Annotated in this window: 49 protein-coding genes (1 of these 49 running past the window's edge); 18 read left to right on the forward strand and 31 right to left on the reverse strand. The window is 37.5% G+C overall.

All coding sequences use genetic code 11. The features are described 5' to 3' along the window. Positions 1-106: 106 nt before the first annotated feature. The 4 genes from L1275_RS09960 to L1275_RS09975 all read right to left on the reverse strand — a co-directional run bounded on the left by L1275_RS09960 (position 107) and on the right by L1275_RS09975 (position 8,925). A complete protein-coding gene (locus L1275_RS09960; RefSeq protein WP_253472331.1) occupies positions 107-2,866 on the reverse strand; it encodes a PD-(D/E)XK nuclease family protein in 2,760 nt (919 codons plus the stop codon). 172 nt (positions 2,867-3,038) lie between these two features. Then, positions 3,039-4,433, reverse strand: a complete 1,395-nt coding sequence (locus tag L1275_RS09965) for an OmpA family protein (RefSeq protein WP_253472333.1) — start codon at positions 4,431-4,433, stop codon at positions 3,039-3,041. Positions 4,434-4,545: 112 nt separating this feature from the next. Continuing rightward, complete coding sequence (kbl, locus tag L1275_RS09970) at positions 4,546-5,742, reverse strand: glycine C-acetyltransferase (protein WP_253472335.1); 1,197 nt, start codon at positions 5,740-5,742, stop codon at positions 4,546-4,548. A gap of 27 nt (positions 5,743-5,769) precedes the next feature. Then, entirely contained in the window at positions 5,770-8,925 is a 3,156-nt protein-coding gene (locus L1275_RS09975; RefSeq protein ID WP_253472337.1) for a UvrD-helicase domain-containing protein, read from the reverse strand. Between the two features lie 113 nt (positions 8,926-9,038). Here L1275_RS09975 and L1275_RS09980 point away from each other — a divergent pair, with 113 nt between their 5' ends. Continuing rightward, entirely contained in the window at positions 9,039-9,644 is a 606-nt protein-coding gene (locus tag L1275_RS09980) for a superoxide dismutase (RefSeq protein ID WP_253472339.1), read from the forward strand. Between the two features lie 130 nt (positions 9,645-9,774). On the opposite strand, the gene L1275_RS09985 is transcribed toward L1275_RS09980, so the two are convergent. From L1275_RS09985 to L1275_RS10010, 6 genes are all read right to left on the reverse strand, one after another. After that, entirely contained in the window at positions 9,775-13,647 is a 3,873-nt protein-coding gene (locus L1275_RS09985) for a hypothetical protein (protein ID WP_253472341.1), read from the reverse strand. Positions 13,648-13,671: 24 nt separating this feature from the next. Further along, complete coding sequence (locus L1275_RS09990) at positions 13,672-14,283, reverse strand: hypothetical protein (RefSeq protein ID WP_253472343.1); 612 nt, start codon at positions 14,281-14,283, stop codon at positions 13,672-13,674. Positions 14,284-14,765: 482 nt separating this feature from the next. Further along, the gene (locus L1275_RS09995; protein WP_253472345.1) at positions 14,766-16,664 is read right to left on the reverse strand and encodes an amidophosphoribosyltransferase; all 1,899 of its coding nucleotides are present in this window, start codon (positions 16,662-16,664) and stop codon (positions 14,766-14,768) included. 68 nt (positions 16,665-16,732) lie between these two features. Then, positions 16,733-17,662: a PfkB family carbohydrate kinase gene (locus L1275_RS10000; RefSeq protein WP_253472347.1), complete on the reverse strand. Its 930-nt coding sequence runs from the start codon at positions 17,660-17,662 to the stop codon at positions 16,733-16,735. Between the two features lie 177 nt (positions 17,663-17,839). Beyond that, the gene (rnhA, locus tag L1275_RS10005; protein WP_253472349.1) at positions 17,840-18,316 is read right to left on the reverse strand and encodes a ribonuclease HI; all 477 of its coding nucleotides are present in this window, start codon (positions 18,314-18,316) and stop codon (positions 17,840-17,842) included. Then, on the reverse strand, positions 18,316-18,882 hold the full coding sequence (locus L1275_RS10010) for a phosphoribosylglycinamide formyltransferase (RefSeq protein ID WP_253472351.1): 567 nt from the start codon (positions 18,880-18,882) through the stop codon (positions 18,316-18,318). The genes rnhA and L1275_RS10010 overlap by 1 nt, the downstream gene beginning before the upstream one ends. A 195-nt stretch (positions 18,883-19,077) precedes the next feature. Here L1275_RS10010 and L1275_RS10015 point away from each other — a divergent pair, with 195 nt between their 5' ends. From L1275_RS10015 to pyk, 5 genes are all read left to right on the forward strand, one after another. Beyond that, on the forward strand, positions 19,078-19,314 hold the full coding sequence (locus L1275_RS10015; protein ID WP_002988156.1) for an acyl carrier protein: 237 nt from the start codon (positions 19,078-19,080) through the stop codon (positions 19,312-19,314). Between the two features lie 207 nt (positions 19,315-19,521). Next, positions 19,522-20,775 (forward strand): beta-ketoacyl-ACP synthase II, encoded by a 1,254-nt coding sequence (gene fabF / locus L1275_RS10020; protein ID WP_253472353.1) that lies wholly within the window; start codon positions 19,522-19,524, stop codon positions 20,773-20,775. Positions 20,776-20,790: 15 nt separating this feature from the next. Next, positions 20,791-21,540: a ribonuclease III gene (gene rnc, locus L1275_RS10025; protein WP_253472618.1), complete on the forward strand. Its 750-nt coding sequence runs from the start codon at positions 20,791-20,793 to the stop codon at positions 21,538-21,540. An 83-nt stretch (positions 21,541-21,623) separates the two neighbouring features. Continuing rightward, positions 21,624-22,109, forward strand: coding sequence for an IPExxxVDY family protein (locus L1275_RS10030; RefSeq protein ID WP_253472355.1), 486 nt, complete (start codon positions 21,624-21,626; stop codon positions 22,107-22,109). Between the two features lie 3 nt (positions 22,110-22,112). Beyond that, positions 22,113-23,543: a pyruvate kinase gene (gene pyk / locus L1275_RS10035; protein ID WP_253472357.1), complete on the forward strand. Its 1,431-nt coding sequence runs from the start codon at positions 22,113-22,115 to the stop codon at positions 23,541-23,543. A gap of 110 nt (positions 23,544-23,653) precedes the next feature. On the opposite strand, the gene dinB is transcribed toward pyk, so the two are convergent. The 5 genes from dinB to L1275_RS10060 all read right to left on the reverse strand — a co-directional run bounded on the left by dinB (position 23,654) and on the right by L1275_RS10060 (position 30,703). Further along, positions 23,654-24,748, reverse strand: a complete 1,095-nt coding sequence (gene dinB / locus L1275_RS10040; RefSeq protein WP_253472358.1) for a DNA polymerase IV — start codon at positions 24,746-24,748, stop codon at positions 23,654-23,656. 67 nt (positions 24,749-24,815) lie between these two features. Continuing rightward, complete coding sequence (locus L1275_RS10045; protein WP_253472359.1) at positions 24,816-27,080, reverse strand: cation:proton antiporter; 2,265 nt, start codon at positions 27,078-27,080, stop codon at positions 24,816-24,818. 114 nt (positions 27,081-27,194) lie between these two features. Beyond that, positions 27,195-27,905, reverse strand: coding sequence for a LytTR family DNA-binding domain-containing protein (locus L1275_RS10050; RefSeq protein ID WP_253472360.1), 711 nt, complete (start codon positions 27,903-27,905; stop codon positions 27,195-27,197). Then, positions 27,871-28,608, reverse strand: a complete 738-nt coding sequence (locus L1275_RS10055) for a histidine kinase (RefSeq protein ID WP_253472361.1) — start codon at positions 28,606-28,608, stop codon at positions 27,871-27,873. The genes L1275_RS10050 and L1275_RS10055 overlap by 35 nt, the downstream gene beginning before the upstream one ends. Positions 28,609-28,621: 13 nt before the next feature. Next, a complete protein-coding gene (locus L1275_RS10060) occupies positions 28,622-30,703 on the reverse strand; it encodes a site-specific recombinase (RefSeq protein ID WP_253472362.1) in 2,082 nt (693 codons plus the stop codon). Positions 30,704-30,793: 90 nt separating this feature from the next. Here L1275_RS10060 and L1275_RS10065 point away from each other — a divergent pair, with 90 nt between their 5' ends. After that, positions 30,794-31,261 (forward strand): CYTH domain-containing protein, encoded by a 468-nt coding sequence (locus L1275_RS10065; RefSeq protein ID WP_253472363.1) that lies wholly within the window; start codon positions 30,794-30,796, stop codon positions 31,259-31,261. A 2-nt stretch (positions 31,262-31,263) separates the two neighbouring features. On the opposite strand, the gene L1275_RS10070 is transcribed toward L1275_RS10065, so the two are convergent. The 7 genes from L1275_RS10070 to L1275_RS10100 all read right to left on the reverse strand — a co-directional run bounded on the left by L1275_RS10070 (position 31,264) and on the right by L1275_RS10100 (position 36,565). Next, complete coding sequence (locus L1275_RS10070) at positions 31,264-31,671, reverse strand: septal ring lytic transglycosylase RlpA family protein (RefSeq protein WP_253472364.1); 408 nt, start codon at positions 31,669-31,671, stop codon at positions 31,264-31,266. Then, positions 31,658-32,167 carry a septal ring lytic transglycosylase RlpA family protein gene (locus tag L1275_RS10075; RefSeq protein ID WP_253472365.1) on the reverse strand — a complete coding sequence of 170 codons (510 nt, stop codon included), beginning with the start codon at positions 32,165-32,167 and terminating at the stop codon, positions 31,658-31,660. The genes L1275_RS10070 and L1275_RS10075 overlap by 14 nt, the downstream gene beginning before the upstream one ends. Before the next feature lie 90 nt (positions 32,168-32,257). After that, complete coding sequence (locus L1275_RS10080) at positions 32,258-32,683, reverse strand: hypothetical protein (protein ID WP_253472367.1); 426 nt, start codon at positions 32,681-32,683, stop codon at positions 32,258-32,260. 289 nt (positions 32,684-32,972) lie between these two features. Then, positions 32,973-33,140, reverse strand: a complete 168-nt coding sequence (locus tag L1275_RS10085; protein WP_253472369.1) for a hypothetical protein — start codon at positions 33,138-33,140, stop codon at positions 32,973-32,975. A 56-nt stretch (positions 33,141-33,196) separates the two neighbouring features. After that, on the reverse strand, positions 33,197-33,832 hold the full coding sequence (locus tag L1275_RS10090; RefSeq protein ID WP_253472371.1) for a response regulator transcription factor: 636 nt from the start codon (positions 33,830-33,832) through the stop codon (positions 33,197-33,199). Between the two features lie 388 nt (positions 33,833-34,220). Next, positions 34,221-35,903: a tetratricopeptide repeat protein gene (locus L1275_RS10095; protein ID WP_253472373.1), complete on the reverse strand. Its 1,683-nt coding sequence runs from the start codon at positions 35,901-35,903 to the stop codon at positions 34,221-34,223. Between the two features lie 188 nt (positions 35,904-36,091). Further along, positions 36,092-36,565 (reverse strand): hypothetical protein, encoded by a 474-nt coding sequence (locus tag L1275_RS10100; protein WP_253472374.1) that lies wholly within the window; start codon positions 36,563-36,565, stop codon positions 36,092-36,094. Positions 36,566-36,797: 232 nt separating this feature from the next. Between L1275_RS10100 and L1275_RS10105 the strand changes: the two genes are divergently transcribed. The 4 genes from L1275_RS10105 (at position 36,798) to L1275_RS10120 (ending at position 40,834) form a co-directional block, all read left to right on the forward strand. Beyond that, complete coding sequence (locus L1275_RS10105) at positions 36,798-38,834, forward strand: sensor histidine kinase (RefSeq protein ID WP_253472376.1); 2,037 nt, start codon at positions 36,798-36,800, stop codon at positions 38,832-38,834. Between the two features lie 5 nt (positions 38,835-38,839). Beyond that, the gene (locus L1275_RS10110) at positions 38,840-39,574 is read left to right on the forward strand and encodes a LytTR family DNA-binding domain-containing protein (RefSeq protein WP_253472378.1); all 735 of its coding nucleotides are present in this window, start codon (positions 38,840-38,842) and stop codon (positions 39,572-39,574) included. A gap of 115 nt (positions 39,575-39,689) precedes the next feature. Then, positions 39,690-40,019, forward strand: coding sequence for a DUF4870 domain-containing protein (locus tag L1275_RS10115; RefSeq protein ID WP_253472380.1), 330 nt, complete (start codon positions 39,690-39,692; stop codon positions 40,017-40,019). Positions 40,020-40,042: 23 nt separating this feature from the next. Continuing rightward, complete coding sequence (locus L1275_RS10120; RefSeq protein ID WP_253472382.1) at positions 40,043-40,834, forward strand: hypothetical protein; 792 nt, start codon at positions 40,043-40,045, stop codon at positions 40,832-40,834. Positions 40,835-41,324: 490 nt separating this feature from the next. Here L1275_RS10120 and L1275_RS10125 read toward each other — a convergent pair whose 3' ends face one another. After that, positions 41,325-41,960 (reverse strand): response regulator transcription factor, encoded by a 636-nt coding sequence (locus tag L1275_RS10125; protein WP_253472384.1) that lies wholly within the window; start codon positions 41,958-41,960, stop codon positions 41,325-41,327. 88 nt (positions 41,961-42,048) lie between these two features. Between L1275_RS10125 and L1275_RS10130 the strand changes: the two genes are divergently transcribed. The 3 genes from L1275_RS10130 (at position 42,049) to L1275_RS10140 (ending at position 45,388) form a co-directional block, all read left to right on the forward strand. Then, complete coding sequence (locus tag L1275_RS10130) at positions 42,049-42,765, forward strand: LytTR family DNA-binding domain-containing protein (protein WP_253472386.1); 717 nt, start codon at positions 42,049-42,051, stop codon at positions 42,763-42,765. Between the two features lie 314 nt (positions 42,766-43,079). After that, a complete protein-coding gene (locus L1275_RS10135; protein WP_253472388.1) occupies positions 43,080-43,289 on the forward strand; it encodes a hypothetical protein in 210 nt (69 codons plus the stop codon). 95 nt (positions 43,290-43,384) lie between these two features. Continuing rightward, a complete protein-coding gene (locus L1275_RS10140) occupies positions 43,385-45,388 on the forward strand; it encodes a tetratricopeptide repeat-containing sensor histidine kinase (RefSeq protein WP_253472390.1) in 2,004 nt (667 codons plus the stop codon). 161 nt (positions 45,389-45,549) lie between these two features. Here the strand turns inward: L1275_RS10140 and L1275_RS10145 are convergent, their stop codons facing one another. Together L1275_RS10145 and L1275_RS10150 are read right to left on the reverse strand one after the other, a co-directional pair. Next, on the reverse strand, positions 45,550-46,005 hold the full coding sequence (locus L1275_RS10145) for a thioredoxin family protein (RefSeq protein ID WP_253472392.1): 456 nt from the start codon (positions 46,003-46,005) through the stop codon (positions 45,550-45,552). 375 nt (positions 46,006-46,380) lie between these two features. Further along, complete coding sequence (locus L1275_RS10150; protein ID WP_253472394.1) at positions 46,381-48,636, reverse strand: TonB-dependent receptor; 2,256 nt, start codon at positions 48,634-48,636, stop codon at positions 46,381-46,383. Between the two features lie 102 nt (positions 48,637-48,738). Here L1275_RS10150 and L1275_RS10155 point away from each other — a divergent pair, with 102 nt between their 5' ends. Both L1275_RS10155 and L1275_RS10160 read left to right on the forward strand, forming a co-directional pair. Next, positions 48,739-49,398: a metal-dependent transcriptional regulator gene (locus L1275_RS10155; RefSeq protein ID WP_253472396.1), complete on the forward strand. Its 660-nt coding sequence runs from the start codon at positions 48,739-48,741 to the stop codon at positions 49,396-49,398. Positions 49,399-49,419: 21 nt separating this feature from the next. Next, positions 49,420-49,833: a hypothetical protein gene (locus L1275_RS10160; RefSeq protein ID WP_253472398.1), complete on the forward strand. Its 414-nt coding sequence runs from the start codon at positions 49,420-49,422 to the stop codon at positions 49,831-49,833. Positions 49,834-49,947: 114 nt separating this feature from the next. Here the strand turns inward: L1275_RS10160 and L1275_RS10165 are convergent, their stop codons facing one another. The 5 genes from L1275_RS10165 to L1275_RS10185 form a co-directional block, all read right to left on the reverse strand. Then, entirely contained in the window at positions 49,948-50,166 is a 219-nt protein-coding gene (locus L1275_RS10165; protein WP_253472402.1) for a hypothetical protein, read from the reverse strand. A gap of 92 nt (positions 50,167-50,258) precedes the next feature. Then, entirely contained in the window at positions 50,259-50,396 is a 138-nt protein-coding gene (locus tag L1275_RS10170) for a FeoB-associated Cys-rich membrane protein (RefSeq protein WP_253472405.1), read from the reverse strand. A gap of 6 nt (positions 50,397-50,402) precedes the next feature. Continuing rightward, positions 50,403-52,499: a ferrous iron transport protein B gene (gene feoB, locus L1275_RS10175; protein ID WP_253472408.1), complete on the reverse strand. Its 2,097-nt coding sequence runs from the start codon at positions 52,497-52,499 to the stop codon at positions 50,403-50,405. A 6-nt stretch (positions 52,500-52,505) separates the two neighbouring features. Then, positions 52,506-52,736, reverse strand: coding sequence for a FeoA family protein (locus tag L1275_RS10180; protein ID WP_253472411.1), 231 nt, complete (start codon positions 52,734-52,736; stop codon positions 52,506-52,508). A gap of 106 nt (positions 52,737-52,842) precedes the next feature. After that, complete coding sequence (locus L1275_RS10185) at positions 52,843-53,544, reverse strand: SCO family protein (RefSeq protein ID WP_253472414.1); 702 nt, start codon at positions 53,542-53,544, stop codon at positions 52,843-52,845. Positions 53,545-53,759: 215 nt separating this feature from the next. Between L1275_RS10185 and L1275_RS10190 the strand changes: the two genes are divergently transcribed. Both L1275_RS10190 and L1275_RS10195 read left to right on the forward strand, forming a co-directional pair. Continuing rightward, positions 53,760-55,829 (forward strand): M13 family metallopeptidase, encoded by a 2,070-nt coding sequence (locus L1275_RS10190; RefSeq protein ID WP_253472417.1) that lies wholly within the window; start codon positions 53,760-53,762, stop codon positions 55,827-55,829. Positions 55,830-55,914: 85 nt separating this feature from the next. Then, positions 55,915-57,231, forward strand: a complete 1,317-nt coding sequence (locus L1275_RS10195) for a deoxyribodipyrimidine photo-lyase (protein ID WP_253472620.1) — start codon at positions 55,915-55,917, stop codon at positions 57,229-57,231. Here L1275_RS10195 and L1275_RS10200 read toward each other — a convergent pair. Further along, positions 57,214-57,671: the 3' end of a tetratricopeptide repeat-containing sensor histidine kinase gene (locus L1275_RS10200; RefSeq protein WP_253472419.1), read on the reverse strand. It continues 1,546 nt past the right edge of the window; 458 of the gene's 2,004 nt are visible here — the last part of the coding sequence; its start codon lies beyond the right edge, outside the window; it ends in the stop codon at positions 57,214-57,216. The genes L1275_RS10195 and L1275_RS10200 overlap by 18 nt on opposite strands.

Here is a 57,671-nt window from a genome sequence, read left to right on the forward strand (position 1 = left end):
AGCGTATCAGCGTATCAGCGTATCAGCGTATCAGCGTATCAGCGTATCAGCGTATCAGCGTATCAGCGTATCAGCGTATCAGCGTATCAGCGTATAGGCACCAAAACTAAAGTTCTTCAATAAAATTCGTTTCTGGATTCAAAATAGCATTAATCAGCGCGACTAATTCCGTTCTAAATTCCGCAAGAATTTCCTTGGTAATGTTTTGATCTACTTCACGTCCTTGTCTGACTCCAAAAAACAAGAAGCCCTCTTTTCTATTTTTAAACGAATAAATTCCGGCCTCCAACGGTCTATCCCCAGCCTCTTCTTCAAACATCAAAGCATAACACAACAATTGAATAATCTTATCATTTTTTAGTTCTGTCGTGAGTCCTTCCCAATCTTTTAAACGCAATTGATTGGAGTCCACCTTTCCTGATTTATAATCGATCACCCGAATAGACTGATTGCGAATTTCAATACGATCCACATACCCAAATAGATTGACCGGATAAGGCAAGCGCTCATCAACTAGTTGATATTCAAGCAAACGCTCTAGTTCTAAAATCTGAACAACATCGCCATTTTGAATGTTTTTTCGCTCCTCCATCAAAAAATGATAAACATTTCTCTTAGCTACTTCAAAGGCGAGTAGGTTTTTACCCAATTTATCTTTGTTACTACTGTATTCTTTTTCAAATTCTATTTCAACAATTGCATCCGATTTTTTTTGTAAATCATCTAAATCTGCTATGGTCAATACACGCCCTACCAAAGGCTTATAGAGGTTTTCAAGTGCATTATGAATAATGGTTCCCAAGGTATTCAAGGCTACGCTTTCTTCAACTTCCTCTACCTCGCGAATTCTCAACACCCGTTGCAGATAAAATTGAATGGGGTTGCGCAAATAATTGGTTAATGCGGACGGAGAGAAGCCGCGTCCCAATGCGATTTCCTTTAATTTCTCCTGAAGTTGCTCCGATTTAGGAACTTCAATCGGCTGATATGCCTTGTCAGGCAAGAAGGCCGAATAAGTCAAGTGCTCCAAATGGTGGTTGGGTCTTTTTTCAATTTCCAATTGCGTGATAAATCGACTGCGCTCACCGGCATCTAAGCCTTCCGCCTCCGAATTATACAAGAGATATACATTTTTAGCGCGCAACAACAAATGGTAGAAGTGATAGCTATAAATAGCATCTTTTTCCTTGTAAGTCGGCAGCCCCAATTCTCTTTTAACATCATAAGGTATAAAGGAGTTTTGCGACTTCCCCGCCGGAAATTTCCCTTCATTGACAGACGTAATAATTACGGTTTCAAAATCCAATACCCTACTTTCAAGAACTCCCATAATCTGCAATCCCTTTAGAGGTTCCCCCTCAAAAGAAACCTCAGCAAGATCAATGATTTGTTTATAAATCGCATAAACATTCTCGACAGTATTCATCGTCGGATATTTCTCACAATAATTGATCAACTTATTAATCAATTGGTACATCGAATACAAAAAGGTTTTTGCCACCTTATCCTCCTCGACATTGCTCGATAATCTATTTTTAATTTCTGATATAATTACCGACAGTAATTTTAACACTTGCAACGGATCATCAGACCATTTGGTCAAGATCAAATCTCGCAAGATATTTGGAGCAGCATTAAAGGCTTTTAAGCTGTCCATGCTAAAAAAGGTCAGATTGCCTTCGTGAATATTTTTTATCGTTGTTGCAGCATCAACATAGGGCTCAACCATCGGATTGGTTAATACATCCAAGACTTCTTTGTGATATAAAGTATAGTTCAGTTGATCACGGCGTATGGCATTGAGATGCATTTTAAACAATTTAGCAATCAAAATTTGAACGGGATTACTTCGCCCGTCATACCCCATAGTAATGTTTAAAGCATCGACTTCCACAGGCAAAGAATACAGAACAGGCATCAAAAGATTCTCTTCACCCAACACCAAAGCCACTTGATTGAGGCTTTCATTTTCACTTTTGAGCTTTTCAATAATCTTTCCAGCTATGCGCGCTTGACCAACGGTCTTCGGAGTTTTGATAATTTGAATTGTTTTCGCATCACTAAAGTCCTCAACTATCCAGTCCATCGGATGTGTCTGATAATACTTCCACTCTTTTTTAATTCGACGCAAAAACAGTCCTGCATCGTGATAAGGATCATTTAAGAACACTGCATCGATATCCCAAAATACTTTAGCACAACCTTTTTCTAAAAACAATTGAATGATCACTTCTTCTGCAGCATTCAAAGCGTTAAACCCCGCGAAATACATTTTTTTTTCGCCCAATTTAACGGCAAAATCATTCGATTTCTCTACAGCTTTTCTATAAATCAACCCTTGATACCCAACTTTTTTTCCTATTAAATACTCATAGAATGCTTGATAGTAAATCGGCATCATGTCCCAAAACTCCAAATAATTTTGAATCATGTTGGTTCGTTTCTCCAGATCCAACGACCAATGTTTGATGTCTTCAATATCTTTAAGATATGAAAAAACGCGATTGGGCTGAAGCAGATAACGGTCAATCTCATTGAAGTCCTGTAACAACATTTTTCCCCAATTGGCAAATTGTTCAAAAGGTTGTAACTTATCTGCAGTGACAACAGTACTGTAGACTTCATAAAACTCGAATACGAGTTCTATCGAGTCCAAAGTTCGAAGTCCAGAGATGTCTTGAATCAATTCTTCGACACTGATAATTTCCGGCGCGAATAAACTTTTGGGATATTGCTTTTTCAGGGATTCCAACAGGAACACTTTTGCTCTTTTATTGGGCAAAACGACGATTAGATCGTTTAATGTATTTGGGAAATCCTTTTTAATTTCCAAACTCAACTTATCTAAAAACCTCACATTATTCATTTAACTTATACATTTAAAACCATCGATCCACTCCTTTAACGTGTAGAAACTTTCCTTAAACTGAGGTTTTTTCACACATTACAACTCAGCACAACAAACCTATTACATCTTATAAATATATAAAAAAACGCCTCGATTTCTCGAGGCGTTTTAGTTTATTTAAAAAGGATGATTATTTTTGTAATACAACCTCTACACGTCTATTGATCTCTCTACCTTTAACAGTTTTGTTAGATTCAATTGGTTTAGAAGAACCGTAACCTTTAGAAGTTAATCTAGAAGCATCGATACCTTTTTCAATTAAGTATACTTTTACAGCGTTTGCTCTGTTTTCAGATAATGGCAAGTTGATTTTATCAGAACCTGTGCTATCTGTATGTCCTTCAATACTGAATTTAGCAGTTGGGTACTCTCTCATGATTTTAGCCATATTGTCAAGTACTGGGTAAGTTTTCTCTTGGAAAGTGAATTTACCAGTATTGAACAAGATCGTTCTACCGTAATCATTTAATTGTTTCATTTGCTCTTCTTTGATCTCTGGACAACCGTTGTTAGAAGCAGGACCTGCAACATCTGGACATTTGTCTAAATGATCTGGCACTCCGTCTCCGTCTCTATCTGGCCAAGGACAACCTTTGTTTTCTTTAGGACCAGCAACTTCTGGACACTCATCTTTATGGTCTGGTACTCCGTCTCCGTCAGTATCAGGACATCCGTTGAATTCTTTAAGACCGAATACATCTGGACATTCGTCTAAATGATCTGGCACTCCGTCTCCGTCAGTATCAGGACATCCGTTGAATTCTGGTAAACCAGCAACATCTGGACAAGTATCTAAATGATCAGGGATTCCGTCTCCATCAGTGTCAGGACATCCGTTGAATTCTTTAAGACCAGCAACATCTGGACATTCGTCATATTTGTCTAAGATTCCATCTCCGTCTGTATCTTTTCCACCAAATTGGAATTTAATACCTGCGAAATGTTGCATATGCGAAGCGATATCAACGTTTGGAGTTCTTGTATCGTCAAATGAATGTTTGTACGTAGATTGAACAGTTAATGCAATGTTTTCTGTAAACCAGAAGTTTAATCCTAAACCTCCATTAACAGTACCTGCACTAGCATCACCCATAAAAGTGTATCCCCCACCAACTAATAAGAAAGGATCAACAACTTTGAATTTCAATAAATCTTTGAAGCTATATTTAACTTCTGCATCAATACCATAATAAGTTAAATCACCTGGATTGTAGATTTCGTAGTTTTCTGCTTCCGGTTTAATAAACTTATCAATCTTATTTACAGATCCTGTGATTCCAAAGGAGAAACCATCTCCTAAGTATCTTGCTACATTCAAGTAAGATACAGACGGAAGGATGTTCCACTGATCTTTAACATTGAAGTAACCTCCTAATCTGTTAGAGAAGTTGTTTGTTGTACTAATCTTAGTATCAACAGCATTGGCTCCGATAGTCACCGCCCATGGGTGATCCGCATTCTGAGCGTGTGAGGTTAACCCCGTGCAAAGAAGTGCTGCCGCAAATAATTTGTTGAGATGTTTCATAACTTTTTTTATTTATTTACTGTACGTAATAATATCTAGCAAAAATAAGACCTTAATTGTTATCTACAAAAAAATTCTTAACAATTATCTCTTTTTCCTACTAAAATTCTCTTTATTTTATAATATTAAGCTGTTTTCCGACCTCCGTAAATGCCTGAATAGCTTTATCTAAGTGTTCTTGTGTATGAGCAGCTGATAATTGAACGCGAATTCTCGCTTTTCCTTTAGGAACTACTGGAAAAAAGAAACCAGTCACATAAATCCCTTTTTTCAACAATTCCTCAGCCATCAATTGTGCCAATTTCGCATCATACAACATAACTGGAACAATCGCTGAATCACCATCAATAATATCTAAACCGGCTTTTTTCATTCCCGTTTTAAAATAATTGGTATTCCATTCCAATTGATCTCTAAGCGACGTGTCTCTAGCTAACACTTCAAATACTTTAAGTGAAGCTCCAACAATTACTGGTGAAAGGGAATTTGAAAACAAATAGGGTCTCGAACGTTGTCTCAAGATTTCAATCACCTCTTTTTTAGCTGTAGTATATCCTCCCATAGCACCTCCTAAGGCTTTACCCAAAGTACCTGTGATAATATCTACACGTCCCATTACTCCTTTTGCCTCTAGGGTTCCTTTACCTGTAGCTCCAATAAATCCTGCCGCATGACATTCATCTACCATCACCAAAGCATCATATTTATCCGCAAGATCACAAATTTTATCTAAAGGCGCAACCAAACCATCCATAGAGAACACCCCATCAGTCACTATAATCTTAAAACGATGTCCCGCTTCATTAGCTTTGATTAATTGTTGCTCTAAATCATCCATATCGCTATTTTCGTAACGGTATCGCGCTGCTTTACACAAACGAACACCATCAATAATCGACGCATGGTTTAAGCTATCGGAAATAATCGCATCTTCGGCACCTAATAAAGGTTCAAAAACCCCGCCATTAGCATCAAAAGCCGCAGCATATAAAATCGTATCCTCGGTTCCATAAAATTCAGCGATCTTCTTTTCCAATTCTTTGTGAATATCTTGTGTACCACAAATAAATCGTACCGACGACATTCCGAAACCGTGAGTATCCAAAGCATCTTTAGCTGCTTGAACTACTTCAGGGTGTGAAGAAAGTCCCAAATAATTATTGGCACAAAAATTTAAAACAGTTTCACCTGTCGAAATAGTAATCTCCGCTCCTTGTGGAGAAGTGATGATACGCTCTTTTTTAAACAATCCATTTTCCTCAATAGCTGCTAGCTCCTCTCGTAAATGATCTTTAATCTTTCCGTACATAAGTTGAATATTTATTTTTCAAAATTACTATGGCAAATGTACCATATTTATGTTATCTCCTGTATACAGGATAATTTTTTTCACTACGTCATACCCCATATCCTCTAGTGCAAGCTGATATTCATGAACTTGCTTGATATGAGAATCTTCGTGCTTACCCGTCTTATAGTCTAACAGGTAGGCTTTATTATCACGAACCGTCACTCGATCCGGCTTGATACTCTTAAAGGTAGCACTAAAAATCGTTCGTTCGTTAAAAACCAATCCATTTTCTGCAAAATAAGGTTCTAACTCGGGATGAAATACAATATCCTCAACCAAATCTTTAAAACTCAATCGCTGACTTTCAGTTATCAATCCCATTTCTAAACTTTTATCCAAGGCTTCATCAATATCATTGACCGTATAGATATAAGACATGATCTGATGCAATATATTCCCATACTCAATAGCTTTCTGATTATCGGAATCCCACATCAATGCCTCACGTTGTGCAATCTTAATCGATTTAAAATCCATCAAATGATCTACCGATTGTATGGTTTTATTAATATGATCGATACCACCAATATCCTTAACGGTAGATTTAGATACTTTTATAGGCACCCCAAAATCATAGCTAAAGCCTTCGTCGGTATACAGCCCTCTTTTGATTAAGAATTCCAAAAAGAATTTCGACATATTGTTTTGCAACTCTCCTGCACGACTTATGTTTTTTGAGGAAACAACATACAATTGCTCTTCGGCACGGGTTAAAGCAACATACAGCACATTAATATTATCCAGCAATTCTTCTTGTTGTTTTTCTTGATAGAGCGCTTCGGCCCAGGCACCATATTCCGCCACTTCTTTTTTGGAATCGACCAAAGCTTTTGGCAAGTCCAAGCCGTCTTCATTTAAGTCCAACCACAATTTGTTTCGTGATGGTCGCGAATAATCCTCTTCGGCAAATGGGAAAATCACAACTGGAAACTCCAGTCCCTTTGATTTATGAATCGTCATAATCCGAACGGCATCCACGCCTTCCGGAGTTGGAATACTGAATTTCTGTCCGTTGTTCTCCCAGAAATACAAAAAGTCCGCTATACTGTATTGGCTCTTAATGGTACGTTCTAAAACCAAATCCAAAAAATACAACACATAGGATATCGAACTTTTATCCTGCAAAAACGCTCTTACGATATCTTCAACCGCCTCATAAAGCGATTTCTTTCTACAGGCATTGAAGGAAATATGAACCCCTTTTGACTGCAACCAATGTTCCAATTCCTTTTCCGGTTGTATAGCCAAACCTTCAGCGATAAAATCATGAATCGGGCAACCTTCGGGTTGCTTGGATGCGACATAATATAACATCAATGCTTTGGATTCCTTATCCCGGTCGTTTTTTAAAAACCGCAATACCTGAATAATCAATCGCACTTCTGTGGCATTGTCAATCAATAGCGAATCCGATGAAAGTATAGGTATTTCTTGTTCTGTCAAATAATTAGCTAAAGCGACACCAGCCGACCGTTTCCGAGTCAATACGACGATATCTCTATATTCAAACCCCTGTGCTTTTACACTATGGATAATATCTAATGTGGCACGTACATGCAATTCCTCTTTAGTTTCCAACTCCTCTTCTGATTCGGGTTTAGGTAAAAATCGGATATTGACATAACCGCCCGTTTTAGCGTTGGTTTCTTGACTGCTATTATTTTCATACAGATCTTTATAGTCCGGCTCAGTAAAAGAACCAGAGATATCCTGAAAAAAAGCGTTGTTAAAATTTATCACCTCCGAATAACTGCGGTAATTTTTACCCAACACCACCGTTTCTTTACTCGGATTTGAAAACGGATTATCCTTTTTACTCAGAGCGATAAATTGCTCTGCTTTACCACCTCTCCATCTATAAATAGATTGTTTAGGATCGCCAACAATCATCAGGGTTCCCTTTGTTCCAGACAAGTCCTCCCCAGCTAGGGCATTATCTATCAGTGGAATTAAGTTCAACCACTGCATTTCAGAGGTATCTTGAAATTCATCGATAAAAAAATGCCGATACCGTTCTCCCAATCGTTCATAAATAAACGGAGCAGGTTGATTTTGAATTTCTTTATGGATGATAGCATTAAACTGAGATATCGACAGTATGTTTTGGTCCGCCTGTATCTGATCTAACTCTTGACGAATCGTATTCAACAAAGAAAGTGGGGTTATATTTTTCAGAAAAGCTTCATAAAAAGAGCGCTTTGCATAAGCTCGATACACGTTTTGCAACAAGTTGATCCATTGCGGTATCAAGCCTTCTATAAGTTCTCTGTCTTTGGCTGTTTTATTGATCTGTATATCATCGAATTCCAAGAATCGCTTGTGTGCTGCCAAGACCTCATCGGCTTCGATTTTCTTGAGGTGATTGGGAAAGGTTCCTCTCGAAAACGACTTTTCATCGATTCCGTAATCTGAAATCAATTGCAATGCTTCTTTCCCTATAGCTTTTGTTTCTGCAGAAATCCTTTTAATTTCAGCTTTCAACCGATCGCGCACCGCTACAAAATCTGGTAAATTTTTATCTTGAAACAACGCAATTTCGTCGCGATTGTTTTCATTCATCAACAAATAGCCTATTTCCAACAATTCTCTCGTGACGTCCCAACTTTTATCATTGTCCGCCTTATCGATAGAAAAGTCAATCAACAAATCAGTCAATTCACTATCCGTACCGGCTCTAGACACTATAGCGTCAACGGCTTCTTGTAAGAGTTCTTCCGACTCCAAAGACACATCAAAGGTGATTGGTAAATTTAAGTCATGGGCAAAAGACCTAATAATTTTATGGGTAAACTTATCGATAGTCGAAATATCAAAGGCCGCATAATTATGAATGATATTTTTGATAATTACCTTGGATTTATTCCGAATAAAATCGGCCTTTAGCCCGGTTTCCAATTCTATTTGCTCCAACATCCCCATCTGTTTCTCCGGAACTTCATCTTGAGTAAATGCAAACAAACTTGTCACGACTCTCGACTTCATTTCAGCAACGGCTTTGTTGGTAAAAGTAATCGCTAAAATATTTTTATAGGCGTCGTTTGTCTTGTCAGTTAACAGGATTTTCAAGTATTCTTTGACTAATGTATGGGTTTTACCGGATCCGGCTGAGGCGTTATAAATTGAAAATGAGGCAGTAGTCACTTATTTGTTTTATATTATAGTTAACGATAATTAAACTTAGTCTCCTTTTGATATTGAAGTTAAATCCTTAAATTTGAATAAAAATAATACTAATCTTTTTAATAATACTAATTATGGCATTCGAATTACCGAAATTACCTTACGCATACGACGCGTTAGAACCGCACATTGATGCTCGTACGATGGAAATACACCATACTAAACATCATAACGCTTATACTACTAACTTAAATGCAGCTATTGCTGGTACTGAATTAGAAGGAAAAAGCATCGAAGAAATTCTTCACAACTTAGACATGGCTAACGGAGCTGTGCGCAACAACGGTGGTGGATTTTACAACCACAACCTATTCTGGGAGGTAATGAGCCCTAACGGAGGTGGAGAGCCAACTGGAGAACTGGCTGCTGCCATTGTTAAAGACTTAGGTTCTTTTGAAGCTTTTAAGGAAGCATTTGCTAAAGCTGGAGCAACTCAGTTTGGTTCAGGATGGGCTTGGTTGTGTGTAAAAGACGGAAAACTAGCTGTTTGTGGAACTCCTAATCAGGACAACCCATTAATGCCAGGTGTTACTTGTCAAGGAACTCCAATCTTGGGAATGGATGTTTGGGAACACGCTTATTATTTAAACTACCAAAACCGCAGACCTGATTATATTACTGCTTTCTTTAATGTAATCAACTGGGATGAAGTAGCAAAGAGATATGCTGCTGCTAAATAATTCCTTTTTTTTATAAAGAACGCCTGAAATTCATTCAGGCGTTTTTTATTTTAAATATCTACATCTCACTTTAATAAAAAGCCCAAAAAACAGCTGTTTTTTTATGTCAATACGGTCTTTTAAGGATTGATTAATGTCGGATTTTTAGAGGCGAGTTAATATTCATTGGATTGATTGTAGCACGAGTTTTTTTAGGCCCGCCAATAACAATATTACAAAAATCAATGACAGGAGTGTTGGTAAAATCATAAACTGTAATTGTAGCTTCCTGACCTCCATCACCCATACTCCCTGCAATTTTATGTCCTACATATCCATACTTACCGAGTTTTTTATCGATAACCGGTGTAACATGCCCTCCTAATTCAATATACATTATATCGTGTACTCCTGGCGTAATTCCATTTGGAATTCTAGGCTGGGTTACATTACCTCCATTAAACCCTAATCGAACATAAGTCGACTCATTAGAACCCCAAAAATAAGGTACTCCATCTTCATCGATAGCTCCTGCAGCTCCCGAAAATGGGTTGTGTAAAGCTCCATTAATAAACTTTATATTTTCCAAAAATCCAGTACCTGTCCCTACTCCACTTCCAGTAGGACTCTTAACGGTCTGCCAAGAGGTTCTCACTGCCCCTCCATCAACACCAATTCCCAAAACACCTCCAATATTATATCCCAAGGAATACACGCGTTTATCATCGCCTAATACATAGTAGGTCAGTGTTGAACTTTCACCAGTCATAGCGGTCATAATCACTCGATTAACCCCATTCGGAAGCGTCATTTTAACCGGTACAGCACTGTTAGTCTCGTTCGACCCATCACCTAAAAAGATACTACTTCCCCAAGTAAACAGATCGCCATTTAAGGTAAGAGCCATAGCAGTACCCGTACCAAATAATTTTACAGACACAACCTGCCCGATTAAAACTTTGTGCCAAGCAAAATCAATAGCAGTACTACTATCGCCATAAACCGCCGCACTTTGTTGAGCACCTGCAGCCAACACATAAACATCACCCCATTTGGTCAACAACACCAAACTTCCCATATCGAAACCAGATGCCGTTGCACTAATCACTTTGACGTCTCGAGGATTAATCCCTACGGGCAATGGAATTGATTGAAATGCCCGCCCCGAAGTTCTCCACGGCTGCGGCACCTGAACCTTATTTCCCCAGGTATATAATCCAGCTGTAGATAACACGAAGCAAGTAACTCTACTGTAACCACCTCCAACTGTTCCGGCTATAATATCACCGTCATAATTAAATCCATTGCTCGGAATAACCTCTGTCGGAAACAATAAATTTCCAACACCTAATGGACTAGTATGCTCTCCAAAAATCGAAAAACCAGATTTTGTTCGGACCAAACTCATATGAAACAAGGATTGTATCAATCCATAATCATTGCTGATATCATCCATATCCAAACAATGGGAATCCTCTTCCAATGGGATTCCACCACCTGTACAAACATTTCTATGGGGTTCCAACCAATACAAGTTTCGAGGCAAGGTATAACCAACAGCTGAGATGACCTTGCCATATTGATCTACTGTAACGGGGCTAATGCCTAATATTCCATCGCGATCTGGATCTTCAAACCCCACTTCAGTAACATCAAAACACGAATCTCCATCTGCATTTAAGTCTTGGTGATTGGGCCTGCCGTTTCCATTAATATCATGTCCGTTACAGCCCATTTTGGGATATAAAGACGGATGATGATTAGCAACCGTGGCTGTAATCTCAAGAATATTTCTAGTTATCGTTCCTGTAAAACCCGCTATACCCCATAATCGATACGATCGATATAAGTCCTGATTTTTGGTTACAACAAAAACGGATTCATTGCTCAAACTCGGGCTAATACCTTCTGTTAAATCAATCCAATTAGTACCGTCGTTGGTGGCCTGTAAAATCACTTGTGAACCGTTTGAAAAAAAATCTGTAGTATTAAACAACATTCGTATAGAGGCATATTCTATACTCGGGGCCATAGTTGTAGTCAATCTAAAAATCTCTCTATTTGCTAGAGCGGTTGCCGCTGGAATTTGTATTCCAATATTACTTAGCGTTTCGATGCCGTCGATTAATAATTCGGCATTACCCGTTCGAATAGGCAATGAAGTAGTGACTTCTAGTAGGTGCCTTCTATCGCCAGTTTCATAAATCTTAGCATCTAATTCAAAGCAATTGGGAGATTCTATATGATCAAAAATACCGTCATTATCGTCGTCCACATCGAAGAGATCAAAAACACCATCACCATCAAAATCATCGGTTGCAACAACCTCTCTAATTTTATAATAGCCAAGCGGATGTAAATATCCATGTCCATCTACCACACCGAATCGATCTACAAGTACAGGAGCTACACCAACAAATCCATCACCATCTGGATCTGAAAATCCCGCTTCCAATACGTCACTCACCCCGTCACCATCACTGTCCAAATCCAGATGATTGGCAACGCCATCACCATCCAAGTCTTCATCAGAGCAGTTTATTTTTGGATAAAGTGCCGGTAGGTAGTTTTGGGTTATAGCCGTTATCTCCATTAAACTCCTGCTGGTTACCCCAGTCGTTCCTGATTGTCCAAGCAAGCGGTACATGCGATATACATCATGATTTTTAGTCATCACTATGGTTACATTTACTGCTGTAGAAGGCTTTATTTCTTCAGTCAAATCAACCCAAACTATTCCATCTTGTGACCCTTGCATGACTAACCTACTGCTCGACGTAAAGGCTCCAGCTCCATTAAAAATCAAATCTATCGATGAAAATTGTACTCCCAAAGCCAGTCGGGTTGTCAATCTAAATACCTCTTGATTTTGTAAAGCTTGAGACGACGCCCAAGTTATTCCTTGAGCTGAAGTAGCAATTCCATCAATTAAATACTCTTGTTTACCGCTAACATAATTAAGGGTTGTTGTGGCTTGCATCAGCGAATTTCTATTACCAGTTTCATAGGTCGTTTTGTCGCTTTCATAACAATTTGGGGACTCAAAATGATTATAAATACCGTCGTTATCGGCATCCACATCAAATACATCATAAATACCGTCATCATCAGTGTCCTTGGCCGCATTAATAGATCCTATTTTGTAAAAATCATAGGGAACGCGATAATCATGTCCGACAATCGCACCATCATCATCTACGAATACCATACCACTGCCGAGATGGCCGTTATTATCCGAATCAATAAAACCCGCTTCTACTACATCATAAGCACCGTCGCCATCACTGTCTAAATCTTGATGATTAGGCATACCATCACCATCTATGTCCTCTCCTGTACAGTTTGCTTTTGGATAGAACGAAGGCATGTATGCACCGACACTAGCAGTAACTTGGAGAAATACACGGGTGGCTGATCCACGCTTCCCCCCCACTCCTAAAAGGCGATAGTATTTATATCGGCTTTGATGGTACGATACGTCAACGGTGATGTTGGCTCCGTTACCGGGAAAGTGTTTTTCCGACAAGTCCAGCCAAGTATTCCCATCTTTAGATCCTTGCAAAACGACTCTAGCCGATGAAGCAAAAAAAGACGAACCATTAAAAAGCAATGAGATCGAGGTAAATTCAATACCCGCACCAGCTTTTGTGGTCAATCGCACGATTTCAAGCTGATCTAAATCAATAGCAGCTGGAATACTTAACCCTGATGATGGGGTTGGCGTACCATTTATTAACCAATCTGGATTCCCATTTGAAAAAGGTAAGGTTGTAGTCGCTGTTAATAAGTCCGAGCGATCCCCGATTTCAAAACTACTTTTATCTAAATAAAAACAATTGGGGGACTCAATATGGTCATAAATACCGTCATTATCGTCATCGACATCCAGTTCATCGCTAATCCCATCGCAATCAAAATCACCAGGGCATCCGATTTGCTGTGCAAAACTAACAGCATTAAAAATAAAAAAAACAAAAAGAAGCAAAGCGAGTTTCTTCCTAACAAAGCTAAGATAAGTCATCATAAAATTAGATTTCTCGTAAATTGCTTACTTAACAACCAATACGACGTTCATAAAATCACTACTATCACTATTGGCTTGAGCATTGGGAAGCACATTATAAGTCAAAATACCCATGTTATCAATACTTACATTGGAAAACACATTAGCACTATAATCGGTAACATAATAGTATAAATCGCTAGCATTATTAAAAAAGGGAATAGCAGCTGGTGCGCCTGGACTAGCCGATTTCGGTGAAGAAAACTGAGTTTTATACAAATCAAAAAGATCGTAACGCCCCGATGCATTAGTGATATCAAGTGCCACGGACGGCATATAGAAAAACTTAACGACATTACCACTAATACACACCCAATCCGGCGCTGAGGGAGTTCCTATATTTTGGCTCAAACATGCTCGAACAGTATCGTATACCAACAATCCATTAGCCGGATTGGGTATCGCTGTTTCAATGTTTGCAACTCGAGGTATGAGCACTCCGGTATTAGCACTTACCAAATCTAATACAGCGCTGGAATCTGGCACCAAGGTTCCAATACCACTATTCCCAACAGGGGTTACCTGTGCGGATAGCAGGCTAGAAAGCAACAGAAAAACACCTGTTAATGAATAAGATAAGTAGTAGTTTTTTTTCATAATAATTGAGTTTTATATTAAATTCCTTTTTCTTTCACAGCTAACATTTCGATATCAATTAACGCCCTCACAAGGGAATCGCATTACAGCTGATTTGTTTACCCAATCTCTACACAGTCCATAGTACAGCAGTCACAACAATAAACGCCCATATCATTCCTCACCCCCCTTTTCAATTGCAACACCTGCCTGAAATAGCTCTTAAAAAACAGCAACAAATCGCATTGAAATACCGCTAAAAAAGCTTTGCCATTTAGACACTTTTTTCTCAAAAAGTCACTCCCTAATAAGCATAGTACTTCATAAAACTTACACCCTTCCTCCTCGCCTTTTATTTTAAGGCGATCTATTGCACAAAACTACTTGCACCCACTACGAGTATTCTAGCAAAATAGACCAAAAACAAAAACCCCCTGATGAAACAAATTTCACCAGGGGGTTTCTAAATTATAACAAACGACTAAGTCAGTCTTCTAACTTCCTTAATAAGCCCGCGCATCTTTACCTTCATAAAAATTCATAAAGGCGCGATTCACGACTCTTTTTCCACCATCAGTTGGATAATTACCCGTAAAGTACCAATCTCCTAAACTATTAGGACAGGCAACATGTAAGCTATCGACAGTTTGAAAGAGAACTTTTACTTCCGATTTGATACTTGGATCCTTGACCATCTCCGCAATTTTATCTGAAATTTCCATGTCCGTGAAGGGCGCATAAATCTCTTTAACGTAATTGACTACATCCACATCTGCAAAATTCTCTTGTGCTTTGGATTTTTTATATACTTCTTCTACAATATGATACATATTGCGTTCTTTAAGTAATTCCATTGCGGCTTGAAAAGCGATTAACCCCTCTAATTTAGCCATGTCAATTCCATAGCAATCTGGATATCTGACCTGAGGTGCAGCAGAAACTACAACGATTTGTTTTGGATTCAAACGATCTAACATACGAATAATGCTCTTTTTTAGCGTAGTGCCTCGTACGATACTATCATCGATAATCACCAAATTATCCGTCGGTTTAATAACGCCATAGGTCACATCATAAACGTGAGCTACCAAATCATCTCTACTGCTATCGTCTGTAATAAAGGTACGTAACTTCGCATCTTTGATCGCGATTTTTTCAGTACGCAATTTTACAGACAATATTTCTTGTAAGCGCTCTTCCGAGAGTTGCTCTTTATGAGCAAGTATATCTGCTATCTTTCTTTGATTTAAGAAATCTTGTGCTTCTTCGACCATCCCATAGAAAGAGGTTTCTGAAGTATTTGGAATATAAGAGAACACCGAATTATCGGTATCGTTATCAATAGCGTCTAGAACTGCAGGAAAGATTAGTTTCCCTAAGTCTTTACGTTCTTGGTAGATTTCAGCATCATTTCCTCTAGAGAAATAGATCCGTTCAAAAGAACAGGCTCTTTTTTCCAAAGGCTCTAGGACTTGTTCAAAAGACACTGTTGCATCTTTTTTAATAATCATGGCTTGTCCGGGTTCAATTTCCTTGATTTGATCATAAGGAACATTAAAAGCGGTTTGAATTACAGGACGTTCAGAAGCTACAACAACAATTTCTTCATCTTCATAATAAAACGCTGGACGTATACCTGCTGGATCTCTGAAGACAAAAGCGTCGCCATGTCCGATTAATCCAGCCATTACAAAACCACCATCCCAATTTTTTGAAGCTCTTTTAATAATTCTACCTACATCTAAACGCTCTCCGATGATTGGTGAGGCTTCTCTTTTAGAATAGCCCTCGTTTTTACATTCAAAGTAAAGATTTGTGACCTCATCATCTAGAAAATGCCCGATCTTCTCCATTACAGTAACGGTATCAGCCATTTCTTTAGGATGTTGTCCCAAGCGCACCAAATCTGCGAATAGATCTTTTACATTAGTGAGGTTAAAATTACCCGCGACAATTAAGTTTCTATGCATCCAATTGTTTTGACGCAAAAACGGGTGTACACTTTCGATACTATTTTTTCCAAAAGTCCCATAACGAACATGTCCCAAGAACAATTCTCCCAAATAAGGAATATGTTGTTTCTGCAAATCAACATTATCCGCATACTCAGGATTATCTTCCAATTCTTGATTGATACGTCCGTTGATTTGAGTAAAAATATCTTGTATAGGCTGCGCTTGGTTGGAACGTACGCGGCTGATATATCGTTCGCCCGGTTCCATATCCAATTTTATACTTGCCAATCCTGCTCCATCTTGTCCGCGATTGTGCTGCTTTTCCATAAGCAAGTACATTTTCTGAATGGCATAAAATGCCGTACCGTATTTTTCTTTATAAAAAGACAAAGGCTTCTTGAGTCTTAAAAGGGCAATACCACATTCGTGTTTTAGCGCGTCGCTCATACTGTTTACTGTTGTTGTGTTGTTGTTTATAATAAAAAAAAGCCCCATAAAGAGGCTTCGGAAATCCGTTATTTAGATAATTCGATATCGAATTGTGTCAACATCTTAAATTGCTGCAATCTAGCATCCACATCTTCTCGCGTTAACCGCTCCATACGTTGTGTACCAAACTCTTCTACGCAAAATGAAGCGAGATTAGATCCGTAAATGATGGCGTTTTTTAAGTTCCCAAAAGAGATATTGCTGCTTTGTGCGATATAACCCGAAAATCCTCCTGCAAAAGTATCACCTGCACCTGTTGGATCATAAACTTCTTTTAAAGGTAAAGCCGGTGCAAAAAACACATCGGAATTATGAAATAACAAAGCTCCGTGTTCTCCTTTTTTAATCACGACATATTTCGGTCCCATTTGCTGAATAACTTCCGCAGCCTTAACCAAAGAATACTCTCCAGATAGTTGACGGGCTTCTTCATCATTAATGGTTATGACATCAATGCGCTTCATCACTTCCTTTAATTCTTCTAATGCACAATCCATCCAGAAATTCATCGTATCCAATACGACCAACTTTGGTTTTTGCTTCATTTGATCTAAGACACTGATTTGGATATTTGGATGTAAATTCCCCAACATCACTACATCAGCCTCTTTAAAATTTTCTGGAACTATTGGATTAAAATCCGCCAGTACGTTTAATTGAGTTTCTAAGGTATCTCTAGAATTCAAATCGTTGTGATAACGTCCGCTCCAAAAGAAAGTTTTACCTCCTTTTACCACTTCAATACCCGATATATCGATGTTTCTGTTTTTTAAAAGATCTAAGTGTTCTTGAGGAAAATCATCTCCCACTACAGAAACTATCGCAGATTGTACTTTAAAGAAAGACGCTGAAAGTCCAATATATGTGGCAGCTCCTCCTAAAATTTTATCAGTCTTTCCAAATGGGGTTTCAATGGCGTCAAAAGCGACTGTTCCCACAATCAATAATTTATTCATATAAAGTGATAACAAATGAAGATGCAAATATAACGTATTAGTTATAGATGACAAAAATAGTATACTTAAAAACCCCAAGGTTTTTCGTTAAAATTAACTACAGTAAAGAAAGTTGTAAATTCCGTGGTCCCTAGCCGATGGAAATAGTGGAATAGCGTGTTTTAATAACCTTGAATATCAATCGACATTTTGTTCGTAATACACATCGGGAGGTAATTGCGGTTGTTGTGCCGCGGCCACAGCCAGCTGATCACAGCGCTCGTTCATCGGATGATTATTATGACCTTTAACCCATTTAAAGTCTACAAAATGCTCGCGATAAACCAATAGGAATCGCTTCCACAAATCCGGATTTTTTTTACCGACGAAACCCTTTTTTTCCCAACCAAAAACCCATCCTTTCACTACCGAATCCACTACATATTTTGAGTCTGACACGACCAAAACTTTGGTCCTTGGGTTTTTTAATTTTTCCAAACCGACGATAACTGCCAAAAGTTCCATTCGATTGTTTGTCGTTTTTCGAAAACCACCTGAAAATTCTTTATACACTTTTTTGCCAGCCCATTCCAAGATTAATCCATAACCTCCAGGCCCTGGATTTCCGCGTGATGATCCGTCGGTATATAAAATAACTTGATGTAGTTCTGCCATTATAAAGGTTTTATAAGAGATTCAATGACCTCAGGAAAATGTTTGTATTCTAATTGTTGTACTGCTTGAGCAATTTGTTCTACCGACATCGCGCTATTAATAGCTGTTGTCGCTTGAAAAATAATACTCCCTTCGTCATAATTTGCATTGACAAAATGAATAGTTATGCCAGTTTCGGACTCTTTATTGTCCAAAACCGCCTGGTGTACGAATTTCCCATACATCCCCTTACCACCGTATTTTGGCAATAGCGCGGGATGAATATTGATGATTTTATTTTCAAAGACATCGACTAAAACCTCCGGAAACTTCCATAAAAAACCAGCTAAAACGACCAAATCCGGTTTAAAATCCTGCATGTTTTTTTGCACGGTACCATCATTTAACATAATTCGATTAAAAATTACAACAGGAACTTGATTTTTTGTCGCTTTTTCTATTACCTTAGCTTCTGGGTTATTTACAAAAACTAAAAAAGCGATATTTTCGGTCTTGTTTTTGAAATAGGTGATGATATTTTCAACATTAGTGCCTGATCCGGAAGCGAATAAAATTATTTTTTTCATCTATTTTTAGTGAGAGTAAGTTAGAAACGAGCAAATTGAATGCAAAAAAAAGAATAATAACTGACAATAAACAGAAAAATAGACAGAAGTATTAATTATTTTTATAATTTCGCACCGACAATTAACATGTAAAAACTGGTATTAAATAAAGTTTTTTATTTTTGCCATCGAAATTAAATTTAAAATTAAAAGATTATGTCAGACATTGCATCAAGAGTAAAAGCGATTATCGTTGACAAATTAGGCGTTGACGAGAACGAAGTTGTAGCAGAAGCAAGCTTCACAAATGATTTAGGAGCTGATTCACTAGACACTGTTGAGCTTATCATGGAATTCGAAAAAGAATTTGATATTCAGATTCCAGATGACCAAGCTGAAAACATCGCTACAGTAGGTCAAGCTATCTCTTACATTGAAGAAGCTAAAAAATAATAACTTCAACTCACGTGTTTTATAAAAACACGTGAGTGTTATTATTTTTTAAAAGTAGACTAGACAGGTTTTTTAAAAAACGGAAAAAGGACAGATTGGAGACAATCTTAAAATTATAAAATTAAACTACCCAATGTTTCCTTTTTTATATAAAAGAGATCATTGGGTATTTTAATTTATTGACATTAAAACTATAAAAAATTTTTTATGAAATTAAAGCGAGTTGTTGTAACAGGTTTAGGTGCACTGACCCCTATTGGAAATAATGTTCAGGAATACTGGAACAACCTAATTCATGGAGTGAGCGGTGCAGCACCCATAACTTATTTTGACGCTACCAATTTCAAAACACAATTTGCCTGTGAATTGAAAGGCTTTAATGTAGAAGATTTTATAGACAGAAAAGAAGCCCGAAAAATGGACCGTTATGCGCAATATGCGATGGTAACAGCACAGGAGGCTATGTTAGATGCCCAATTTGATTTGGACAAAATCGACCAAGACCGCGCTGGAGTTATCTGGGGTTCGGGAATTGGAGGATTAGAGACCTTTCAGCATGAAGTGACGAATTTTGTAAACGGTAACGGTACACCAAAATTCAATCCATTCTTTATACCAAAGATGATCGCTGATATCGCAGGAGGTCATATTTCTATAAAATATGGTTTTAGAGGACCTAACTTCACTACAGTATCTGCTTGTGCATCATCTACCAATGCGTTGATCGATGCTTTTAACTACATCCGTCTCGGTCATGCCGACATTATGATTACAGGTGGATCAGAAGCAGCAGTTACGATTGCCGGTGTTGGAGGTTTTAACGCCATGCATGCTTTATCTACGAGAAATGACGATCCAAAAACAGCTTCTCGTCCAATGGACAAAGACCGCGAAGGATTTGTATTAGGCGAAGGTGCTGGTGCTTTAATTCTAGAGGAATACGAACACGCCCTTGCAAGAGGTGCCAAAATCTATTGTGAAATAGGTGGTGGTGGTATGTCTGCAGATGCTTATCACATTACAGCTCCACATCCAGAAGGACTAGGCGCTAAAAACGTGATGTTAAACTGTTTACGCGATGCAGGTTTGACCCCGAAAGACGTAGATGGAGTAAATATGCACGGTACTTCAACTCCATTAGGAGATATAGCCGAATCCAAAGCCATTCAACACGTATTTGGTGAACACGCTTACACCTTAAACTTAAATGCAACCAAGTCTATGACTGGACATTTACTAGGTGCGGCGGGAGCTATTGAAACCATTGCTTCCATCAAATCTATTGTTCACGGAATCATTCCTCCGACAATCAACCATTTTACAGATGATGAAAACATCGATCCAAAACTCAATTTCACTTTTAACGAAGCGCAAAAACGCGACGTAAAAGTAATCATGAGTAATACATTTGGGTTTGGTGGACACAACGCTTGTGTATTGGTTAAAAAATTAGATTTTTAAACCACCATCAACGTGATGAGGATACTTAATAAATTATTTAAAATTTCCCGTTCTCAACCAGAAAACGGGTTTTTTTATGATCAAATAACCCATATTATTGGCGACAAACCTGCCGATATACAAAATTTCAAAAGAGCCTTTACGCATCGCTCTATGAATTTAATCGATGCTCAAGGTCATCCGATCAATTATGAGCGTTTGGAATTCTTAGGTGATGCCATGTTGGGGTCGGTGATCGCATCGCACTTATATGTGCAAGTTCCCAATGGAGATGAAGGATATTTGACCAAAATGCGCTCAAAAATCGTCAGTAGAGAAAACCTAAATGAACTCGGCAAAAGCCTAAAACTAACCGAGTTGGTTGAAAGCAAAATTGGCAAACAACAATTTGGAGAAAACATATATGGCAATTTGTTAGAAGCACTGATTGGTGCCATTTATTTAGACAAAGGCTATCCGGCTTGTGAAAAATTTATCCACAATAGAATTTTGCAAAAAGAAGTCGATATACAACGACTCGAAACCAAAATCACCAGTTATAAAAGTTTATTAATTGAGTGGTGTCAGAAGAAGAAATACAGCTTTAAATTTGAATCTTTTGAAGAGGAAAGTTGTGAAGATGTGCGCTATTTCGGCGTTAAGTTGTATATCAACGATAAAATTGTAGGTCGCGCAAGAGGAACTTCAAAGAAGAAAGCTGAGGAAAAAGCCGCACAACGCGCCTATTTTGCCCTGCAAGAGAAAATCATCTCTGGCGAAAAATAACTTAACATTTCCTTGTCATTTATGTTCGTTCATTAATCCGGTGATCTGTTTTAAAGTCGTATATTTGCAGCTAACTCATCTATATGACTATACATAGGATATCCATAGACGATTTTATTTCAAGTGACTACGAGTTGATTGCCATACACTCCGGACTAGAAGATTACCGAGTAGCCTTTTTTATCAATCAAGCTCTTGGGACTCAGTTGTCGAAGTGTAAGGAAGAGATCGAAATTAATACCGGACAAATTCCCAGTTATTTTTCTCATTATTTATTTGAAGATTGCAGGCAAGATATCATTTGGAATCTCGCTTCCAATAAAACCTTTTTCTCCACAGATAATACCGCTCCATCTCCTCTTTTCAAGGAATTAAATCCCGCTTTTTTTACTCCTATTTATTTATTACCTGAGTTAAAAAAGGTGGATTTTATCTTAAAAATAGAAAATACAGATCATACCTTCGATATAGATAGCGTGATTGAGAAGTTAAATGCCTTAAAAAGCATTACCACCGCATACGAATTACAACAAAACACGATAAAGTCAAAAAACAACTTAATATTCTAAAAAATGTTAACAAGAAAAAAAACCAAAATAGTAGCCACATTAGGTCCTGCTTCTAGTTCAAAAGAGGTCATCAAAGCCATGATCGATTCTGGGGTAAATGTTTTTAGAATAAATTTTTCCCATGCCGACTACAGCGATGTAGAAGACAAGATTAGAATTATTCGAGAACTCAATGAAGAATTTGGATATACCACTTCGATTTTAGGAGACTTACAAGGTCCTAAGTTACGTGTTGGTATCATGAAGGAGGATGTAATTGTTTCAAAAGGAGATATCATTACCTTTTCTACTGCAGAAGAATTTCACGGAACAGCAGAACGCGTTTATATGAATTATAAAAACTTCCCTATGGATGTAAATCCAGGTGAGAGTATTTTATTAGACGATGGTAAATTGCTATTTGAAGTTATAGAAACCAATAAAAAAGACGAAGTAAAAGCATTGGTTATCCAAGGCGGTCCATTGCGTTCTAAAAAAGGGGTTAACCTACCTAAAACCAAAGTTTCTTTACCTGCTCTTACTGAAAAAGATATCCGCGATGCTATTTTTGCTATCAAAAACAAAGTAGACTGGATCGCCTTATCCTTTGTAAGAACACCAGAGGACTTAGAAGATTTAAGAAACCTGATCAACGAACATTCGGAACACAAAATTCCAATTATTGCCAAAATCGAAAAACCTGAAGCGGTAGCCAATATCAACAAAATCATTGCTTACTGCGATGGTCTTATGGTTGCACGTGGAGACTTAGGTGTAGAAATTCCTGCACAAGAGGTTCCATTGATTCAGAAACAATTGGTTCAAAAAGCAAAATCTGCACGTATTCCGGTTATTATTGCTACGCAGATGATGGAAACCATGATCAGCAGCCTTACACCAACACGTGCGGAAGTTAATGACGTAGCGAACTCTGTTATGGATGGTGCTGATGCCGTGATGTTGTCGGGAGAAACTTCTGTAGGGAGCTACCCGGTACAGGTTATTGAAAAAATGAGCCAAATCATCCTTAGTGTTGAAGACTCACCATTAATCAAATTACCACAAAATACACCGGAAATTAAAACCAAAAGATATATTACCAAATCCATTTGTTATCACGCAGCTACTATGGCTAATGATATCGATGCCAAAGTAATATGTACTTTAACCAATAGTGGATATACCGCCTTCCAAATTTCAGCGTGGAGACCAAATTCTCATATTTTAGTATTTACCTCTAACAAACGAATCTTAACGCAATTAAGCTTATTATGGGGAGTTTCTGCTTATTACTACGATAAGTATGTCAGCACAGATGAAACCATTGAAGACATCAACTCTTTAGCTCGTGCACACGGCTATGTAGGAAAAGGGGATATGATCATCAACCTAGCGGCTATGCCTATCGTTGAACGTGGAATGGTGAATACTTTAAGAATTTCTGAAGTTCTGTAAAAACAACATTTTGACAGAACCCCTCGATCGGTCAAGATCTCTTTCAACAGCTCTTCGATCTTTCATAATAGACAATCGTTAATGGACAGGTTTTGACCTGTCCTTACCGATTACCATTTAAAATCAAATCGCAGTTGCACCGCAACTGCTTTTTTTTGCATAAGCTGCTCATCAGCAGTCTTTGTATTTAAGTTCGACATCGACAACCCAATCAAGCGCACGGAATCTTTAAGACGCTCCTGATAGAGCAATTCCTTCGCCACATCCAACAGCAAGCTTTTTTCCGATACATAATAGGGTAAAGTAATACTTCGTGTCTGCTGTGAAAAGTCGGAATACTTGATTTTCAGCGTTAATGTTTTACCAGAAATACCATGCTTTTTCAACCGTTGCTCCAAGTCAACTGCAATAAAATCTAATTTTTCTAGGATATAAATTTCCGATGAAAGATTTTCATCAAACGTTCGTTCTGTACCAACAGACTTTATCGTTCTATTTGGCTGTACTAAAGATAGATCAATCCCCCGAACGATATCGTAATAATGCCGTCCAGACTTCCCAAAATGTGCGGTTAAGAATTCTTCCGATTTTGCCTTTAAGTCTTTGCCAGTAAAAATACCCAGCTGATACATTTTATCTGCAGTTACTTTTCCAACCCCATAAAACTTTTTTATTTCAAGCCCCTCCAAAAAAGGTTCTATCTCTTCTGGATTAATGGTTTTCTGACCGTTGGGTTTGTTATAATCACTGGCAATTTTGGCTATAAATTTATTGACTGAAATCCCCGCTGATGCAGTCAATTTCGTCGTTTCAAAAATCTTATTTCTAATTTCTTGCGCAATCAACGTCGCACTGGTAATTCCCTTTTTATTAACCGTCACATCTAAAAATGCCTCATCTAAAGAAAGGGGTTCCACTAAATCGGTGTATTCTAAAAATATCGTACGAATCTGCTTCGACACTTGTTTATACCGATCAAAACGAGGCGGCATAAAGATTAGTTCCGGGCAATTCTTTTTTGCCATTACACCACTCATCGCACTTCTAACACCAAATTTACGAGCCTCATAACTCGCTGCCGATACTACTCCGCGATTTTCAGCCCCGCCCACAGCGATGGGCTTTCCTCTTAATTCCGGAAAGTCCAATTGCTCTACGGAAGCATAAAATGCATCCATGTCGACGTGAATTATTTTTCTGTGCATCCTCTAAGTATATCGCTATACAAAAATACCGCTTTTTGATCAGGGATTAGTAATCCTCGACTAGGCATTACTCTTTAATAATCAATATCGATGGAGAATAATTTAACCATTGACTACGTGTTTCAACCAATTTTTTCCAACTGCTCAAACTGATTAACATCAGATCGTACTGTTCTAAAAACTCTTTGTGAATGGTTTTATCCTTCGTTATCATGATGTGATTTGGCGTTACTTGTTCAATACTGCGAATCGATTCTTTAAAATCAGAACTGCGCTCAATTTCCCCAGACGCATCCAATATGGTGATTTGAGCATCGACATTGGCAATCCACTTTTGACCATACTGCAACAAGAACAAATCCGATTTATCAAAAATAGGAACGAATATTCTTTCCACTTTCTCAAAATTCTTGTTGATCAAAATACCCACTGGGACTTTAGCACGAATCAAGACTTGCCTAGTGCGTTCGTCAAAGAAAGAATTTTCAAACATCGGTTCCTTGCCCGTCACTTTATCGATTAAAATATCTGGATTAATGATTCTAGTGGTAAACCCTAAAATTTTACCTAACAGCGTTCCCTTATATATCGATTGCCCAATTTCCAACAAAAATAGATCACAACTATCCTCATTGACGATCTCAACCATATCAGACTCGAGATCGTTAGAAACTTTATATAGAGTTAAAACTTCTTGGTTCAATTTCCCCGCTTCCGACTCTATCGGTTGAAAGATCTTCGATTCATAGGAATCCGAATTAAAGGAATTAACATCTGAACTCGGCACGATATGCATGGTGGTAATCGAAGTATTTAATTTTTGCTTCTTGACCAAACTATTTGCGATTCTAAGCAAAGCTTTACCGTTAGTTGCATTGTCAAAAAACATATATATTCGATATTTATTCATTGCCTTTAGTTCGTCTGGAGCGGGAGGCAGTTCTTTTCCAAAGATTTTATTGATGATATCCAAAAGCGGCCCGGTCATAAAAGTAGTCGCTAATGCCATGATCACCATCATTGCAAAGACCTCACCTGTGAGAATACCCAAATCAAATCCAATGTTTAATACAATCAACTCCATCAAACCACGGGTATTCATCAAAGCTCCAATAGTTAGACTATCGCGCCAACTCTGCCCAACGAATTTCGCCGCTAAAGCACTACCAACAAATTTACCTACCGTAGCTACCAAAATAATAAATCCGGTCACCTTCCACAAATACGGCTCATTAAGCAAGCCTATCTCGGTTCTTAAACCCGTATAAACGAAGAATAAGGGCAAAAACAAGATTACAGCTACATCTTCTACTTTTTCAATAAACAACGCTCTAAAACGCACATTATCGGGCATGATTGCCCCTGCCATAAAAGCCCCGAACAAAGCATGGATTCCAATAACCTCTGTACAGTAGGCCGACAAAATCAAAGTCAATAAGAAAATCGCTACGGTCGCTTTAGAAATATTTTTATTACTGCCTTGGATTTTACCGATACGTTCTAAAAATGGTTTTACCAATTTCAGCATCACCATAACATAAACCACAGCCAAAGCCATAATATACAGTGAACTGGTAAACGAGCCTGCTTTAACTATAGCAATTACAGCAGCCAACATACACCAAGCTGTGATATCATCAGCCGCGGCACATGTAATAACTATAGTACCTAAACGCGTTTTATGAATGCCCCGTTCCTGAACAATTCTCGCCAATACAGGAAAAGCAGTGATACTCATCGATATACCCAGAAATAGGGCAAACGAAATAAATTCAACGCCATCAGGCGCAAAAGAACTAAAAATATAATAAGCCAATACCATACCCAAGGCAAAGGGAATAATAATACTGGCATGACTGATCAAAACGGCATCATGTGCTTTGTTTTTCAAAACTTTTAAGTCCAATTCCATCCCGATAACAAACATAAAAAGAATCAGTCCTATTTGGCTTAAAAAACTCAAATTAGGCAAGGAGGCAACAGGAAAGAGTAAAGACGAAAATTCGGGAAAATGCATGCCCAAGAAGGATGGGCCTAAGGCTATACCTGCGATAATCTCGCCGATGACCGAGGGTTGCCCAATTTTTTTACAAATCCAACCAAATGCCCTAGCAACCAAAACAATGGTTACAATTTGCGCTAATAAAATTGCAAGAGGATGGCTTAAATTTTGTATCAAGGCTTCTTGAAAATTCTCGAAAACAGACAACTCCGAAGTTACCGGAACCACATTTTCCTCCAACAATTCTCCTTGCGATACTACCCAATACATCAAGGCTGAAAACAGTCCGATAACCGCTATATAGAAAAAGGTATTTTTATACTTTGACATCTTTAATGAGTTTGAATTTCCGTGCAAATGTCAATCAAATTCAACAGATTTTAATCGCAACTGCCCCAAAGTATTTCAAAGATGTAATGAAACGTTAAAAAAGTGCTACAAAAATTACAGCTTGGATAAAAAGTCGCCTTTAAAGTTCACCCCCAGAGTCAATACCAAGGGTTTTTTCCCATCGGTGGTTAGGGTCGTAATGATTTCATCGTGATTAAAATAACTTACGATTTTAAGTGCTATAATCTCACTTTTATTAATTCTACAAAAATCTTTGGACGGCAAGTCTTTTATGATTTTCTCTAAAGAAAGGTTTTTTAAGATCAGCGTGCTGTTGTCCGCAAGTAACACAACCTTATCCCTACTATCAAATTCCGAGGGCTTGATATGCAAGATACTCTCAAATTGTAAAACCGCCTTTCCTTTATTAGAATTCACCGTCATAAACGTGGTCTGCTCAGATGGTTTAATCAGTTTTAGTGCTTTTTGAATCGCCTTTTCCAGACGTTCTTTCTTGATGGGCTTAGTTATATAGTCAATAGCGTCAATTTCAAAAGCATCTACAGCAAACTCTCTATAGGCTGTTGTGAAAATAACGGGTTTATTACCGAGCAATTGTGCGACGCTTAAACCGTTGATCTGTGGCATTTCGATGTCAAAAATACCCAAGTCAAAATCCAGGTTCGGCGCTTCATCTAAGAGTTTTAAAGGGTCATTAAAAACCTTTATGATTTCGATTTCCGGAATCTGTTCACACAACATTTTCAAATACGTCAGACCTGGTAATTCATCATCCAGTAAAATGCATTTTAGCTTTGAAGTCATTGAGATTAATTTTAAGATGTGCTATATAAACGTCGTTTTCGACAAATCGCTCCAATCGAAAATGCTCTTTATAAATAATTTCCAACCGTTTGTGCAAGGCTTCTAGTCCAAACCCGCTGTGATTCTTTTTTAGTGCATTTTTTGCAGAGGTTTTATTAGACACCATCAAATGGAAGCTCCCGCCCTTAATTTCAAACAGTATCGAAATAAAGGAATCAGCACTTTGTAAATCGGCATGTTTAAAGGCATTTTCGATTAAATCAATCGAAATTAATGGAGCTAATAAATTTTGATCGTATAAAATTTCATTAGCTGCAATCTTTGATTTGACGTTTAACTGAAACAGCGGACTAATTTTGATTTTATTAATTTCTATCAAACTCAGCGCAAACTGATGTTCCTCTCGCGGGCTAACCAATTTTTTTTGGCTGTCGTACAGCACATAATCCAATACCCCGGCCATTTTATCCAAAGCAAAATAGGTTTGATAGGCATGAGACTGTATGGAGTTTAAAATATTTTTAAACAAATGCGGGTCCAAACGGGATTCCAGTGACTCTAATTGCAGGTGCTTTATTTTCGTATCGACTAAAAAAAACTCTTTTTCCAATTTCACATTGCGTTGTTGTACACGCACGAGATAATACCCCAACACTATAGAGACTACTAACAGAAAAATAATAATTGCTATTTCTAATACCATAAATACATTTATACTAGTGCTGTTCTTTCTTATGTTCTTTTTCAGCGCCTTCCTTCTCCAAAACTGCGTCTGTTTTCATCGGTGGAAAGAAAAATTCGGTTGGAAACATTTTAAAGTAAATCAATACCGATCGAATTAATGGGAAAACTTCTAGCCATGGAATATTTCTAGATCTAAAGGCCAAGCCTAATGACAAACTAAAACTGACGATAAAGTTTACAAAACCAATCAGTGCCATTCCAATAAACGCCCAGACCAACATAGAAGTTCCCACACTAAAATCGGCACCAAAGATCCCTAAGGCAATATTTCCACTTACAAAGGTAATGTGACGAATGTCTAAATTTAAGCCTAAGAAAAAACCGATAGATCCCGTACTACCGAGGAAAATTCCAAACCACACATTGGATACGATACCGGGCCATTTAATTTCAAACCAATTGGCCAATTTTTTAGTCCGTGTGATTCCCAAGTTTCTCTTTAACCACGGATGTTCTTGAATACGGTAATACACTTGGTTGTGTTTGTTTTTATTGGAAACATTTCCCGAGATAATCCCAGACAAAAACAAGAATACCCCAGCAATGGCAGCATGAAACAGGGCTGGTGAATCAATTGGACTTGCATCGGTTAGCAGTTTGTGCCATTTGGTATCTACGATATTAATTCCCGTAGCTAAATCAATCAGCCACACTCCTAATAAGGCTACTGGAAAAGCCAATAAGACGTTACCGACAAAGGCGATAAACTGAGAGCGAAACAAGCGGGCAAATAACTTGGCAAAAGCCATGTGTTTCTCGCCGGTTTGAATCTGTTTTTTCATTCCGTCTTCAATGGCTTTGATAATCGTTGCCGCTGTCATTGCGGGCTGTTTGGTTGCTAGAGTAAACCCCATAAGGTAAATGATCGTAAAACCAATCGCATAATTAATACTGTATAAAAAAGCAAATCCAAAGGCACTAGCATCGGCTTTTGACATTAATATCTTGATGATACACAAGACCCCAACAATAACCCCAGCTCCCATAGAAGCTTTAAACATCTGCCAATATTCTTTAGCAGACTCTGTTATATAATGCTCCCCAGTTTTAGCCGTATGTTGCGTGATTTCGTAAGACAGCAATTGCGTACTTTCTCCGATCAACTTAGAAACATCGTATTTATAACAATTGTATTCAATCAACTTTAAAGCTAAATACACCGTATTCTTTTTTCTGTCCGCTATTTGATCAACAACTAATAGCGAAATCAAAATACGTATACGATATAACTGCTGACGAATACGCAGCAAACTTTGATTTACTTTTAAAGAAATACCATATTTAGAGCTGTTTTTAAAAGCTTGACTAACAAAATCGAGGCATTGCTTGTGTAAGATCAACAGTTGTTTGTAGTTCAAATCATCACTAGTCAAATAATGAGCCTTGCCTTCCCGTAAATCTTGAGCAATCATCAAAAATTCGTTTTCAAAAGCTAGAAAAGGGCTTTCCAAATGATTGTATTCCGGCACCATACGAATAATATTGCTTTCCATGGCTCTACCGCTCATTCTTTGAGTAATTAAACCCATGGATAAGATCAGCTCGGACAATACCGTATTATCTTTCGCAGTGGTAAAAATGTCGCTAAAATCGAGTAATTCGAATAAAGAGAGGATTTGATCTTCTGGGATTTTATTAATCCATTCGGAATCAGAATGTTTATAAAAGACTTGATTTAGTATGTATTCAAAGGTATTCTTTTCGGGTTGGTAGGGTAATATTTTAGCAAAAAGTCTTTTTTTAACTTCGGGTAAAAATTCAGAATCTTGAAGAATTCCTGCATCGGAAATCATCCTACTAAATTTTCTATTACTCAGTAAGTTTTTTAAGTATTTCATAAAGGCCAAGCGATCGATGGGATTGTCGATCAGATGACTTAATAATTCCTCTATGGATACTCTTCTAATTTTTTTTATGTTTTTCGGGCGAAAGACATGTACCATATCGATGAGAAAAAGCAACTCTTCTCCGGAGTAAACTTCGCCGTCAACGATATATTTATTAAAAAGCTCGTCAATAGTATGGGGGGAAATTAGTTTATGTCTTAAATTCATTACCTTCAATTTTTATTGCTTTTACGTAGTAACTTTTAAAAGTTAATTTCCGTAATTTGGATTAAAATTACACTATTTATTATAATAACTATGGTTGAGATTGAAAGAAAATTCAGAATCCGCTCTTTAGATTTTATTGAGGAGTCTTATCATCACAGTGATATTGTACAGGGATACTTAAATTCTGCGGCGGAACGAACTGTAAGAGTACGCATTAGAGGGTCGCAAGGTTATTTGACGGTAAAAGGAAAAAGTAACGAATCGGGAACGACGAGAATGGAATGGGAAAAAGAAATTGCGCGCCAAGATGCCGAAGAATTACTACAATTGTGTGAAGATTTCGTAATAGACAAAACGCGGTATTTGGTTAAGACGGATTCACACCTATTTGAGATTGATGTTTTTCACGGTCAAAACGCAGGGTTAATTTTGGCTGAAATTGAACTAAGCGATGAAAATGAATCGTTTATAAAACCGAACTGGTTAGGAGAAGAGGTTACCGGTGATATTCGATTTTACAATTCCTATCTGTCCCAAAATCCGTATAGCAAATGGTAGTCTTATTTAAGTAATTCCATTTTGACTTTTAGTACGCCGTGATTTTTATTATCGGTAATATTCATAAATGCTTTTTTAGAAATATCCAATTCCCGTCCGTGAGTAAACGGACCGCGATCATTGATTTTAACATCAACCGATTTATTGTTTTCCAAATTGGTTAAGCGCACTAGGGTTCCGAATGGTAATTTTTTATGAGCTGCTGTTAGTTTTGAGTTTGAAAAAACCTCTCCACTAGCGGTAGATCTGCCGTTAAACTTGTCGTGATAATAGCTGACTTCGGCTTTTTTCTTATAGACTTTAGCTGTTGATTTTCCACGAGTAGCAGAACAGCTGGTTATCAGGAAACCACTTATTAACAACAGTAAAATTTGGTATTGAAAATGTTTATAGGTTTTAAATATCTCCATCAATTTTTTCAATCTTCACGTTTAAAACCCCACTACCTTTGTTTTGAGCTATTTCCATAAAGGCTTTTTTAGTGATATCGATTCCTCTATCTTTGGTAAAAGGACCTCGATCGGTAATGGTTAGAATAACTGATTTTTTATTTTTTAGGTTGGTAACCTTTACTTTGGTACCGAAAGGCAACGAGCTGTGTGCGGCAGTATATTTTGAGTTATCGAAAACTTTACCGCTTGCGGTACGTCTTCCAGTAAATTTATCGTGATAATACGAAGCTTGGGTTGATTCTGTTACCAGTTCTGTTTCTACAGTTTCCGGTAAGTCGATCAGCTTATTGGATAAGGTATCCGAAGAAAATAAAGCCTGATCTAAGATGGGTTCTGGTGTGCTAACTATATTGGCAATGGTGTTTTTACTGATTTTCTTGGGCCTATTATTCGTAGTAAAACTACTCATAACCACTAAAATAAGTAAAAACAAACCGGTTTGATATATTCTCATAATCTGGGTTTAAATTTACAGAAACTTTTAAAAAAAAATAAATATACCAAAAAAGCCCTTACGGGCTTTTTTTATTTTGTTAAACTTTTCCTAACCCAACCAAATTCCCCAAGGAATACGAGATAAAATAAGAATTAAACCTAAGGTATAGAAAATAGCGAAGAACTTAAATTTCTTATCGCTTTCTACAACGCGTTTGTGTTTCGACCAACCAATCGTAATTAATACAATACCGATAATATTGATAAGCGGATGCTCCAAAGCGTATAAACGCATCATCGGATCTTTCATTGCGCTACCTAGGCTTACGACCATTGGAGACACAAAATAAAGAATCAATCCTAAAACCAATTGGATATGAGTAAAAATCAAAGCGAATAAAGCGATTTTACGATCACTCTCTTTAAATTCTCTTTTGGAAGCATATCCAATAATAGCACTGATAGCTGCAACAGCCAATAAAATTAACGCCAAATAAGCAATGCCTGAGTGCGCCTGTTTAATAATGTTGTACATATTGTTGTTATTTGTTTGAACACAAATATATAAATAAGAGTTTGATATATTTTCAATCTCAAATTATGGTTTTAGTGATTTTCGCATATTTGGTTCTAATGTACTAGCAGAGAATCGCTTATTTCGTGGAGTTTAGCGAACTTCCACGCTATTAAAACTAGAGCTGTTTTCCGTATTTTAAAATGATTCTAAATAACCCGCCGTTTCTAATCTCTATAAAATCTGATTGAAATTGACTTTAACTACAGTTAACACAGAACCTATAAAACAACCAACAGCGCTTATTTTCCTAGCGCTTACGCGACTTGACCAAGAGTAAGCGCGACGCAATTATACAAGCAGGTAAGATCACTAAATCCCTTACACATTCTTTATCCAAATCTGGTATACTCAACAAAATCATGGCAACTACCAACAGTAAAACTATGGTATAAACTGCCAATTTGGTCATATTCATCACAAATTACTTTTACTAATCCACCACCTTAGGGATTAGGGTTTGTTGTATTTTTTTCAGACAAAACCTTTTTTTACAGCAATTTTAACCAGTCCCGTGCTATCAGGAGCTCTAAAGTTTTTTTTCATCAAACCGATCCTTTTGTGAATAGCGGCTTCGCTGAGAAACAACATTTCACTAATTTCCTTTGCTTTATAACCTTGAGTTAAAAGCATCAGTATTTCTATATTACGATGCTCGCGCATTAGCGAGTTTTTGCTCATCTCAGCCATTTGCTTGTGAACCTCTTCGCTATAGAAACGCTCCCCCTTCAAAACCGCATCTATAGCTTCACAAAGCACCTCTAAGGAAACGTCACTTTTGATTAATAAGCCATCAGGAAATACTTTTTTGTGAATTTGATAAACGGATAACACTTCTTTATGTGCTGTAATCAGCAAAATCTTCGCAGAAACATGCATCAATTTTATACTTCTTATCCAATCGATACCGTTATTCATTTGCGCTTGTTTATGCCCTCCAATATTGCAATCCATAACCACTATGTCAATAACCGCTTCCGAACTTAGAATTTCCAACACTTCTGACAAAGTACTCGCCTGATAGAACAGCGCGTCTCTGTCGTATTTTTGAAGTATAGAAACGTAACCTGCTAATGTCAAAGGATGATTGTCTATTAATAAAAATCTCATAATACTTTTTTTGTTCCTCTATCCGTCGAATTGTATGTAGATAAACCAGATACAAGACACGAACAAAGCATAATTAAATATAGAAGAGACCTTTGGGTTGCCCCAATTCACTACTCCATTGTATAAAAAAACGTTCATTTGTTTTCTAATGTTAAAGTATTTAAAATTTTAAAAAGAACCCAATTAGCGAGCGCACTTTAACGATTAATATCATTTAATGATACGAAATGTTAAAGTTTGTATTTCTTGTGTAATAAAAACACAGCTATCTTTATCAAAAACAGCCATACATTGACACCTTCAAAAAAACCGCCAATAAAATATTATTTAAAGGCGGCTGTTGTTTAGAAATGGCAATTAGGAAGGTCAAAGCCTTATAGCGGGCTTTCTATTTTCGGAAAAACTTCTTAAAGAAGCTCTGCGAAGAATTCGCATGCGCTGTTGCAATTTTGAGATTCTCTCTAGCTACGTCACTTTCCTGATATTTCAGCGCAGACTCCAAATTCCCCACCGCCTCATTATACTGTCCTAAATCCATTTGCGCAGCACCGAGATGTTCGTAAATTTCAGCTATAATATCCGAAGTAACTCCTTCTTGTTTTGCTAAAGCATCTAAGGCGCTTTGAGCATATTGAATCGTTTTTTCATTGTTAACTACATTGTAAGCGCAATGCACTGCCCAGTAAAAACACCAAAAATCCAGATTACCGATTTCGATACTGTGTTCAAAACTATCTAATGCAGCCTTATCATCTTTCAAGTGCACTACCTGTAGGTATCCCATATTATAAAAAGCGACCTGCAACGATCTTGTCATCTCTTTTTCCGCGGCAAAATGGATGGCATATTGATAACATTCCATCGCTTTTTCAAAATTACCTTGGTCAATCCATATATTGGCTCTACTAATCAATACACTGGGATTGTCCAGTACCTGCTCTAGAATTTGGTCGGCATTTTCAGCGCTTTCTTCCAGAGTAGGTGCCACCCCCAAAGCACTTTCAGCCTTAGCCTTATAGATATAAAAATTGGTAAAACAACGAACGATTTCTTCATCTTGGATTATTTCATCTGTAGGGTCTATGGAATAATAGACCTCGAAACCCACTTGTACCCACTCCAATGCCTCATGATACAATTTCAATTCCACATAACCGGCGCAGATAAAGTCTATCGTACTAAAATACGTCTCTAAATCCATCTGCTCTCCATAATCATCAATAAGGCGCACTCCATCCGTTATATATTCCTCCGTATAACCCGCATCAACTTCAGCTCCAAATCGATTTTGTAAAATAGAGATAAACGGGTAAACTTGCATTCCTTCAGTAGTAATCGCGATAGCTCCATCATAATCCTTTTCATCACTTAATAATATAGACAAGTTACTACAAGTTAAAGAAAACATCTCAGGATTCGCATTGAGTAGATCCCCGTTATTCTCAATAACCGCGGCTCGATACAAGGAATAAGCCCGATCGTAACAGGCTCGTTTTAGACTCGTCAACCTTTTATACTCCTCCTCATTTCCAATCGCTCTATCGGTTAGATACGTAAGTTCCACACCAGCGTTATAAACTTCCATAGCCTGATCAGTGGTTACATCAATTTGAAGACTTGAAGTATCGGGTTGTTCCACTCCCGCATTTAACATGTTAAATATCCTGATCTGCAAAACAGGTGATGCAAGAATCTCCACAGCTTTTTGATAATATTTCAGCGCAGACTCCCAGTCCCTCAACCAATATAGAGCGGAGCCTGCATGACGATTACAACTGTAATGCTCTGGGTCTAGTGTAATTCCCAGCACGCTCCACTGTACACATTGTATCAGCGCCTCTTCGCGATCTTCATTAAAAATTTCATTAAAATCCAATGCAATTAGTCCCAAAATAGCGCATAAATCAGGATTAGGCGCTGCCTCATTTAAAGTGCTGACCCGTTTGAATATCCAGCTCAATTCATTTTCATCATAAGGGAGACTATGTCCTTGTACCCAATTTTTCGCCGCCAATGCGTAGTCTCCTTGTTCTAAAGCTTCTTTTGCTTGTCGTTGTAATTCCTCTTTCATTATATGACCGTAATTAATTCTTAATTTCTTTCGTAATTTCAATTTTCAAAAAAATCGCCCTTCTAAAGCATTAAAAAACACTTACTCTCGCAATTTGCGATAACTAACTCGTTGTACGATTTTCTAAAATAGTAGTGTCAAACCCATAATGGGTTTGACACTTTGTTTTCGCTTCTGATCTGAAAAACTTAATTAGGAAGTTTTATACCGTCAAGCACCACGACATCGCAACTAAAATTTATATAGGAGTTGCTGTATTCTCCTCCATTCTGTTCATTCAAACCTTCCAAACTCATACCCTTTAATTCAAATTTACGCGTTGGAAGTCTGCCATAGGTATCGGTCACAATTACATCTGCATTTAAACATTCTTTCGTTTGAGCAAAAGCTTTTACCATAGGCAGATCTAGTCCCTCATAACTGAGTACAACATAAAACGGCTTCGTTAATTCTACACCCTCTGCTATTTGCTCAGGAGTAAGTTTGACAGGTGTGGAGTAGGATACTGAGAAATTAATGGGTTTGGAAACCACTGTGTTTTTCCCATCTTTTATCGATATTTCTACTCTTAACCGCGGACCTTGAGCTTGAGCGGATACAGCAACTAAACCTGTTAGAACAAGTACACATAACAGTGTTCTAAAATTTAAAAAATTCTTCATATTTTTTCTTTTTATTTAACAAGATTAGCACTTATTTCACCACGCAGTTTCAGTCGATTGGCATTTAGTTGTGTTGAGTTTGTATTTAGCGATAAAGTTGACAAATTCTTTAAAAAACCACGGTATTTCCCCTTAAAAACAGGGATAAAACCCTATAAATAAACCACAGAAACCCCCTCCATTATTCACATTAATAGTTTATTTAGTAAATTAGTACTTCTAAATTAACTAGATGACAGCATTATTCCTTTATTTATCTCAATTCTACCGGCGGCATCGAACGGTTTATTTCTTTACAGTGCTTACTCTTGTATTCCTGTCCATACCTGTTAGCAGTCGAGCTCAAGAAAGCTCTGCTTTGGAGACGATGGCGGCACAAGCCTACAACCTGCGCTTCACGGATAGTATCAGCAGTCTGCGCATACAACATGAGGCACTGGCTCTCGCAGAAAAAGAAGGCAGCAAATCGGACGAGGCGATATGTGCTGCCTATTTAGCGATGACCTATAGAGGGAAATTAAATCTAAAAAAATTCACCTATTATGCCGAGCACTCTTACAACACCGCTATGGCGACAAAAAACGACAGAGCTATCGCATACGCCAATTGGACAATGGGTTTATTATTGTCTTATATCGATGATCGCTCAGCTGCGTTGAATTACTTTTTAATTGCATACAGTTTATATGAAAAAATACCAGACTATGAACACTGTGCCCGAATCGGCGCAGATATATCCTATCTTTTTTCTACAGGATCGGAGGACAAAACCAAAAAATTCGCCTATGAAGCGTTGCGTTATGCTGAGCTATCAAAAAACCCCGAAAGCATACTGCACGCCAGACTAGCTGTAGGAAGTTATCTCTATGAATCTATAGATCCTCTTGATCAATCGTCGTGGCAACATGCTATTGACTTTTTTCAGCAAACTTTAAAGTTGATTGCAACTTCGGACGCGGCCATCATTAGTAAAAGTAATATCGGTATTGCGCATTTGAATATGGCGGCACTCTATATGATTGGACCAAAACCGATCGACGAGTCCGCTTTTTTATCCAATCTTGAGGAAGCGACTAACATCGGTAAGCAATATAACTTCCGCAACTTATACCGCAGCTCTCTTGGCTTGCGCGGTCAATATTTTCTACAGAAAGGAGCACATAGAACGGCGGAAAAATTATTTAAAGATGGAATTGCTTACCAACTCACCTTACCCTATAAAGATAACGACCTGCTCGCCTCCTTTTATGCTTGCCTTAAAGACCTCGCTGCACGAGAGAATGATTTTGCAGCTTATTACGAATACGACAAACACTTTAGCATATACAATCAATTAAAATACGATGAAAATGTACAGAAGATCTTGCAAAATACCGATGCGCGCTTTGAAACTGAAAAAAGGCTTTTACGTATAGATCAATTGGAGAAGAAAAACGAGCTTCAGAAAAAAGTAAATTTTTTGAGTTATGGAATTTCCGCGGTCTTACTCACTGGTTTGATATTTATGTATCGTTCTTATTATTACCGACAACGCTACTATCAAAACCGAGAGCACATATTACAGCAACAACAAATCAACACAGAGCTTAAAGTACAGTTGATGGAGAAAGAGACCTTAGAAGCTTTGTCCGAAAAAATATCTTTGGAACGGCGTCTGCTTCAATCCCAGATGGATCCTCATTTTATTTTTAACTTGTTGGGCAACATTCAAAGTATGATTCTGCAAAATGACCGTATTACCGCCGTATCATACCTGTCTAAATTCGCTAAACTGACGCGCCGCGTATTGGAGCAATCCCGTCAAGAAAGCATCGCTTTGGAAGATGAAATCAACACATTAAAGAACTATATCGAATTACAACAATTGCGGTTGAACTTCAGCTTTGATTATCAAATTGACTGTGAAGCCGGTGTCGATTTCCAACTTCAAATACCGCCATTACTCATTCAACCATTTATAGAAAACGCTATAGAACACGGACTAAAGCCTTTATCAGACCTTAGACGCGGACTTTTAAATATACACTTTAGCTATCGAGAAGAAAAAAACATACTTATCTGTACCATACTGGACAACGGCATCGGATTGGGAGAATCTCGAAACCGAAAAACAGCCGACTCCCATCGCTCTTTATCTCTAAAGATCACCAATGAGCGCCTGGCCTTGATGCTACAAAAAAATCCACATACCCGACTTAAGGTAAGTGAACTCGAACCCATAACCGGAGAATCTGGTTGTATCGTCACCTTAACCATTCCCATAATCTAACCACTATGTATAGAACAATTATTGTAGAAGATGAACATCATTTGCGCGAGGCACTATCCCTATTATTAGAAATTGCTTCACCTCAAAAAACACAAATTATTGGCCAAGCCAGCAATGCCGAAGAAGCTATAGTCATGATTGATGAGTTAAAACCTGACTTGGTTTTTATGGACATTATGTTGGAAAGCGGTACAGGCTTCGATGTGTTAAACAAAACCAAGCATAAATCGTTTCACCTGATCTTTACCACTGCCTACGAAGAACACGCAATAAAAGCCTTTAAGTATAATGCTATCGATTATCTTTTAAAACCGATTGATGCAGAAGAACTTCGTCAATCACTCGACCGCATTGCAGCACGTCAGCCAAAATTTGTTTTGGAAACCCAACTGGCCCACTTCAACATCGATCGCAAAAAAAGCCCCGAGCGATTGGTATTACCAACACAAGAAGCGATGCATGTTGTCAAAATCAACGATATTATTCGCTGCGAAACGTCTGGTTCCTACACCACCTTCTATTTGAATGGCGGAAAAAAAATCATCGTTTCGAAAGCTTTGAAACACTATGAAGAAATTCTTTTACAGCCTCAGTTCTTACGCGTTCATCAGTCGCATCTTATCAATACCGATTTCATCGTCAGTTACTCTCGGGATGGAATGGTCCAGATGCAGGACAGAATCTCGATTCCAATCTCAAGATCCCATAAAGACGAATTTTTTAAATTAATGCGCGACTAATAGGATCAAGGTGACAATCGAACCCGCACATATACATATCCAGATATACCAAATACAAAGTGAATATTGTGCTGTATTCTGGAGAACAATACTTTTGGCAAAAAATAAAACTATTATGAGTAATAAAACACTTTCCATTTTAAGTTACATCACCATTATTGGTTGGTTAATTGCCTATTTCAAAAGCAGAGATTTAGACCCCAAAAGTAACTTGGTTAATTATCACCTACGTCAAGGATTCGGATTTTTCATTTTCTCCTTCGTACTAAATATCGCGTTGACGATTGTCACCAGCATAGTTCCTGCCTTATTCTTTTTAAATTACATCACGCTAATCCTTTTAATCCTTTGGGTATTTGGTATTATTAATGCTGTAAATGATCAGGAAAAACCGATTCCAGTCATAGGAAAATTATTCGAAGATAAGTTTTCTTTCATCGGATAGTACACAACCTCATTTTGATTTATATGAACGTTTCAATCACGATTCATATAAATCAAAATCAACAACAACTGGACATGGAAAAATTAACGGAAAAACAATTAAATGACCGATTAAAAAACAAGTCGGAAAAATTGTATATGGCAGTTCAAACTGCCTTGGAATCCTTAAATTATAATAAAGATGAGTTAAACCCAGAAACCCTGAACCAGTTTCTTCAAATGCTTGATGTTGAAAGAGCGGCTCAGATCAGAGCGTCTTTTTTGAAGATGAATAATGATGAGGACAGTTATGAGATTTATTTGATCGACAACAAATCGGGTGCTACAACCTTAAATTTTAGCACATTTCCTGGCGCTAGTCATAGCGTACTTCTGCTAGAGGGCGATATTGATATACCTGGAGATATTTTTATTGAGGATCACGTAACTCTGATAGTAACCGCCGATATCAAAGCGAGAAACATTATTGTTACTGGTTCCTTATACACTTCGGGAGATTTATCGTGTCAGGTTTTATTTGGCGCTTCATCAAACGATTGTGAAACCTATATAGGCAATAACATCAGCTCGATACTCGTTGCAGAAAACGGTCATTATACCGTAGCTGAGCACGAAATACGCTCCCAATACCTAATGAGTTTTCACAACATCATAGAAGGAAAAGTCGGAAGATTTATCGAAAAAACAAGTTTGGAACAAGTACACGAAGCCGACTATCTCAATCCTAAGATATTAGATCATCAGGGGTATTTTGACGAGGAAGCCTTTCTTCAATATATACGACACGATTCGATCGATGCACTCTTCTACAAGTAATCTCTATGGCGCTTGGAGTTTAACTGTTAATTAGTTCCACGCAACAGGCAATAGTGAATATGAATGAAGAACACCTCCTGCGTGGATTATAAACTTTAGAATAAAAAACTTTTAATGACTCATTTTGAAAGAGGCAAGGGCGGAAAAAAATTATTAACCTCAAAACCTAAACAATGTAGCATTAAAAATGTTATCACTATTATCCGCCTTTACCTCTTTAAGTCTGATAGTAGATGTATTAATCAGTCCCCTCCTAAATGAACTTTACAAATAAACACTCCATCTTCTCAAACCCTTGTTTTGTTTTAGAATTAAAAGAAAAATCTGGCTACTTTCTCCCTAACCGTTAATCTAATATAACACTATAAATGATTGGCTTGTAAAATTATACTAAGTATTAACTTTTAGTATAATTACTTGATATTAAATGTTAAAAAATATAATTAAAACAGCATGCAATCACAGTAAATACACAAAACACGACAATACCCTAAATATACTTCTGTATCACAGCTTCCTTGACCAAGCCTCCATTGTCCATGACATCAAAGGCCTCTTTCATCAGTAAAATTCTTTTTTGCACGGTACTCATGCTTAAAGACAACAGGTCTCCAATATCTTTTATTTTATAACCTTTGGATAACAGCAGTAAGATCTGAATGTTGTTTTCTTCCCACATCAATTCTTTTTTAGCAATTTGTCCAATACATGATTTTACCGCCTCACTATAATATCGTTCTTCTTTTTGAACCTGGTCAATCGCTTTAACAATAACCTCTGCAGTCACATCTTTTTTAATCATAAAAGCATCGGGGAAAACTTTTTTATGAATGTTGTAAACCGTTAATATTTCCTCGTGGGCCGTTATCATCACGATTTTAGAACTCGAAAAATGTTTCCTAATTTCTTTGGCCAAATCAGCTCCGTTGGATATATTTCTAGTATCACAGACCGGAAGGTCATAATCTAAGATAAAACAATCGATATGATCCTCTCTCTTCATCACGTTGTAGGCCTCATTAATGGTGTTTGCAGTAAAGAATTTAAAGAAAGGGAAGGCGCTTTGCAAAATGCTTATATAGCCTTCTATAATAAGCGGATGGTCATCAACTACTAGAATATTCATGCTTTAGCTTTTTATTAACAAAGTATACTTTTTTTCTATATATAAAAAAATATAATCAGACTTTTCTTTGTAGAAATAATTTTAATCCATGTCTTACAGTTTTATCATTATCGACCATAATGATGTTGAGGCGGAAAAAACGATAGAGACCTTACGCCTATTTCCTCATCTAAATTGTTTGGGCATTTTTAAAAATGACGATTCCATATTTGAATTGTTACTCAAGAAAAAACCGACCCTAGTGTTTATAGCTGAAAATAGCTTAGGGACACCAGAATCTCCATTGAATTTCGACAGCATATCTCGCATACACGAAGTGCTTACTGATTTCACCTATTTTATTTACCTCAGTCCGAAAGTAGATGCAGCCCTACAAGCGATACAGTCGGGATTTTCAGACTATCTAATAACACCACTCCAAATTCATTTACTGGGTTCTTCAATCGCACGATTTAAAAATCGAGTTCCCATTAAAACCAATCCCAGTTTAGCTATAAAATCATATAGCGATTATAAGTTTATCAAATTCTCTGAAATCGTTTACCTCAAAGCAGATAATAACACCACGGATATCGTTTTACTCGACCACAGAACTGTCGCGGCATTTAATACTTTAAAATACTATCAGCAGAATTTACCTCATCATTTTGTCCGTATTCATAAAAGTTATATCGTCAATATTGAAGCCGTGCATCGCATTCACTTCAGTCATGCAAAGTGTTATCTGATTAACGGCGAAATCATTCCTATCTCGCCAAATTATCGTGCAAGTTTAGATTATATACTCGAACAACTCCATCTATAATTTCAAAATCAGCCGCTTTACCCTTTTGTTTAAGAACAATCCTCCTCAACACGACCCTTTCACTAATAAAGGGCTAAAATCCTTCGCTTTTCACTTTGACTAAACTTACTTTGTATAGGTTATAACTCAACACATCAACCTTACAATCAATTGTTTGACAAGGATGAGGGAACTTTTAAAACATGTTTTTTAATTGTCATCTGCGTCAAACTAGAACAAGCTATTCCCAGCTTTTCTGCGCTCTAAATCTCTTGATGAGATTCGGATAAAATCTTTTTTAAAACAACTTTAAAACAACTTTAAAACTATTTAGCATGAAAAAAGCACTTTTACTTTTCGGAATTTTTAGCACCTTATTAGCTTTTCAATCCTGTACATCAGACAGCGATGAATTAGCACCCAAAAAAGAGACTCTTATCAACTTAAGTGTTACCGACACTATACCTCCTAATCCTCCTACTTATTCAACACAATCGAATTTAGAAAATGGCGATTTAGGAAAGGATATTGACAAAAAGAAATAAAACATAACCTATTAACCAATAAATAATCTGAAGATGACCTAAATCATCTTCAGATTGTATATTTTTGGGATAGAATCCATATTTCAAAAATATCTATGAAATCTCCCTATATTTATTTTTTGATTTTTTTTTTATTTATCCATTGTAAAGAATACAATCAGGAAAAACAAAGTACAATATATCAACAATATATATCAAAATTAAATAGATCTACAACACTCCCCAGTGATCAAGAGAAAGTTTTAGACTCTCTATCGCAGCTCCTATCGACAGAGAAGAACACTTTAGATCACAGAAAACGTTTGATCGAGACTGCAGGTCTTGCTTACAATTTGGGATTTAGTGAAAAATATTATTCCCTGTGCCGACAACTGCATCAGCAGTCAGTCCGCGAAAACGATTCTACACATATTGCACAAGCACTTTATTTCATAGGAGATTATCACGAGCAACGCAGTCAATTAGACAGTGCCTTTTACTATCATTCCAGATCAAATAAACTATACCAGAAACTCAACGATACACTAAAACAAGTCAAAACTTCGATCTATAAAGCAAGTATTTTATTTGACGAAGGCATTTATAACGAATGTGAGGCCGAAGTACTTAAAACATTAAAGCTACTGAATTCGAACTCTGATACTCGTAGCTTGTATGAATGTTATAATTTACTATCGATAACGCTAAGCCAAAATGCGCAATACAAAGACGCACTATTCTATCAGCAAAAAGCCCTTCGAGAGTTAGAAAATCTACGAAAAACGGATATAGATCCGCAACAACTTCGTTATTCGTTATCGAATAGCTATAACAATACAGGGAATATCTACGATAAACTATCCGAACACGATCAAGCCAGAAAACTGTATCTAAAGGGACTATCGATGTCCGAACTAAAAAAGGAAAAACCTGCGCTATATGCGATGCTACTTAACAATCTTGGCAATAATTATATGTTGCGAAACCAGCACAAAAAAGCCTTTCCACTTTTAACGGAATCTCTCAAAATTAGAGACAGTATCGATCTTAAGTCTGGCATCATTACCAGTAAGATTCGCCTCGGTGATTATTACATACATTACCGCGATACTACTGCCGCTTTGAAATATTGGAAGGAAGCTTTTGTCATGGCCAAAGAAAACAAAAGTAGTGACGATATCGTCAGGACCTTAAAATTGTTATCAAGCTATGATACTGATAAAAACCAATATTATTCCGATCTGTTTTTCAAAACTCAAGACAGTTTAAAGAACATTGAGATCTTAACCCGTAACAAATTTGCGCGAATCGAATTTGAGACCAATGAGGTTGTACAAAAAAACGAGGTACTGATTCGTCGGATTTCTCTATTGGGTTTAGCCTTGGGAGCACTAAGTGTATTACTACTTGCCGTATTCTTTATCTTTCGGTTGCAAACTAAAAACAAACGCCTTCGTTATTTACAAGAACAACAAAACTCTAAGGAAGTTATATATAAATTACTATTACAGCAAGATGAAATCGGTCAACAAGTATTGATCAAAGAACGCAATCGCATCGCTAAAGAACTGCATGATGGGATTATCAATACGCTATTTAGCATCAAACTTCATATCGGACAAAACAAAACGACTGAAGATTCGCAAAAAGAAAAACTGGTTGCTGATATAGAGCACGCCTCTGAACAGATCAGACAGATCTCCCACGATTTGAAGGACAACACCTTTGCACAATCCAATTTCTCGTTGGTCATTCAGGATTTAATCGACAAACAATCGACCGAAACCACCTTCTTCGAATCGTTGATCGCCAAAAACCTAGACTGGTCTGGATTCAGCTATGATCAGAAAATAAATATTTACCGCTTGTTACAAGAAGGTATTCAAAACATTTTAAAACACGCACAGGCAACCCGTTGCTTTATCATTATCCTCGAAAATGCAGACTCCTATGTCATCAAAATTCAAGACAACGGAATTGGCTTTAACACAGCCAAGATAAATAAGGGTATCGGCCTTCGCAATTTCGAAGAACGCGTTAAGGAATTGAATGGCACTTGGAGCATCGAATCAAAAATTGGGACAGGAACAACTATTAAGATCGTAATCCTTAAAACTTAATTTGATTATTATGCTGTCACTATAGATAACACCAAACCGCTTTAAATTATAAATATTAAAACAATCACTCGGTTCTCTAAATTAATCTTAGTCTAAAAATCATCTTTATTAAAAAACGGCACCCTATAAAAGGTGCCGTTTTCAGCAAAAAAATAATACAATCAATAAACTACTTTCAAAAGTGCGTGTAATTCAGACGCTTTAAGATAACTGTTGTGCTGGTATATTTTTTGAAATTTGGAATCTAAAAAAACCATAGCCGGATAAGTCACTGTTCCTCTTTGCTCGGCAAAATATAGGGCCAGCTGATGGGTACCCGATTTTAATCCGCGCTTCTTAAATCCCCAATGCCGATGATCCCATTTCACCGCATCTTTAGACTCTCCGTCGAAGAAAATCACATAGTAATTCTGGTTCAGCTCTTTTATTATTTCGGAATCGGAAAAGGTTTTTTGTTTCATCAATTCGCAATAGCTACACCAATCGGTGTAGAAAAAAATCAATAAAGGGCGTGCCTCCACTGCCATCAAATCCTCCACCTTATCCAAAGTAGTCGTGGTGATTTGCGCGTTGCTTATGCATGTAAATAACCCCATGATCCAAATCCACTCTTTCATGTTTTGTTTTTATTTGTTGATTCGCAAATTCGCTTTAGCCCTATTAAGTATTTCATGGATATCAAATCATACCTCGCCCCATACTGATTACTGATCACCGATTATTGATCACTTAAAAAAAAGGGGGGTATTGGTGCTACTTATATGTTGATTAGCAAATTCGCTTTAGCCCCTATTAAGTATTTCATGGACACCAATTCTTACCTCGACCCATACTGATTACTGATCACCGATTACTGATCACTTAAAAAAAAGTTTTTATTTGTGCTACTTATATGTTGATTAGCAAATTCGCTTTAGCCCCTATTAAGTATTTCATGGACACCAATTCATACCTCGACCCATACTGATTACTGATCACCGATTACTGATCACTTAAAAAACCGTATATCTCAAACCCAAAAACCCTTGAATTCCCTGCAAAGGGGTATAGCTATAATCGTTGGGTTCAAAAATAACATCGTTTCTTCCCGCTGGTGGTGTTACGCCATTACCCGGCTCTCCATACGGATCCCACCATCTTGCAATAGCATCTTCTTTGGGCAATGTATTGAAAAGGTTTTTAACTCCTCCATAGATCTCAAAACGTTCGTTAAACTTTTTCGTTACTTGAATATTAGCTAGCACTACCCAAGGCGAATATTCCGGTCGGTAATCATCTTCTACCCGAGGCAAGCGCATAGGCCCCGTCCAATTACCAGTTAAATCGGTAGAGAAACCACTTCCAAAATCATAGGTAGCTAAAAGGTTTCCAGACCATTTTGGCGAGTGATATAGCGAATTTCTTTCACCCTCTTCCTTGCGATACACCTCCATATAAGTTGCTCCCATCATCAATTTTAAAGGAAAATCAAAAACGACATCGACATTAAGCGACAATCCCTGAGAAATGGCATGACCGTCTAAATTATCATATATAATTTTAGTTTGATCGGTATCGGTATCCGCATCAATTTTATTGGTGAAGTAGGAATAAAATGCTGTCGCATCAAAATTAAAAACCCCAAAGGAAGCCGGTACTTTCCAACTGTAATTCAAATTCGCGTTATACGATTTTTCTGGATTTAAGGCTTCGGCAAAAACCACTTCTCGAGCTCCGGTTAAGGCTCTGTGATCTTCTGTAAACACATTCACTACCCGAAAACCAGTTCCAAAACTGGCTCGTAAAACATGATGGGGTGATGGCGTAAATTTGTATCCGATTCGAGGCGAATGTATTCCCTTATGTACCTTGTCATAATCAAAACGATAGCCCAACAACAATTTGTTCTGTTTGTTTAAAGTCCATTCATCTTGTACAAAAATCCCAAGATTTGGGCGTTTCATCGGATCGTTCTCCACCAAACCGTCTTCATCATAAATACCTGTACCGCGTGTGTCATCATCATAATACGTATATTTATATGAAGTCCCGACAAGGAGGCTGTGATTGCGCAATTCTTTGTCCCAATATGCCTGTCCAAAAATCACTTGTTGTTTGGCTTGATAGGACTCTGTTCCATAAAAGGAATTCTGCTGATGCCAGTTGTACGAAAACTGTGTATAGATGTTTGGAGTGGTCGGCAATTGATACATTCCTATTGCCTCCATTCTATTGGTAAATATGCTTTCGCCATAAACTTGATCTCCACCGCGATCGCGTTTGCGATTCCAGTGGTTTTCACCACCCCAGCGATCTTCATACAGATACCTTACAGCCATACTTGCCGTACGACCCTCAGCGCGGTCGAAGTTCCACTTGTTAAACACCGAAACCCGCTCTTGTAAAGTCACATCTGTAAAACCATCTTTATTATGATCTTTGCGCTCGCCGTATTTAAAGTAGTTAATCCCCAACAAACTGTTGGTATTTTCTCCAATCTTAAACTTCATTGCCGCATCTAAATTCGTCTCCAACCACGAAGTTGTAAATCCATCAAGGCTTAATAAAGGTGCGGATTTCGCATCTTTAGTGATCACATTGATAATTCCACCCATAGCTTCTGTGCCGTAAAGCGATGATGCCGGACCTTTAACCACTTCAACCCGCTCGATTAAACTATTGGGAATACCACTAAGCCCATATACTGAAGAAAGCGAAGAGACGATCGGCATACCATCAATCAAGATCATGGTATACGGCCCCTCCATTCCATTGATGTGTATATCGCCCGTATTACAAACATTACAATTTAATTGAGGTTGCACACCATTGATCAATCGAACCGCCTCAAAAAGAGAAGAAGTAGGATTCTTCTGTAAGAATTTTGGTGTATAAATCTCTACAGGCACCACAGACTCCGATTTTAAAACCGGTTTTAAAGTAGCCGAAACCACAATTTCGTTTAAATCAGCGTCAACAGCTAACTCAAAATTGACCGTAGTCATCTGATCAGCCATGACCAATAACTTACGCCGAACTGTCTTATATCCGATATACTCCACTCGTAAAGTATAATTACCCGGTTTTAGCGACGTCAGCTCATAATAACCGCCCTGATCAGCTACTGTACCGATCGTTGTATTCTCAATCTTAACCACTGCTTCAACTAACGAAGTCTCCCCCGATAAAACCCGCCCTTTCACACCAGTCTGCGCAAAAACCACAGCAGATATTAGACCAAACACCACAGTAAGTATTAGTGTTCTCATAATTTTTTATTTAATAAGGTTTAAAATAATATTTAGGCAAATCTAAATATTATTTCATTAATAAAAAAGAATGTACTTTTGTATTTTATAAAAAACTTTATCATGCTAACCTATTCAGAAGAAAATTACCTTAAAACGATTTACCATCTTTCGCTTTTTCAAAAGAAAGGTGTAGCTACCAATGCCATAGCTACACGCATTGAAACCAAAGCGTCTTCGGTAACGGATATGATTAAGAAACTCAATGATAAAAAACTGATAGAGTATCAAAAGTATCAAGGAGTTACCTTAACTGCATCGGGCTTAATGGCCGCAAAAATGATCGTCAGAAAACACCGTTTATGGGAGGTTTTTTTAGTGGAGAAACTCGGTTTTTCATGGGATGAGGTTCACGATGTAGCAGAAGAATTGGAACATATAAAGTCTGATAAATTGATCAATAAACTCGATGCTTATTTGGGTTATCCTACAGAGGATCCGCATGGAGATCCGATTCCGAACGCCAAAGGGGAGATTAAAACGATTAATAAATTTTTATTATCCGACGTTAAAAAGAATATTAAATGTATTTGCGTTGGTGTAAAAGATTCTTCGAGTAGTTTTTTGCAGTACTTAGACAAACAACATATGTCATTGGGCACCGAAATAGAAGTATTGGACATCGAAGTTTTTGACCAATCATATTTGGTTCGGATCAACGGCGTAGAAGTAACGATTTCCAAAAAAATCGCCAGTAATTTGTTTGTAAAAACCCTCGAATAAAATCTTAATTTTATCATCCGAATGGAAAACCTTTCCAATAAATCATATAAAACAACCGCGCAAGGTCTAGGCATTGCCGGTCTTATATTGGGTATACTGACCTTACTGATTTCTTTTATACCCTGCCTAGGCGTTACAGCATTAATTTTTGGGCTCTTTGCTATAGTGGTTTCAAGTATCGGTTTAGGCATTTCGATACGGCATCAACAATCCAAACTATTTGCAATCGTCGCTTTAGTATTAGCAGTGATTGGATCACTTGTTGCCGGACTACAATATTTTGTACTAACCAAACTTGCCAAACAGTATCCTTTCAACCTACAAGAGGAAATCAATTACTCCCGCGATACCGATACTATTTTTTCTAATTCTGACGAACAGGATACGTATTTGTACGATCAAGATACTTTAGGTGATGACAAGGAAGTTAAGTAATAATGCTATTCTAAATTATAAAATTGTCAATTATATACTTTTGGCTGTTTTTGTTGTCGGCTTATTGTTTATAATCTTTAGTCCTATCAGCATTTCGTGTTATTACACACAAGCCTACGGCATCACTTGTCCGACTTGCGGATTAACACGCGATTTTAAAGCCATTTTAAGCGGAAACACAACTGATTTAATATCGAGTTCGTCCTTGTTATTCTTTGGTGCTTTTAGCTGCTTATTCAGCTCTCGTATTCTATCAAATATTTTGATAAGCTTCAGATCCAATCTCCGTGTTCTTGTGGTATGTGAAACGCTAGTCATTTTCTGTATACTCACGTTATTGATATTGGCGAGAATTTGATATATGTTATAACAAAAAAATAGGCCATCTCATTGAGACAGCCTATTCTATTTTATAATACTACAATTTAACTACAGCCACAACCGCCACTGCCGCAAGAAGAATCTTTATCATTCCCTTTCTTGGGATTCCAAAAAAACTTTTTCAACAATACGATAACAGCAATTATTACTAAACCGTAGGCTATGATTTCTTGATAGTTCATAATTTTCTATTTTAATAATTGATAGGCAATCAACGCTACTACATAGGCAAAGACTGTCATAAAAACCAATTGAAACATCGTCCATTTCCAGGAATTGGTTTCTCTTTTGGTGATGGCAACTGTCGAAGCACATTGCATGGCAAAAGCATAAAACAACAATAGAGAAATCCCCGTTGCGAAATTAAACACCTTTTCGCCATCAGGTCTTACTTCCATCGCCATTCTGTTTTTAATGGTTTCCTCTTCATCTGTGGACCCCACGTTGTATATAGTTGCAAGAGTTCCAACAAAAACCTCTCTGGCTACAAAGGAAGTCAATACAGCAATACCGATTTTCCAATCGTACCCCAAAGGTTTGATCACGGGTTCTATACCTTTTCCTATAATACCAATATACGAATTTTCCAATTGATAACTGGCAACATGTTCTTCTAATTCTTCGTCAGAATAATTCTGACTTGCATATTTTTCTGCAACGATTTCTTCGGCATTATTAAACTTTTCTCCAGGACCGTGTGCACCTAAAAACCAAATAATAATAGACAACACAAAGATAATTTTACCGGCACCATACACAAAGGCTTTTGTCTTTTCCAACATGGTCAACAAAACATTCTTAATGATTGGCATTTTGTATCCGGGCATTTCCACTACAAAATAGGTTTTTACTTCAGCTTTAATCACTTTATTCAATACCCAAGCGGCACCTAGAGCGGCGAAAAAACCAATGAGGTACAGCAATCCTAAAGTCAAACCCTGTAAGCTAAAAAATCCAAATAATTTTTGATCTGGAATTACCAGTGCAATGATGATGACATAAATAGGCAATCGCGCCGAACACGTTGTAAACGGGGTGACCAATATCGTCAATAATCGTTCTTTCCAGTTTTCAATATTACGTGCAGACATGATAGCGGGTATAGCACAAGCATTACCAGAAATCAACGGTACCACACTTTTTCCACTCAATCCAAACGGACGCATCACGCGATCCATCAAAAAGACGACCCGACTCATATATCCCGTTTCCTCTAAGATAGCTATAAACATAAACAATATAGCGATCTGTGGTATAAAAGGCATGATTCCACCGATACCGGGAATAATACCATCTGCCAATAAATCAGTCAATTTACCGGGTTCCATAACCTCTTTAAGCCAAGTACTTAAATTTGAAAAGGATTCATCGATAAAATCCATCGGCACACTAGCCCATTCGAATATCGCCTGAAAAATCAATAACAGTATACCGAAGAAAATCAAATACCCATAAACTTTATGAGTTAAAATTCGATCTAAACGACTGCGCAAGTCCTTGGCCTTACTCGCATCAATTTGGTATGCTTTTTTTAGTACATCGTTGATAAACTGATACCTCTTAACGACCTCTTTTTGTTGCAATCGTTTGATGTCGGATTCCTTATAGAGCAATCCTGATTTTTCAATAGCAGCCCGATCCAAGGCTCCTAAGTGCAGATTTTGCGTAAACACCAACCACAATTTATACAGCGGCTCTTCTGGAAAAGTGTTTTGTAACTGCGTAAAAAATGCCTGATCAATCTCAGATGCATTTAGCGACGGTTCTAGATCAATGGTTTTAAAATCGAGTATAGCCTGTTTTAAAGTATCTATCCCCTCTTTTTTACGAGCACTAATTAAGACTATTTTGGTTTTTAATTGCGATTCCAATATGGAAATATCCATAGAAATCCCTTTTAATTCCATTCTATCAGCCATGTTTATAGCCAATATCGTCGGTATTCCCAAATCTTTTATCTGTGTAAATAAAAGTAAATTGCGTTTGAGGTTTTCCACTTCAGAAACCACAACTGCAACATCTGGATAAAACTTATTGCTTTTGTCCAATAACAAATCCGAAACTATTTGCTCGTCTACGGAACTGGGATTGATACTATATGTACCTGGAAGGTCAATAATCGTTGCGGTAGCATCGTCGGATAACTTACTAGAACCTACCTTCTTCTCAACCGTAATTCCAGGATAATTACCTACTTTTTGATTTAAACCTGTTAAGGCATTAAAAACCGATGTTTTACCAACGTTGGGATTGCCGATTAAAGCAACTTTTAAATTTGATTTCATCAACAATTATTTTCTGATTTCTACACGTATTTCCTTAGCTAACTCTTTTCTAATTGCAATATGTGCCTCATTTATACATAGATAAATTGGATCTCCCAATGGAGCTACCTCGAGTAGTTCCACTTGATTTCCTGGCAAACATCCCATTTCCAAAAGTTTCAAAGGAATATGCTCCATATCGAAATCCATAATGGTTGCTTTCTGGTTTTTACCCAATACGTCTAAGGTGATCTCCATTCTTATTTAGATTTAATTCACTTTACAAAAATAAGTAATAAAAAAGGATAACCTAACATTCATACTTTTTTAATACCTAATTAACCTGACTTTTAACCGTATTAACTTATTTGGACTCGTGCTTACTCAACCATTGGATATCTTCTAACAGTTGTTTTACATTTTTTGCTTCTGGATCCGGAGTATCTAAATTGGTCCCATCATAAAATCCGCGAATACGCCCCTTACCATCTACTAAGATAAAATTCTCGGTATGCACCATATCGTACATTTCATCGGGTGATCCTGTTTTAACAGCCAAATAAGATTGTCGAGCCAAATAAAAAATATCCTTTTTATCTCCTGTAACTAAATTCCACTTTTGATCGATAACCCCTTTTTTTAAGGCATAGGCCTTTAAAACAGCTACATTATCTATATCAGGTGTTACTGTATGCGACAATAATTTCACATCGGGCATATCTTTAATTTGATCTTGTAACCAGACCATATTATCCCCCATTATGGGACAAATAGTCGTACAAGTCGTGAAAAAGAAATCCGCTACATAGATCTTGCCGTCGTAATCTTTATTGGTAATGGTATCCCCATTTTGATTGGCAAATTTAAAAGGTGCTATGATGTGTTTTTGCTTATTGGCTTGATGTTGTACTAAAGTATCTACCAGTTCCGGATTTACCATAGATGGTGTATAAACGGGCAAAGCTTTACGCCAAGCTAAAGCATTGTAAAACATAATCATGATCCCCACGCATAACAAAAAGAAAAACAAAAAGAAATAACGATATTTTTTAAAAAATGCTGCCATAATTATTTTTTTTGCGAATTTACGAAATGCCTTGATAACAATAGGTTAAAATCAGTATAAAGGTTTTTTATCTAACCGTTGAGAAAATTTACCGATTTTCCGCTATCTAAGCTGATGCCGTAACAAAATTATTATGCTTTTTTAAAAAACCCTCCCGTTTACCAATAAATTCATACTTTTGTTTGTGATCAATTTAATAAACTAAAAAAAACAAAATGAATAAGAAGTTATTATTGTTTTCTGCTGCTACGCTAGCTATGGTTGCTTGCAAGGACAAAAAGACAGAAGAGGTAAAAGCCGATACTCCCATCGAGAAACATGGAATTGTTTTGGAGTATATGGATACTACTGTAAAACCTGGGGATGATTTCTTCAGATATGTAAACGGAACTTGGTACGACAAAACGGAAATTCCTTCAGACAGAACCCGTTGGGGAAGTTTTGATGAATTGAGACAGAACACGGACATTGATGCCTTAGCCATTTTAAAAGAGGCTGTAGCGAATCCGAAAATCGATCCGAAATCCGATCAAGCCAAAGCTATCGCCGTTTACGAAACGTATATGGATACGATTGCTAGAAACAAAATGGGTGTCGATCCTTTAAAACCGTATTTGGCAAAAATCGATGCTCTAAAAACGGCTAAAGACGCTATCGCGTTGATTTCAGAACTTTCTAAAGAGGGAAGTTTAGGTTTCTATAGTGCTTATGTTTATGCAGACGCTAAAGATTCTAACAAAAACACGGTTTACTTGGGAACAGGTCCATTGGGTTTACCTGATCGCGATTATTATATTTTACAAGATGCAGATATGAAAGACAAGCGTGAGAAATATGTTGCTCACGTGTCTAGAATGCTTCAAATTGTAGGAGAAACCCCTGAAGTGGCTAAGAAAAATGCTGCTAAGGTATTAAGCCTGGAAACCGCTTTGGCTAAACCACAATTGGACCGTGTAGAGCGTAGAGACGACAGAAAAACATACAATCCTATGAAATTGGCGGAATTGCAAAAAATGACTCCTACTATTGATTGGAATCAGTATATCACGACATCGGGAATCCAAAATCTGGATGTTATCGTTGTTTCAGAGCCGCGCTATATGAAAGCGGTAGAGGTGATTTTAAAAACAACCGATATCAGCGACATTAAAGCCTATATGAAATGGACTTTAGTCAACGATTCATCGGATAAATTAACCACAGCTATCGAAAAAGCAAATTGGGAGTTTTACAGCAAAACCCTTCAAGGAGCTGTGGAGCAACGTCCTATTGAAGAACGTGCTTTAGCTGTAGTTAATGCTACTGTTGGTGAAGCTTTAGGTAAATTGTATGTAGAGAAAAAATTCCCTGCAGAAGCAAAAGCGAAAGCAAAAGCGATGATTGACAATGTTATTGAAGCTTATAAAGTAAGAATCAATAACCTTCCTTGGATGGCTGAAACCACTAAGAAAGGGGCTATTGAAAAATTGAATAAGTTTACCGTAAAAATCGGTTATCCAGACAAGTGGAAAGACTATTCTAAATTGACTGTTAAAAATGCTAAAAATGGCGGAACTTTTTTCGATAATATGAGAAATGTATCGGTATGGCAAACGGAAAGAAACATAGAAGACTATGGTAAACCGGTAGATAAAACGCGTTGGGGTATGGCACCACAAACGGTGAATGCCTACTTTAATCCATCTTATAACGAAATCGTATTCCCTGCGGCAATTTTACAACCGCCTTTCTACGATTACAAAGCAGATGAAGCAATCAATTATGGTGGTATTGGTGCGGTAATCGGTCATGAAATTTCTCATGGATTTGATGATTCTGGTGCGCGTTATGACTCTAATGGAAATCTATCCAACTGGTGGACGGACGAAGATTTAAGTCGTTTTACTAAACTTGGAGATGCCCTAGCTGCGGAATACAGTAAACTGGAACCAATCAAAGGTTTCTTTGTAGATGGAAAATTCACTTTAGGAGAAAACATTGGTGATTTAGGCGGTGTTAACGCTGCGTATGACGGTTTGCAATTATACCTAAAAGCAAATGGTAACCCGGGCTTAATCGACGGTTTCACCCCAGAACAACGTTTCTTTATTTCATGGGCTACGATTTGGAGAACTAAATCTCGTGATGAAGCACTTAAAAATCAAGTAAAAACAGACCCGCATGCTCCTGGAATGTATAGAGCTTATGTACCTCTTCAACATGTTGATGCTTTTTATAAAGCTTTTGACATTAAAGAAGGTGATAAACTATTTATCAAACCGGAAAATCGCGTTCACATCTGGTAATTGAACAAACACTAAAGGCCTTAGAATTGACTCTAAGGCCTTTTTTTTATTAGGCTTTTTATTGAAAAAGCAGTATTTTCGAGCCATGGAGCAAAGGCAGAAAATTAGTGTATTTTGGTTTAGAAGAGACCTGCGATTAGAAGACAACCACGGCTTGTACAGAGCCTTGAAGTCCGAATTCCCGATACTCCCTATTTTTATTTTTGACCCCGATATTCTTCAGCAATTTGACGATCCTAAAGACCGCCGAATTGATTATTTCCACCAAGCCCTACAAACAATACAGCAAGACTTGCTGTTGCAACAATCAGGGATTCGCTTTTTTCATCAAACGGTTTTGAGCTGTTTTAGCGAACTCATCGATCAATATGACATTCAAGAAGTTTATTGTAATACCGACTATGAGCCCGCAGCACTGAAACGCGACGGAGCTGTTCGATTACTTTTAAATTCAAAGCAAATTCCACTTAAGAGTTATAAGGATCAAGTAATTTTTGAAGCCAATGAAATTCTGAAATCAGATCAAACACCCTATACCGTTTTCACTCCTTACTCCAAAAAATGGATCGAAAAACTACAAGTAAACGACTATCAAAGTTTCTCGTCTGAATTATTAAAAACCAATTTCCTACCGTGGGATGCTACACCAATATTCCCTTTAACAGAGTTGGGGTTTGCCGCTACGGATATACAGTATAAAAAACCCGATCTCACTCAGATAGAAATTGAGCATTTTGACCGTCTGCGCGACTATCCGATACTGGATGCGACTTCTCATTTAGGCATCGCATTGCGATTTGGAACCGTTTCGGTTCGCAGTTGTGTTAAACTGGGTTTAAGCACTAATGCAACCTGGCTTAAAGCACTGATCTGGCGTGGTTTTTTTATGCAGATACTATACCATTTCCCAAAAGTAGAAAACAGCAGTTTTAAATCGAAATACGATCAAATCGAATGGAGAAACGACGAAGAAGAATTTGCTAAATGGTGCTCGGGACAAACGGGATACCCCCTTGTAGACGCAGGAATGCGACAACTCAATAGCACCGGACAAATGCACAATCGCGTGCGTATGGTTGTAGCCAGCTTTTTGACCAAACATTTACTTATAGACTGGCGTTGGGGAGAAGCTTATTTTGCACAAAAATTACTCGACTACGATTTAGCCGCTAATAACGGGAATTGGCAATGGGCTGCAGGCACGGGTTGCGATGCCGCACCTTATTTTAGAGTATTCAATCCTCAAGCTCAATTGGAAAAATTTGATGCAGAACACCTCTATATCAAGAAATGGATCAGCGATTGGAACAGTAGCACCTATCCACTACCTATAGTAGAACACCGCTTTGCACGAGAACGCGCGCTCGACGCTTATAAAAAAGCTTTAAAAGATAATTTCTAAGGTAACCCCTTTACCTACTGCCGCATCCAGTATGAGTTCGCCTCCGATTTCAGCTATGCGTTCCGATAAATTCTTAAAGCCCAAACCGCGCTTGATCTTTTGCATATCAAAACCGACTCCATCATCAGATATACGCAATATGGTTTTATCGTCTGATTTGAGTATGTATATGGTGCATTGCTTCGCTTTGGAGTATTTGTTGACGTTTTGTAAAACCTCTTGAAGTATACGATATAGATGCATCTTGACTTCGGTAGATAAAGCACCCCAAACAATACCTCGATCAACAGATAATTCGAACTTCGTTCCAAACGAATTCTGCTGCATCTCAATTAATTTTTTAACCACCTCCTCAAAAGTAGTATCCTCTAAAAATTGACGATCAGACAACTTATGCGAAATGGTTCTTACATCCTCTTCTGCCTTTACCAATTCTTGAA

This window comes from Flavobacterium sp. HSC-61S13 (genome assembly GCF_024171535.1).
GTDB lineage: Bacteria > Bacteroidota > Bacteroidia > Flavobacteriales > Flavobacteriaceae > Flavobacterium.

Coding starts and splice junctions, on each gene's coding strand:
- L1275_RS09960 (WP_253472331.1), bottom strand. CDS start 2,866: ATGAATAATGTGAGGTTTTTAGATAAGTTGAGTTTGGAAATTAAAAAG.
- L1275_RS09965 (WP_253472333.1), bottom strand. CDS start 4,433: ATGAAACATCTCAACAAATTATTTGCGGCAGCACTTCTTTGCACGGGG.
- kbl (WP_253472335.1), bottom strand. CDS start 5,742: ATGTACGGAAAGATTAAAGATCATTTACGAGAGGAGCTAGCAGCTATT.
- L1275_RS09980 (WP_253472339.1), top strand. CDS start 9,039: ATGGCATTCGAATTACCGAAATTACCTTACGCATACGACGCGTTAGAA.
- L1275_RS09985 (WP_253472341.1), bottom strand. CDS start 13,647: ATGATGACTTATCTTAGCTTTGTTAGGAAGAAACTCGCTTTGCTTCTT.
- L1275_RS09990 (WP_253472343.1), bottom strand. CDS start 14,283: ATGAAAAAAAACTACTACTTATCTTATTCATTAACAGGTGTTTTTCTG.
- L1275_RS09995 (WP_253472345.1), bottom strand. CDS start 16,664: ATGAGCGACGCGCTAAAACACGAATGTGGTATTGCCCTTTTAAGACTC.
- L1275_RS10000 (WP_253472347.1), bottom strand. CDS start 17,662: ATGAATAAATTATTGATTGTGGGAACAGTCGCTTTTGACGCCATTGAA.
- rnhA (WP_253472349.1), bottom strand. CDS start 18,316: ATGGCAGAACTACATCAAGTTATTTTATATACCGACGGATCATCACGC.
- L1275_RS10010 (WP_253472351.1), bottom strand. CDS start 18,882: ATGAAAAAAATAATTTTATTCGCTTCCGGATCAGGCACTAATGTTGAA.
- L1275_RS10015 (WP_002988156.1), top strand. CDS start 19,078: ATGTCAGACATTGCATCAAGAGTAAAAGCGATTATCGTTGACAAATTA.
- fabF (WP_253472353.1), top strand. CDS start 19,522: ATGAAATTAAAGCGAGTTGTTGTAACAGGTTTAGGTGCACTGACCCCT.
- rnc (WP_253472618.1), top strand. CDS start 20,791: ATGAGGATACTTAATAAATTATTTAAAATTTCCCGTTCTCAACCAGAA.
- L1275_RS10030 (WP_253472355.1), top strand. CDS start 21,624: ATGACTATACATAGGATATCCATAGACGATTTTATTTCAAGTGACTAC.
- pyk (WP_253472357.1), top strand. CDS start 22,113: ATGTTAACAAGAAAAAAAACCAAAATAGTAGCCACATTAGGTCCTGCT.
- dinB (WP_253472358.1), bottom strand. CDS start 24,748: ATGCACAGAAAAATAATTCACGTCGACATGGATGCATTTTATGCTTCC.
- L1275_RS10045 (WP_253472359.1), bottom strand. CDS start 27,080: ATGTCAAAGTATAAAAATACCTTTTTCTATATAGCGGTTATCGGACTG.
- L1275_RS10050 (WP_253472360.1), bottom strand. CDS start 27,905: ATGACTTCAAAGCTAAAATGCATTTTACTGGATGATGAATTACCAGGT.
- L1275_RS10055 (WP_253472361.1), bottom strand. CDS start 28,608: ATGGTATTAGAAATAGCAATTATTATTTTTCTGTTAGTAGTCTCTATA.
- L1275_RS10060 (WP_253472362.1), bottom strand. CDS start 30,703: ATGAATTTAAGACATAAACTAATTTCCCCCCATACTATTGACGAGCTT.
- L1275_RS10065 (WP_253472363.1), top strand. CDS start 30,794: ATGGTTGAGATTGAAAGAAAATTCAGAATCCGCTCTTTAGATTTTATT.
- L1275_RS10070 (WP_253472364.1), bottom strand. CDS start 31,671: ATGGAGATATTTAAAACCTATAAACATTTTCAATACCAAATTTTACTG.
- L1275_RS10075 (WP_253472365.1), bottom strand. CDS start 32,167: ATGAGAATATATCAAACCGGTTTGTTTTTACTTATTTTAGTGGTTATG.
- L1275_RS10080 (WP_253472367.1), bottom strand. CDS start 32,683: ATGTACAACATTATTAAACAGGCGCACTCAGGCATTGCTTATTTGGCG.
- L1275_RS10085 (WP_253472369.1), bottom strand. CDS start 33,140: ATGAATATGACCAAATTGGCAGTTTATACCATAGTTTTACTGTTGGTA.
- L1275_RS10090 (WP_253472371.1), bottom strand. CDS start 33,832: ATGAGATTTTTATTAATAGACAATCATCCTTTGACATTAGCAGGTTAC.
- L1275_RS10095 (WP_253472373.1), bottom strand. CDS start 35,903: ATGAAAGAGGAATTACAACGACAAGCAAAAGAAGCTTTAGAACAAGGA.
- L1275_RS10100 (WP_253472374.1), bottom strand. CDS start 36,565: ATGAAGAATTTTTTAAATTTTAGAACACTGTTATGTGTACTTGTTCTA.
- L1275_RS10105 (WP_253472376.1), top strand. CDS start 36,798: ATGACAGCATTATTCCTTTATTTATCTCAATTCTACCGGCGGCATCGA.
- L1275_RS10110 (WP_253472378.1), top strand. CDS start 38,840: ATGTATAGAACAATTATTGTAGAAGATGAACATCATTTGCGCGAGGCA.
- L1275_RS10115 (WP_253472380.1), top strand. CDS start 39,690: ATGAGTAATAAAACACTTTCCATTTTAAGTTACATCACCATTATTGGT.
- L1275_RS10120 (WP_253472382.1), top strand. CDS start 40,043: ATGAACGTTTCAATCACGATTCATATAAATCAAAATCAACAACAACTG.
- L1275_RS10125 (WP_253472384.1), bottom strand. CDS start 41,960: ATGAATATTCTAGTAGTTGATGACCATCCGCTTATTATAGAAGGCTAT.
- L1275_RS10130 (WP_253472386.1), top strand. CDS start 42,049: ATGTCTTACAGTTTTATCATTATCGACCATAATGATGTTGAGGCGGAA.
- L1275_RS10135 (WP_253472388.1), top strand. CDS start 43,080: ATGAAAAAAGCACTTTTACTTTTCGGAATTTTTAGCACCTTATTAGCT.
- L1275_RS10140 (WP_253472390.1), top strand. CDS start 43,385: ATGAAATCTCCCTATATTTATTTTTTGATTTTTTTTTTATTTATCCAT.
- L1275_RS10145 (WP_253472392.1), bottom strand. CDS start 46,005: ATGAAAGAGTGGATTTGGATCATGGGGTTATTTACATGCATAAGCAAC.
- L1275_RS10150 (WP_253472394.1), bottom strand. CDS start 48,636: ATGAGAACACTAATACTTACTGTGGTGTTTGGTCTAATATCTGCTGTG.
- L1275_RS10155 (WP_253472396.1), top strand. CDS start 48,739: ATGCTAACCTATTCAGAAGAAAATTACCTTAAAACGATTTACCATCTT.
- L1275_RS10160 (WP_253472398.1), top strand. CDS start 49,420: ATGGAAAACCTTTCCAATAAATCATATAAAACAACCGCGCAAGGTCTA.
- L1275_RS10170 (WP_253472405.1), bottom strand. CDS start 50,396: ATGAACTATCAAGAAATCATAGCCTACGGTTTAGTAATAATTGCTGTT.
- feoB (WP_253472408.1), bottom strand. CDS start 52,499: ATGAAATCAAATTTAAAAGTTGCTTTAATCGGCAATCCCAACGTTGGT.
- L1275_RS10180 (WP_253472411.1), bottom strand. CDS start 52,736: ATGGAGATCACCTTAGACGTATTGGGTAAAAACCAGAAAGCAACCATT.
- L1275_RS10185 (WP_253472414.1), bottom strand. CDS start 53,544: ATGGCAGCATTTTTTAAAAAATATCGTTATTTCTTTTTGTTTTTCTTT.
- L1275_RS10190 (WP_253472417.1), top strand. CDS start 53,760: ATGAATAAGAAGTTATTATTGTTTTCTGCTGCTACGCTAGCTATGGTT.
- L1275_RS10195 (WP_253472620.1), top strand. CDS start 55,915: ATGGAGCAAAGGCAGAAAATTAGTGTATTTTGGTTTAGAAGAGACCTG.